This is a genomic window from Microbacterium sp. (assembly GCF_017305435.1).
In the GTDB taxonomy this organism is placed as follows: domain Bacteria; phylum Actinomycetota; class Actinomycetes; order Actinomycetales; family Microbacteriaceae; genus Microbacterium.
On the sequence record NZ_JAFKIP010000007.1, the window covers coordinates 282,697 to 328,737 of the forward strand.

The 46,041-nt window shown below is 66.9% G+C and carries 38 protein-coding genes and 1 pseudogene (1 of these 39 only partly in view); 12 read left to right on the forward strand and 27 right to left on the reverse strand.

Translation table 11 applies throughout. The annotated features are described in order from the left end of the window. From J0I43_RS14215 to J0I43_RS14245, 7 genes are all read right to left on the reverse strand, one after another. Window positions 1-269, reverse strand: the 5' portion of a protein-coding gene (locus J0I43_RS14215; RefSeq protein WP_292865217.1) for a ComF family protein. The gene continues 466 nt to the left of window position 1, outside the view; 269 of the gene's 735 nt are visible here — the first part of the coding sequence; the start codon lies at window positions 267-269; its stop codon lies off the left edge, out of view. A 100-nt stretch (window positions 270-369) separates the two neighbouring features. Beyond that, on the reverse strand, window positions 370-2,061 hold the full coding sequence (locus tag J0I43_RS14220; protein ID WP_292865220.1) for an LpqB family beta-propeller domain-containing protein: 1,692 nt from the start codon (window positions 2,059-2,061) through the stop codon (window positions 370-372). Next, window positions 2,058-3,761, reverse strand: coding sequence for an MtrAB system histidine kinase MtrB (mtrB, locus tag J0I43_RS14225; RefSeq protein ID WP_292865223.1), 1,704 nt, complete (start codon window positions 3,759-3,761; stop codon window positions 2,058-2,060). Before mtrB ends, J0I43_RS14220 begins: the two co-directional genes overlap by 4 nt. A 10-nt stretch (window positions 3,762-3,771) precedes the next feature. Further along, on the reverse strand, window positions 3,772-4,452 hold the full coding sequence (mtrA, locus tag J0I43_RS14230; RefSeq protein ID WP_292865226.1) for an MtrAB system response regulator MtrA: 681 nt from the start codon (window positions 4,450-4,452) through the stop codon (window positions 3,772-3,774). Between the two features lie 153 nt (window positions 4,453-4,605). Beyond that, complete coding sequence (locus J0I43_RS14235; protein WP_292865229.1) at window positions 4,606-5,253, reverse strand: MIP/aquaporin family protein; 648 nt, start codon at window positions 5,251-5,253, stop codon at window positions 4,606-4,608. Between the two features lie 136 nt (window positions 5,254-5,389). Next, a complete protein-coding gene (gene ahcY, locus J0I43_RS14240) occupies window positions 5,390-6,865 on the reverse strand; it encodes an adenosylhomocysteinase (RefSeq protein WP_292865231.1) in 1,476 nt (491 codons plus the stop codon). Between the two features lie 61 nt (window positions 6,866-6,926). Beyond that, window positions 6,927-7,133, reverse strand: a complete 207-nt coding sequence (locus J0I43_RS14245; protein WP_292865235.1) for a DUF3499 family protein — start codon at window positions 7,131-7,133, stop codon at window positions 6,927-6,929. Between the two features lie 74 nt (window positions 7,134-7,207). Between J0I43_RS14245 and J0I43_RS14250 the strand changes: the two genes are divergently transcribed. Continuing rightward, window positions 7,208-7,642, forward strand: coding sequence for a metallopeptidase family protein (locus J0I43_RS14250; RefSeq protein ID WP_292865238.1), 435 nt, complete (start codon window positions 7,208-7,210; stop codon window positions 7,640-7,642). Window positions 7,643-7,683: 41 nt separating this feature from the next. Here the strand turns inward: J0I43_RS14250 and J0I43_RS14255 are convergent, their stop codons facing one another. The 4 genes from J0I43_RS14255 to manA form a co-directional block, all read right to left on the reverse strand. Next, the gene (locus J0I43_RS14255) at window positions 7,684-9,081 is read right to left on the reverse strand and encodes a DUF5719 family protein (RefSeq protein ID WP_292865241.1); all 1,398 of its coding nucleotides are present in this window, start codon (window positions 9,079-9,081) and stop codon (window positions 7,684-7,686) included. After that, on the reverse strand, window positions 9,081-12,011 hold the full coding sequence (locus tag J0I43_RS14260) for a glycosyltransferase (RefSeq protein ID WP_292865245.1): 2,931 nt from the start codon (window positions 12,009-12,011) through the stop codon (window positions 9,081-9,083). The genes J0I43_RS14255 and J0I43_RS14260 overlap by 1 nt, the downstream gene beginning before the upstream one ends. Window positions 12,012-12,210: 199 nt before the next feature. Beyond that, on the reverse strand, window positions 12,211-12,528 hold the full coding sequence (locus J0I43_RS14265; protein ID WP_292865248.1) for a WhiB family transcriptional regulator: 318 nt from the start codon (window positions 12,526-12,528) through the stop codon (window positions 12,211-12,213). A gap of 195 nt (window positions 12,529-12,723) precedes the next feature. Beyond that, window positions 12,724-13,947 (reverse strand): mannose-6-phosphate isomerase, class I, encoded by a 1,224-nt coding sequence (manA, locus tag J0I43_RS14270; protein ID WP_292865251.1) that lies wholly within the window; start codon window positions 13,945-13,947, stop codon window positions 12,724-12,726. A gap of 41 nt (window positions 13,948-13,988) precedes the next feature. On the opposite strand from manA, the gene J0I43_RS14275 reads away from it, so the two are divergent. From J0I43_RS14275 to J0I43_RS14285, 3 genes are read left to right on the forward strand one after another with little or no spacing between them, the layout of a single operon-like run. After that, entirely contained in the window at window positions 13,989-15,386 is a 1,398-nt protein-coding gene (locus tag J0I43_RS14275) for an O-antigen ligase (protein WP_292865254.1), read from the forward strand. Further along, window positions 15,383-16,744, forward strand: a complete 1,362-nt coding sequence (locus J0I43_RS14280) for an O-antigen ligase family protein (RefSeq protein WP_292865257.1) — start codon at window positions 15,383-15,385, stop codon at window positions 16,742-16,744. Before J0I43_RS14275 ends, J0I43_RS14280 begins: the two co-directional genes overlap by 4 nt. A gap of 12 nt (window positions 16,745-16,756) precedes the next feature. Continuing rightward, window positions 16,757-17,791, forward strand: coding sequence for a glycosyltransferase (locus tag J0I43_RS14285; protein ID WP_292865260.1), 1,035 nt, complete (start codon window positions 16,757-16,759; stop codon window positions 17,789-17,791). A 21-nt stretch (window positions 17,792-17,812) separates the two neighbouring features. Here the strand turns inward: J0I43_RS14285 and J0I43_RS14290 are convergent, their stop codons facing one another. Further along, on the reverse strand, window positions 17,813-18,571 hold the full coding sequence (locus J0I43_RS14290) for an ABC transporter ATP-binding protein (protein ID WP_292865263.1): 759 nt from the start codon (window positions 18,569-18,571) through the stop codon (window positions 17,813-17,815). Next, window positions 18,571-19,371 (reverse strand): ABC transporter permease, encoded by an 801-nt coding sequence (locus J0I43_RS14295; RefSeq protein WP_292865265.1) that lies wholly within the window; start codon window positions 19,369-19,371, stop codon window positions 18,571-18,573. Before J0I43_RS14295 ends, J0I43_RS14290 begins: the two co-directional genes overlap by 1 nt. A gap of 187 nt (window positions 19,372-19,558) precedes the next feature. Between J0I43_RS14295 and J0I43_RS14300 the strand changes: the two genes are divergently transcribed. Further along, window positions 19,559-21,490, forward strand: a complete 1,932-nt coding sequence (locus tag J0I43_RS14300; protein WP_292865267.1) for a glycosyltransferase — start codon at window positions 19,559-19,561, stop codon at window positions 21,488-21,490. Between the two features lie 100 nt (window positions 21,491-21,590). On the opposite strand, the gene glf is transcribed toward J0I43_RS14300, so the two are convergent. Then, window positions 21,591-22,727, reverse strand: a complete 1,137-nt coding sequence (glf, locus tag J0I43_RS14305) for a UDP-galactopyranose mutase (protein ID WP_292865270.1) — start codon at window positions 22,725-22,727, stop codon at window positions 21,591-21,593. An 87-nt stretch (window positions 22,728-22,814) separates the two neighbouring features. Between glf and J0I43_RS14310 the strand changes: the two genes are divergently transcribed. Genes J0I43_RS14310 through J0I43_RS14320 form a run of 3 tightly spaced genes read left to right on the forward strand, consistent with a single transcriptional unit; the run spans window position 22,815 to window position 25,973 of the window. Next, window positions 22,815-23,705, forward strand: a complete 891-nt coding sequence (locus J0I43_RS14310; RefSeq protein WP_292865273.1) for a glycosyltransferase — start codon at window positions 22,815-22,817, stop codon at window positions 23,703-23,705. Between the two features lie 34 nt (window positions 23,706-23,739). Further along, window positions 23,740-24,876: an NAD(P)-dependent oxidoreductase gene (locus J0I43_RS14315; RefSeq protein WP_292865277.1), complete on the forward strand. Its 1,137-nt coding sequence runs from the start codon at window positions 23,740-23,742 to the stop codon at window positions 24,874-24,876. Further along, complete coding sequence (locus tag J0I43_RS14320) at window positions 24,876-25,973, forward strand: acyltransferase (RefSeq protein ID WP_292865280.1); 1,098 nt, start codon at window positions 24,876-24,878, stop codon at window positions 25,971-25,973. The genes J0I43_RS14315 and J0I43_RS14320 overlap by 1 nt, the downstream gene beginning before the upstream one ends. Window positions 25,974-25,984: 11 nt before the next feature. Here J0I43_RS14320 and J0I43_RS14325 read toward each other — a convergent pair whose 3' ends face one another. From J0I43_RS14325 to J0I43_RS14345, 5 genes are read right to left on the reverse strand one after another with little or no spacing between them, the layout of a single operon-like run. Beyond that, on the reverse strand, window positions 25,985-26,953 hold the full coding sequence (locus J0I43_RS14325; RefSeq protein WP_292865283.1) for a glycosyltransferase family 2 protein: 969 nt from the start codon (window positions 26,951-26,953) through the stop codon (window positions 25,985-25,987). Further along, a complete protein-coding gene (locus J0I43_RS14330) occupies window positions 26,953-28,206 on the reverse strand; it encodes a hypothetical protein (RefSeq protein ID WP_292865286.1) in 1,254 nt (417 codons plus the stop codon). The genes J0I43_RS14325 and J0I43_RS14330 overlap by 1 nt, the downstream gene beginning before the upstream one ends. Next, on the reverse strand, window positions 28,199-28,597 hold the full coding sequence (locus tag J0I43_RS14335) for a DUF2304 domain-containing protein (RefSeq protein WP_292865288.1): 399 nt from the start codon (window positions 28,595-28,597) through the stop codon (window positions 28,199-28,201). The genes J0I43_RS14330 and J0I43_RS14335 overlap by 8 nt, the downstream gene beginning before the upstream one ends. Continuing rightward, the gene (locus J0I43_RS14340; RefSeq protein WP_292865291.1) at window positions 28,594-29,340 is read right to left on the reverse strand and encodes a glycosyltransferase family 2 protein; all 747 of its coding nucleotides are present in this window, start codon (window positions 29,338-29,340) and stop codon (window positions 28,594-28,596) included. Before J0I43_RS14340 ends, J0I43_RS14335 begins: the two co-directional genes overlap by 4 nt. 31 nt (window positions 29,341-29,371) lie before the next feature. Beyond that, window positions 29,372-31,312 (reverse strand): DUF6541 family protein, encoded by a 1,941-nt coding sequence (locus J0I43_RS14345; protein WP_292865293.1) that lies wholly within the window; start codon window positions 31,310-31,312, stop codon window positions 29,372-29,374. 102 nt (window positions 31,313-31,414) lie between these two features. On the opposite strand from J0I43_RS14345, the gene rfbA reads away from it, so the two are divergent. Together rfbA and rfbB are read left to right on the forward strand one after the other, a co-directional pair. After that, window positions 31,415-32,284, forward strand: coding sequence for a glucose-1-phosphate thymidylyltransferase RfbA (gene rfbA, locus J0I43_RS14350; protein ID WP_292865295.1), 870 nt, complete (start codon window positions 31,415-31,417; stop codon window positions 32,282-32,284). After that, window positions 32,284-33,282, forward strand: coding sequence for a dTDP-glucose 4,6-dehydratase (gene rfbB / locus J0I43_RS14355; RefSeq protein ID WP_292865298.1), 999 nt, complete (start codon window positions 32,284-32,286; stop codon window positions 33,280-33,282). The genes rfbA and rfbB overlap by 1 nt, the downstream gene beginning before the upstream one ends. A 51-nt stretch (window positions 33,283-33,333) precedes the next feature. Here rfbB and J0I43_RS14360 read toward each other — a convergent pair whose 3' ends face one another. From J0I43_RS14360 to J0I43_RS14395, 8 genes and pseudogenes are all read right to left on the reverse strand, one after another. After that, complete coding sequence (locus J0I43_RS14360; RefSeq protein WP_292865301.1) at window positions 33,334-34,563, reverse strand: ABC transporter ATP-binding protein; 1,230 nt, start codon at window positions 34,561-34,563, stop codon at window positions 33,334-33,336. A gap of 3 nt (window positions 34,564-34,566) precedes the next feature. After that, window positions 34,567-35,478, reverse strand: a complete 912-nt coding sequence (locus tag J0I43_RS14365) for an ABC transporter permease (RefSeq protein ID WP_292865303.1) — start codon at window positions 35,476-35,478, stop codon at window positions 34,567-34,569. A gap of 48 nt (window positions 35,479-35,526) precedes the next feature. Continuing rightward, window positions 35,527-36,084, reverse strand: a pseudogene (locus J0I43_RS14370) (dTDP-4-dehydrorhamnose 3,5-epimerase family protein); the annotation flags it as partial. Then, window positions 36,081-36,947, reverse strand: a complete 867-nt coding sequence (locus J0I43_RS14375) for an NAD(P)-dependent oxidoreductase (protein ID WP_292865304.1) — start codon at window positions 36,945-36,947, stop codon at window positions 36,081-36,083. The pseudogene J0I43_RS14370 and the gene J0I43_RS14375, both read right to left, overlap by 4 nt. A gap of 22 nt (window positions 36,948-36,969) precedes the next feature. Next, complete coding sequence (locus J0I43_RS14380) at window positions 36,970-39,147, reverse strand: acyltransferase family protein (protein ID WP_292865307.1); 2,178 nt, start codon at window positions 39,145-39,147, stop codon at window positions 36,970-36,972. 7 nt (window positions 39,148-39,154) lie between these two features. Then, window positions 39,155-40,285: a glycosyltransferase gene (locus J0I43_RS14385; RefSeq protein WP_292865310.1), complete on the reverse strand. Its 1,131-nt coding sequence runs from the start codon at window positions 40,283-40,285 to the stop codon at window positions 39,155-39,157. After that, window positions 40,282-40,548, reverse strand: coding sequence for a hypothetical protein (locus J0I43_RS14390; protein ID WP_292865313.1), 267 nt, complete (start codon window positions 40,546-40,548; stop codon window positions 40,282-40,284). Before J0I43_RS14390 ends, J0I43_RS14385 begins: the two co-directional genes overlap by 4 nt. Window positions 40,549-40,774: 226 nt before the next feature. After that, window positions 40,775-42,832 (reverse strand): hypothetical protein, encoded by a 2,058-nt coding sequence (locus J0I43_RS14395; RefSeq protein ID WP_292865316.1) that lies wholly within the window; start codon window positions 42,830-42,832, stop codon window positions 40,775-40,777. Between the two features lie 730 nt (window positions 42,833-43,562). Here J0I43_RS14395 and J0I43_RS14400 point away from each other — a divergent pair. Beyond that, window positions 43,563-45,362: a hypothetical protein gene (locus J0I43_RS14400; protein WP_292865319.1), complete on the forward strand. Its 1,800-nt coding sequence runs from the start codon at window positions 43,563-43,565 to the stop codon at window positions 45,360-45,362. Between the two features lie 295 nt (window positions 45,363-45,657). Next, complete coding sequence (locus tag J0I43_RS16455; RefSeq protein ID WP_367267558.1) at window positions 45,658-46,035, forward strand: hypothetical protein; 378 nt, start codon at window positions 45,658-45,660, stop codon at window positions 46,033-46,035. The last annotated feature ends 6 nt before the right edge of the window (window positions 46,036-46,041 follow it).

Here is a 46,041-nt window from a genome sequence, read left to right on the forward strand (position 1 = left end):
GCGAGCGCGCGCAGCAGCCCCGTTCGGCCGTCCTCCTTCGCCGCCCGCAGGATGCGGGCGGCGACGCCCTCGAACGCGAGCCCGGACGAGACGCGCAGGCCGTCCGCACTCCGCGTGAGCACGCGGGGCGCAAGCGTGGCCCGACACGCCGCGCACAGCGGCGTGTCGGGCGCGTCGCACCCCGCGCACCAGGTCGGGAAGACGAGCGAGAGAGCGGCGCTGAGGGAGGCGTGCGCGAGCGACGCGACGTCGGTGGGCGGGGGTGTCATCCCGCCATGGTGCACGGCGCGAAGCCGCGCGCAGCGGGCGCGGGCCGCATCTGTGGAGAGCGATTCTCGCGCCTGTGGAGAGCGGTTCCGTGCGGAGCCGTCAGCGGGGCGAGCCCTGCTGCACCGCGAGCACGAGGATGCCGGACGCCAGCTGCTGCCAGTTCGAGCCGCGCGGGGCGTACAGCTCGCCCGCCGCATCGCGCACCCGGATCCCGCCGGACTGACTGCCCCCCGCGATCGTGGTCACGTCCGCCACGACGCGCTGCGACGAGGAGGAGAAACCGCCGACCTCCTGCGTGAACAGGCGGGAGTCGCCCTGCAGCGTCGTCGTGAGTGCGAGGTCGTTCGATCCGGTCCACGCGAGCGCCGTCGACGGGCCCGGGAGGATCGCGAGCACCTTCTTCTCCCCCAGCCCCGTCGGCGCCTGGGCGCGATCACGGAGGATCCCCGCGACCCACAGCGCGTAGCGGTCCCCGTCGCGCACGACCGCCGCCAGGCGCGTGCCGTCGCGCGAGACGCGTTGGGCGAGGATCTGCGAAGCCCCCGGCCACGCCGATGCGATCGAGATCTCCGCGGCATCCGGGCCGAACGCGACGACCGCGCCGGGAGAGGACTGCGGGACCGACCAGACGAAGCCGGCCGGGTCGATCGACGGCGGCAGGAGCCCGGGTCGCTGATCGACCCGATCCGCACCGTCGGCGTCGACGCGCAGGACGGCCCCGTTCGCGTCGCGCACGGCGGCGAGCACGCGGTCGGCATCCACTTCGATGTCGGTCGTCTGGAGCGCGAGGATCGACTTCGACAGCCCCGGGATCTCGACGACCGCGCCGCCCGCGAGGAACCCGAAGTCGTCGGCCGTCCGCACGAGCGGGTTCGTGTCGGCCCGTGTCTGACGCGGGGTGAGCGCCTCGGCGGTCAGCACCTGACCGTCCACGAGCATGTCGACCTGATCGATGCGCGCCTGCGTCAGAGAGGCCTCGAGCTGCGTCTGCATCCGATCCAGCGTCGTGCGGTCGAGGCTCCGCGCGCCCTCCTGCAACGAGACGGCCGCGACCCCCAGTTGCTGCGGCACCGACAGCGTCGCGAGGCGCGCCGCGTCGGTGAACGCCGTCGCGACGGCGCCGGCGAGCCAGGGGCTCGGCCCGCCGTTGACGAGCTCGGCGGCGATCCGCGTCGCGGCGTACTGCCGGGGGAACCAGCGCTCGTCCGGGACGAGGTAGGTCCACGTGGGGTCGAAGAACTGCAGCGAGTACGACCCGAAGACCGTGACGAACCGGTTGCGGTCGAGGATGATCCCCTGCGGAGCCTCCGTGATCCGCCATTGTCCGTCGGCCTGCTGGGCGAGGGTGAAGGTGAGCTCGAGCCCGGTGCTGTCACCCGTCGCCGACATCTCGCCCGTCGCATCGACGTAGGCGGACGGCGTGATGGAGAGGACGAACTCGTTCGCGGAGGTCTGCGTGAGAGTACGCTCGCCCGGGTCGTACACCGTCACACCTTCGCGCGGGTCCCATTCGGAGGAGAACTCCGGCGCGAGATACAGGTGCGCCGTGGCCCAGTTGTCGCGCGGACCCGAACCCGCCGCGATGAAGCCCTCGACGATCTGCTGCGGCGTGGCATCCTTCGCGGGAGCGTCCGGGAGGAAGACGAGGTCACCCGCGGACGCGTCGTCGGCGATGGGCTGCCCGGCGTTGACGGGCCCCGACGTCGGCAGGGCACCGCACGCGGCGAGGGTCACCACGAGCGCGGCGGCGGCGAGCGCGGCGAGGGCGCCGCGGATGTCGACACGGATCATGATCCCCCCTTCGCCGACGCGGTCGCCGGCGGCGTCGCGGTCGGCACGGTGATCGGCTGGGTGAGCCCGAGGTCGCCCATCGGCGCACCGTCGTCCCCCGGATCGACGGGAATGGGGGATGCCGCGCCGACCGGCTGCCCGTGCCGCGGCAGCGTCAGCACGAAGTTCGTGCCGCGACCGGGCTCGGACCACACCGCGAGCGTGCCGCCGTGCAGCCGCGCATCGCCGAGCGCGATCGAGAGCCCGAGGCCCGTCCCCCCGATCGTACGCTTGCGCGACGGATCGGCCCGCCAGAACCTGTCGAAGACCCGCGCGCTGTCCTCCGTCGTCATGCCGAGCCCGAAATCACGGACGCCGAGCGCGACGGCGTTCTGGTCGCTGTCCACCGAGACGACGATGGGGCGCCCTTCACCGTGTTCGATCGCATTGCCGAGGAGGTTGCGGACGATGCGGCGCACGCGGCGCGGATCCATGTCGACCGGGGAATACCCGCCCGGGGCGACGAGGCGCACATCCGTCCCGTGCTGATCGGCGAGCTGCTGCATCGATGCGATGACGTCCTCGGCGAGGTGCGCGAGGCTCGTCGGCTCGTTCTCCAGTTGCACCGAGCCCGCGTCGTAGCGGCTGATCTCGAGGAGGTCGGTCAGGAGCACTTCGAACCGCTGCACTTGAGCGTGCAGGAGCTCCGCCGCGCGCGCGGTGGTCGGATCGAACTGCTCCCGCTGGTCGTTCAGCATGTCGCTCGCCAGGCGGATCGTCGTCAGGGGCGTCCTCAGCTCGTGCGAGACGTCGGAGACGAAGCGCTGCTGGACGAGCGACAGCTCGGCCAGCTCCTTGATCTGCGACTCGATCGAGTCGGCCATGGCGTTGAAGGAGCGTCCGAGGGTCGCGAACTCGTCGTCGCCGCGCACGGGCAGGCGGACGCCCAGATCCCCGCCCGCGAGCGTCGCACTCGTCTCGGCCGCCTGCGCGATCGGCACGGTGATGGTCCGCAGCACGAACCAGGAGATCGCGCCGATCAGCAGGATCAGCGCCGCGCCGACGAGCCACAGAGTCACCTGGACGAAGCGCAGGGTCGCCGCCTCCGGCGCGAGATCGTAGGCGAAGTAGAACTCGTACGCCCCCGCCTCGGGCGGGAAGACGAGCTGCTGACCGATGACGATGCCCGGTGTGACGCCGTCCTCCGTCGGCAGCGCGATCGACTGCCACCAGCGCTGGTCCGCGTCGCGCTGCACCATGCTGCGCATCCCGGGTGTGATCATGTCGGCCTCGAGGCCGCCCTTGTTGAAGTCCTGCGGCGCGAGGGCGGACGGCTCGTTCGACACCCGGTAGGCGGCGATCATGTCCGTGCCGGACTGGCGCGTCAGCGATTGGAGCACGGCCGACATCAGCGCCTCCAGACCCGCGGAGTCGCCGTCGACCTGCGCGGCGTTCAGCGTGTCCTGCGCCGTCTCGGTCGCCCGCCCCACCGCCGCCTGCACCTGGTTCATGCGCGACTCGAACAGATCGTTCTGGATCGCGAGGGCCATCGTGACGAATCCGCCGATGATGGCGATGGCCGTCAGCCCCAGGGTGATCACGAGGGTGCGGAAGCGCAGCGACCTGCGCCACAGCTGCGTGGCGCGCTGGGGCCACGAGCGCCAATCCCGCCATCCTGCCGAGACCGGTACGGCCGTCGCGGCCGTCGCGGTCGACGTCACGATGCGCGCCTCAGACCACCGCGCCGGCGCGGTAGCCGACGCCTCGGACGGTCGTGACGATCTTCGGGTTGTCGGGGTCGATCTCGACCTTGGCGCGCAGCCGCTGCACGTGGACGTTCACGAGGCGCGTGTCCGCCTTGTAGTGGTACCCCCACACCTGCTCGAGCAGCATCTCGCGCGAGAACACCTGCTGCGGCTTGGATGCCAGTGCCACGAGCAGCTCGAACTCGAGCGGCGTCAGCGCGATCGCCGCATCCCCGCGGCGCACCTCGTGCGCAGCGACATCCACGACGACGTCGCCGACCCGCAGCGTCTCGCTCTCCGTCGCCGCACCCGGGCGCAGGCGCGTGCGGATGCGCGCGACGAGCTCCTTCGGATTGAACGGCTTGACGATGTAGTCGTCGGCCCCCGACTCGAGTCCGCGGACGACATCCGCGGTGTCCGTCCGGGCCGTCAGCATGATGATCGGCACGCCCGACTCGGCGCGGATGCGCGTGCAGATCTCGATGCCGTCCATGCCCGGCAGCATGAGGTCGAGGAGCACGAGATCGGGCCTCTCCGTCCGCCAGGCGTCGACGGCGACGGCACCGTCGGCGCAGAACACCGGCTCGAACCCTTCGGTCCGCAGCACGATGCCGATCATCTCAGCGAGCGCGGTGTCATCGTCGACGACCAGGATGCGAGAGGTCATAGGGGCGGTTACGTCCTTCGAAAGACCGGGGTAGCCGGATCGGGACCGGGTGCCGGGCGCCCGTGCGGGCGCAGGTCTACAGTATCGGACGCTCCTGAGACTGCACTGGTGAACGGGGCGGATGCCGTGGCATCCGCCCCGTTCGCGACCGCATCAGCCCTCGAGGGCCGGCAGCCGGTCGTCGCTGTTGAGCGCGCGGAACACAAGCGCGGCCAGGGCGCCGCCCACGAGCGGGGCGAGCAGGTACAGCCAGTAGGCGGCGAAGTCGAACGCACCCGTGATGGAGAGGCCGAGCGCGACGGCCGGGTTGAACCCGCCACCGGAGACGCCGCCCACCGCGACGGCGCCGACGAACACCGTCGAGCCGATCGCGAGCCCGTAGAAGGAGTTGTTGACGTTGCCCTTGCTCGTCGCGACGTTGAGCACGACGTAGACGAGGACGAACGTCCAGAACGCCTCGACGAGGAAGGCGGGGCCGACCTCGATCGCCACCGGCGCGTCCGCGGCCGGCCACAGCACGAAGCTCAGGAGCGCGGCGAGCGCACCGGCGACGAGCTGCACGACGACGTACGTCGCGAAGGTGACGGCGGAGATCGCGCCGCGGATCCAGGCGCCGAGCGAGACGGCGGGGTTCAGGTGCGCACCGGAGATGTGCCCGGTGGCGAAGACCATCACCATCAGGGCGAAGCCGATGGCGAGCGGGGTCAGGGCGCTGCCGCTGTTCACGGCACCGATGATCGCGAAGACGAAGATGAATGTGCCGACGAACTCGGCGAGCGCGTTGCGCAGGATTCCGTTCATGGATGTGCTCTCCTCAGAATGGGCCGGATCCTCCCGGCCTTCGAGACCCTACTGCACGTTCAGGGTTCTCACAGGAAGATGACGAGGCGCGTCGGCGAACTCGCCGCGGCGCGACGCCCGGACAGCCGCGATCGCGTCAGTAGCGATAGTGCTCGAGCTTGTACGGGCCGTCGACGGGAACGCCGATGTAGGCGGCCTGCTCGTCGGTGAGCGTCGTCAGGCGCACGCCGAGCGCATCCAGATGCAGGCGTGCGACCTTCTCGTCGAGGATCTTCGGCAGCACGTAGACACCGACCGGGTACTCCGCCGACTTCGTGTAGAGCTCCAGCTGGGCGAGCACCTGGTTGGTGAAGGACGCGCTCATGACGAAGGAGGGGTGCCCCGTCGCGTTGCCGAGATTCAGCAGCCGGCCTTCCGACAGCACCAGGATGCTGCGACCGGGACCTCCTGCGGGGCGGGCAGGCAGCCGGTACTCGTGCACCTGCGGCTTGATCTCGATCTTCTCGACGCCGGGCAGCGCCTCGAGCCCCGCGATGTCGATCTCGTCGTCGAAGTGACCGACGTTGCCGACGATCGCGAGGTGCTTGAGCGCCTGCAGGTTCTCCGTCGTGACGACTCGGGTGTTGCCGGTGCCGGTGATGAGGATGTCGACCTCGCCCGCGACGTCCTCCAGGCGCGCCACCTGGAAGCCGTCCATTGCGGCCTGCAGCGCGCAGATCGGGTCGATTTCGCCGACGATGACGCGCGCACCTTGACCCCGGAGCGCTTCCGCCGCACCCTTGCCGACGTCGCCGTAGCCGACGACGAAGGCGACTTTGCCGCCGATGAGGACGTCGGTGGCGCGGTTGAGGCCGTCGGGCAGCGAATGGCGGATGCCGTACTTGTTGTCGAACTTCGACTTGGTCACCGAGTCGTTGACGTTGATCGCCGGGAACAGGAGGCTCCCGGCGGCAGCGAGCTCGTACAGCCGATGGACACCGGTCGTCGTCTCCTCGGTGACGCCGAGGATGCCGCCGGCCATCCGCGTGAAGCGGTGCGGGTCGCGCGCGAGGCTCGCACGGAGCGTCTCGAGCACGATGCGGTACTCGGCGCCGTCGCCGTCCGCCGCGTCCGGCACGGCTCCGGCGGCCTCGAACTCGACACCCCTGTGGACGAGCAGCGTCGCGTCTCCCCCGTCGTCGAGGATGAGGTTCGGTCCGTCGAAGCCCTCGGCCGACCAGTCGAAGATGCGGTCGGCGAGCTGCCAGTACTCCTCGAGGGTCTCGCCCTTGAAGGCGAAGACCGGGATGCCGCGGGGCTCGTCGACCGTGCCGTCGGGGCCCACCGCGACCGCCGCGGCCGCTTCGTCCTGCGTCGAGAAGATGTTGCAGGACGCCCACCGCACCTGCGCGCCGAGAGCGACGAGGGTCTCGATGAGGACAGCGGTCTGCACCGTCATGTGCAGCGATCCGGCGATCCGGGCGCCGGCGAGCGGCTGGCTCGGACCGTACTCCTCGCGCAGCGCCATGAGGCCCGGCATCTCGTTCTCGGCGAGGCGCAGCTGGTGGCGGCCCGCGGCGGCGAGGCTCAGGTCGGCGACGACGAAGTCGTGCGCGGTGGCGGTGTGCGGCATCCCGCCATTGTCGCATCTCCGCCCGAGCTCGACACCGGCCGCGACACGCGGCGGCGGGGCGTCAGACGCGCAGCGTCTCGTGGCGGACGACCAGCCACCCCTTCGGCACCGACAGCCGATCGGTGTGCGCGCGGCAGAGGTCGTGCGCGTGCGGGTCGCCGGCCGCGCCGAGCGGGCCGAGCGCCGCCATCTGGTCGCCGTAGTCGTAGGTGAGGGTCGTCACCGCTTCGCGGGCGCAGCCCACCTTCGAGCACAGTCTGGTTCGCACCGACCTCACGGTAGTCGCGGCCGGACGCCAAGCGGTGGATGCCGCGCCGACGCACGCCGACCTAGACTGATCCCATGGTGAGGCGACGCGCGGCGACGAGGTCGGTGCGGCGTCCCGCTCGGCACGGACGTCACGGACGCGAGGACCGGAGCCCCGTCGTGCGGCCGCCGCTGCTGCCGCTCGAGACCCGGGAGGAGCGGTTCGACTTCGCCGTCGGGTCGGCCGCCGAGTTCCTGCGCAGCGCATGGCCCGAACTGCGTGACGTGAGCTTCGAGGTCGGCGCGATGCCCCCGGCATCCGACGACGACGGCATCCCGCGGTGGACGATCCATCCCGACGAGCAGCGGATCGTGCTGTACCGCCTGCCGATCGAGCGGCTCTCGCACCTGCACCGCGAAGACGATCTGCACCGGCGGATGATGATCGAGGGGGCCGTCTTCCGCGCTGCGGCGGAGTACCTCGACCGCGACCCCTGGGATCTCGGCCCCGAGCGCTTCCGCTACTTCTGAGCGGCATCCTCGCGCCGACGTGCGCGCCGACGCGGCGTACGTCAGCGCGGGTAGACCTCGATCGCGGCCGCCGCCGCGTCACCCGACGCGATCGGGTAGCCCGCCACGGCTCCCGCGCCGGCATAGACGACAGATGCCCGCACGCTCCCCGTCGGAGTGATGCGGTAGACCGTGCCGCCCTCGACCGGCACGCGGACCGTCTGGCCCTCGGCCACGGCGATCTCCTGGGCGCCGCGGCCGTCGAGGCCTTCGACCGTGACGGTCTGCGCGCCCCCGTCACCGACGAGCGACAGCTGAGGCGACGGACCGTCCGCGACCGCCACGAGGGTGGGCGCCCGCAGCACGTCCGCCGGTGTGAAGACGCCGAAGTCGCTGCCCGCGCCGAACCCCGTCGTCGTCCAGACGGCGCCCGTCACGGGGGTCGTCGCCGCGACCGTCACCGTGTACGTGCCGACGGCGAGCGTGCCGAGGTCGAGCCGCAGCGGGATTCCGGCGAGGAGCGGCAGAGTCTGCGCGGATGCCACGGCTCCGCCGTCGCCCGTCACGGTGACGGTCGCGTCGCCCGCGGACGCGGGGGCGAGCAGGACCAGGCGCGTGGGCGTATTGCTCGCTCCGGGATCGCCCGGCGGCGCCGTGACGGGCACCGCGGGGATCACGAGCTCGGCCGTCGGAGCGCCGAGCGCGGCGATCTGATCGACCCCTCCCGGGTTGAGGACGCGCGTGAGGGTCGCCTGCAGCGACGCACGGACGGGCGCCTGCGCGGAGGTGACCCGCACGACGGGATTCTCCTCGCCGAGCGCGAGCGCGGCGAGCGGGATGACGCGCTGGGTGCGCGCGGCGACGACGATGTCCTTCCCTGCCGCCGGGGTCTGCGCGCCCGTCGCGCCGTAGACGGCGAGCGTCACCCGGGCGGCGACGTCGCCGGGGTTGGCGAGCACGACGAGATCTCCCGCGCCCGTCGTGCCTGACCCTCCGACGAGCCAGGCCTCCATGGCGGCGCGGGTGCACCCCTCGGCGGCGAAGCCGACGAGGTCGGATGCCGCGACCTGGGCGGAGCCCGCCCCAGCGAGGTCGGCGGGGTCGGTGGATGACGCGGGCGGAGTCGCCGTCAGGGCCGCGGGGCCCGCCCCGCCGCTGACGTCGGCGGGCGTGAGCAGCGCGTCGGCGAGATCGGCACCGCTCGTTGCGCCGGCGGTGACCTGCTGCGGAGCGCCGTCGGTGAGGAGGGACGCCTGCGTGGCATCCCGACCCGCTGCGAGCAGCGGCCCGCTGCACACGGCCACGGCCGGCGCTGCCGGCGGCTGGGCCTCCACGCGGATGGGGTCGTGCGCGCGCCCCGGGAGGTCGACGAAGGCGAGGCCTGCGACGCCGACGACGACCACCGCGGCGAGGACCGCCCCGCCGGCGATCTGCGCCGTGCGTACGGGATTCAGGCGCATCAGCTCTCCCCCGCTTCCGGGTCGTCCGTCTTCGGCGCGGTCGGCGCATCGTCCACCTGGGATGCCTGGGATGCCTCGGCCACCTGGGATGCCTCGGCGGAGGCGGCATCCCGCGGAACGGTCGTCACGACCCGGCGCACGCGGCGTCGCGGACGCCCGACGACGCGCGGGCGCCGGCGCGCCTCCTCCAGCGACCGCCGCGTCGGCAGGGCGAGCAGGAGCGCGGCCAGCACGATCCCCGCCTGGACGAGCGCGATGCGCCACGCGTCCCCGGTGCCGGCGCCGGCGTCGGCGCGGTCGGCGACCTCCCCCGTGATCCGCCACAGCTTGCCCTTCGCCGTCTCGCCGACGACCTCGAGGTCGGCGCGCTGATCGAGAGCGGTCTCGGCGACGAGACGGAACGCGCGCGCGGCATCCGAATCGGCGCCGTCGCCGAGCACCACGAAGGCGATCCCGTGCGCGGCCAGGTCGGGAACGGCCGAGCCGTCGGGGTCGGCGACGAGAGCGGCGACGAGAGCGGCGGTGCGCTCGTCGCCGGCATCCGGAGCCGAGCGGGACGTGCGGAGCGTGGTCTGCCCGCCGAGCGATGCCGTCCCGCCCCACACGACATCGGCGACCACCGCGCCGTCGGCGGTGGGGGTCATCACGAAGGTCGCGGTCGACAGTCCGCCGCGGCCTTCCGCCTCGACGTAGGCGGGCAGGGTGCTCGTCGTGCCCTGCGTGACCGCGGCGGCGCCGCGGAGCGGGGCGGTCAGGGCCGGCACCGCGCTCAGCGCGAGCGCCGCCATCGTGACGACGGCGAGCGTGCCGCGCACGCGCGCCCCCGCACGCTCCACGCCGCGGATCGCGTCGAGGGCGAGCGCGACGGCGCACAGAGCCGCGATCCAGTACAGGCTGAGGGCGGCGCCCGGGAACAGCGTCACCGCATCCGGACCGTCGGATGCCACGGCCACCCCGATCGCGACGGCGGCCGAGCCGAGGCCCGTGAGCGCCGTGATCGCGAGGACGAGGGCGGGGATCGAGCGTCCGAGGACGAGACCCGCGACCGCGAGCACGAGGACGGGGGCGACGAGCAGCGGCGTCCACATCGCGACGATGCCGGGGAGGAACGCCCCCCAGCCGTCGGTGACCGGGAAGCCGAGCGCGAGCAGCATACGCCGCGCAGCGTCGGCGCCGGCCGGGTCCGCGAGCGGAACCCCCGGGTCGGCCAGCAGCGCCCAGGGCTCGCCCGCGCCGAGCCGCGTCCAGACGAGCGGGGCGAACACGACGACGGTCGGCACGATGAGCCAGATGACGCGCGCGAGCCCGCGACCGCGCTGCACGGTCACGGTGAGGACGACGCCGACGAGGAAGACGACCCCGAGCGCGGGGGCGAGCGACGGCGCGCACGCGATCACCACGACGGCGAGGATCGACGCGACCCCCGCCGTGCTCCAGGAGCGGTGGGCGACGGATGCCGCCCACACGAGCCACGGCAGCACGAGATGAGCGATCACGACGGCGGGCCGACCGGCGATGAGCGCGCCGAGGAGGCTCGGCGCGAGCGCCCAGCCGACGGCGACGACCGCGCGCACGATCGCACGGTCGCTGAAGCGCGTCGCGGCGAACCAGCCGCCGAGGGCGGCGAACGGGAGCGCGAGCACCCACAGCACGACGAGGGCGCGTGAGGGCGCCGCGGGCGACATCGTCCCGATGAGGGCGACGACGGCACTAAACGGATCGGCGGGGCCGACCGTGTCCCAGCCGAGCGGGCGGGCGCCAGAAGCGGCATCCGCCCACAGGCCCGCGACCGTCCCGCGGAGGGGCGCGAGCGCGCCGCCGCCGAGGACGGGCCACGCGAGCAACGAGACGAACGAGACGACGGAGACGACGAGCGCGCCGAGCACGATCCAGGCTCCGCCGCCACTGAAGAAATGGAGGTCGCCACGGCCCGCACCGACGGGGAGGTCGTCGTCGAGGCGGTGGCGCAGCTCGGCCCCGGTGACGCGCAGCGGCGCGATCTGCGCCCACGAGGCGGCGCGCTGCCGGCGGATGCCGCGACGCGAGCGGGCGACGGCCGCGGGGCGCACCATCGCGGTGACGGCGGCCCCCCACTCGGGCAGGATCTGCCCGGGACGCTTGCCGAGGAGCGCCGCGAGGGAGCGCAACAGCGCGAGCGGCAGGAGGGTCAGCCAGTGCAGCGCGACGAGCGGCGCCGCGGCGTAGGAGAGCCGCCGGTGCAGCTGCGCCGTACGGGCCGCGTACGCGGTGCGGAGCGGGGCGACGGGGCGCGCCGACACGGCGACGACCGCGCCGGGGGCGAGGGCGACACGGCCGCCGCGCAGACGCGCACGGATGCCGAGGTCGAGCCCCTCGTCCGCCCCCGCGAGGCCGGCGTCGACGCCGCCGAGGGCGGTCCACGCGTCGGCACGCACGAGGATGCCGCGCACATCCGTGCCGAGCACGTCCTCGGCGCCGTCGTACTGTCCCTGATCGTGCTCGCCGTCGGCGAGTCCGACGGTGCGTCCGAGGGTCGTCATCGACACCCCCAGGGAAACGATGCGATCGCGTTCGTCGGAGCGCACGAGCTTGGGGGCGGCGAACGCGACGGACGGCGCGGCCTCGAGCGCCCCCGCGAGGCGGGTGAGCGCGTCGACGTCGGGAACCGTGTCGTGCGTGAGCACCCACACGGCGTCGCCTTCGAGCCGGTGCGATCCGAGGGCGAGCGCGTCGGCGAAGCTCGTGCGCCGGTCGGCGCCGATGACGCCTTCGGCCTGGGAGGCGCGGGCGACGTCCTGCACTGCGGCATCCGTCTCGCAGAGGATGATCGTCAGCGTGTCGACCGGGCGCGACTGTGCACGGAGCGCGGTGAGCGTCCGTTGCAGGCGGATGTCCGCGGCCTCGCGCCCGTCAGGGCGCACGACCAGCAGCGCGTGGACTCGGGCGGGCATGACCTGGTCAGCCTAAGTCGGGGCATCCGGCCCGGGCGCCCGCCACGCCGCCTGCGGCCGTTACCCGACTACGGGAAGCGAATCGCTGATCGAGTGCCGCGGCGCTGCCGCGGTGCCGGATCGGTGATCGAGTGCCGCGGCGCAGCCGCGGTGCCGAATCGGTGATCGAGTGCCGCGGCGCAACCGCGGTGTATCGAGATCAGGCGCGGCGCTTGAGCTTGCGGCGCTCGCGCTCGCTGAGGCCGCCCCAGATGCCGAAGCGCTCGTCGTTCTGCAGCGCGTACTCGAGGCACCGGTCACGCACGTCGCACGAGGTGCAGATGCGCTTGGCATCCCGCGTCGAACCACCCTTCTCCGGGAAGAAGGCTTCAGGATCCGTCTGCGCGCAGAGCGCGTCCGCCTGCCATGCGAGGGTGGTCTCCTCTTCGATGGGAGCCGGACGCCGGACGCCGGGAACACCCAGGTTCACCGGATCGACGAACCAGTTCTCGGGAACCCCGGAACGGTAACCCGTCATAGTCGTTCTCCCCACTGATTCCCGTCACGCGGTCCGCGTGTTGGGAATAATTACACCGCTGTCATTCGCTGGGGTCAAGTCGCAGATCGTAAACCCTCAAGGCGTGATCGAACGTTCAGCGCGTGCTCACCGGCGTGTCGCGCGCGACGAACCCGGTCCTGCGCCGGTGTCGAAAGCCCAGGTCGCGGGCGGAGTTCAGCGACGGCCCGGCTGAGCGAGGAAGACCTCGCCGCTGCCCGCGATCTCGAGGCCGGGCGCTCCCCCGCCGGCGTACACCGCGTCGCCGGCACGGAGCTCCACCGCTTCACCCGGTGCGTCGCTCTCCGCGACGCGCACGGAGCCCCGCGTCGCGAGGACGATCGCGGGGCCCTCCAGGGCCGCCGAGAAGGTTCCCCCGTCGAGCTCGACTCGCGTGAGGGCGAAGTCCGGGACGCCGACGTCGTACCTGACCGCACGGTCGCCGGCCGGCGTCGGCTCCACGATCGGCGCCGGGCCCGGCGCGGCATCCACGATCCGCAGGAGTTCGGGGACGTCGACGTGCTTGGGCGTGAGGCCGCCCCGCAGCACGTTGTCGCTCGCGGCCATCAGCTCGACGCCGAGCCCCGACTGGTAGGCGTGCAGGACGCCCGCCGGGGCGAACAGCGCCTCTCCCCGTCGCAGCACGACGAGGTTCATGAGGAGGGCCACGAACAGTCCGCGATCCCCGGGGAAGTCGGATGCCGCGGCCCGCAGCACCGCGACCTCCTTGCCGAAGGGCGCGCCGGTCCCTTCCGACGCGGTGGTCTCGGACGCCGCGGCATCCAGCGCCGCGGTCAGCCGCGCGACGTCATCGGGCGTCGCCTCGGACAGCGCCCACGCGAGCGCGGACCGGAGCGCCTGCTCCTCATCCCCGTCGGCGAGGAGCGCGTCGAGGGCGCCGAGGGCCGGGCCGCCACCTGCCGCGCTGTCGTCCACCGCGCGCGACAGCACCGCGAGCAGCTCCCGCGTCTCGGCGACGGGCCGGAGCCCCACGAGCGCGCGGAACTCGTCGCTCAGCGCGACGATGATCTCCGGCTTGTGGTTGTCGTCGCGGTAGAGGCGATCGTCGGCGTCGCGCGGGATGCCGTCCGCCTCCTCCCGCGCGAAGCCGGCTTCGGCCTCGGTCTTCGTCGGGTGCGCCTGGATCGACAGCGACGACCCGGCCGCGAGGAGCTTCAGGAGGAACGGCAGCGACGGCTCGCCGAGGGCGGCGAGCGCGGCATCCAGCGTCAGGCCCGCCTGCGCACTCCTGCCGCTCACGCGCGACGGGCTGCCCGGGTGGTCGCCGTACCAGATCTCCGCCTCGGGCTGGCCGGTGGAGGCGCGCCCGACGAGAGCGGGGATGAGGTCGGGAGACCCCCACGAATACGCGCGCGGAACGTTGGAGATCGGCAGGAGCATGCCCTCAGCCTAGAACCACCGCAGGGTAGCCTGATCTGACCATGGCCGTGCACACGAATCACCCCGTCGCGGCCCCGCCGCGGGCCCCCGTGCGGGAGACGACGGGGCATCTGCTGCTGCGCGGCTGGTGCATCTTCGTCATCGCCGGCGCCCTTGCCGGCACGGCATGGCTGATGGCGTTCGGCACGGTCGTCTCGGGCGTCGTCGCGGTCGCGACGGGCATCGTCTCGATCACGCTGTGGTTCGTCCTCCGACCGGACGTGCAGTGGCGCCGCCTCCCCTGGTATGCCCTGCTCTACGTCGCGTGGGCGATCGCGTCGCTCATCTGGACGGCGTACCCCGGAGCGACCGAGCTGACGCTGCTGCTGCTCCTCACGACCACCGTGCAGGCGATGTTCGTCGGGTCGGTCCTCACCTGGCGCGAGCTCGTGCGGTCGATCGCATCCGCGTTGAAGTGGGTGCTCTCGCTGTCGATCCTCTTCGAGCTGTGGGTGTCGCTCTTCTGGGGCGGACCCATCCTGCCCGAGTTCGGCCGCCCCGAAGCGGGCGTGCACTATGACCCCATCGTCTACTGGTCGCGCGACAACCTCTTCGACGGCGGGCGCATCCAGGGCATCTTCGGCAACGCGAACCCGCTCGCCTACGTCGCCCTCGTCGCCATGATCGTCTTCGCGGTGCGGTTCGCGTCGCGGGCACCGCGCAGGCTCCTGCTCGCGGGGTGGTTCCTCCTCGCGGCCTACCTCTTCGTCCGTGCCGGCTCGGCGACGGCGACCCTCGCCGCAGGCGCCGTCGTCGTCGTGCTCGTCACCGTCCTGCTCATGCGCACCGCCCGCCGGCCGGGCGGACGCACGCGGTACTACATCGCATACGCCGTCGTCGCCCTCGGCGGATTGACGGCCCTCTGGCTCGCCCGCGATGCCGTGTTCTCGATGCTCGGCCGCTCTTCGGACCTCACCGGCCGGGAGGGCATCTGGACAGCCGTGTGGGAGAAGGCGGTCGAGCGTCCCATCGTCGGGTGGGGCTTCTCCACGCCGTGGGTGCCGACCGATCCGCATTTCGACGGCTGGATCGTCGACCACGGCCAGACCGTCATGCAGGCGCACAACATGTGGCTCGACGTGTTCTTCCAGCTGGGGGCGATCGGGCTGCTGTTCATCGCGGTCACGATGGCGGCGTTCGTCTGGCGCTCGTGGTTCTTCGCCGTCGACCGCCCCCGGTGGGATCTCGTCGCCGACCGCCCGTACTCGCCCATCACGCTCGTCCCGACGCTCGTCGGCGCCATCCTTCTCGTGCAGGGGCTCGCCGAGTCGGGTCCGCTGCTCGGGTGGGGATGGTTCTTCATCGTGATGCTGGCCTTCAAGATCAAGCAGGCTCCGCTCATCGGGCGGGGGCCCAGCGAGGAGCGGCTCCTCGGCGAGCAGGGCGAGTCGCCGCGATGACGTCGGATGCCGCGGGCTCCGCCGCCTCGGAGGGGCCGTGGCACGACGGCCACCGGGGGACGCCGCCGCCTCGCGGTCTCGCCGCGCTGCTGAACTCGGCCGACTTCGCCCGCGCGTACACCCTGACGGTGTTCGCCGCGCTCGTGGGAGCGCACCTGATCTCACGCCTCGCGGGCGTCGTGACACTGCGCACGGTCATCGCGGGGCTGTGCGTCGTCGGCATCGGCATCCTCGTCGTGCGCCGCGCCGAGGTCTCGCTCCTGCGCCTCGTGCCGACGACGCTCGTGCTGCTCGTCGTGTGGGCCTTCGCGAGCATCTTCTGGAGCACGGACCCGTTCGGCAGCTTCGCTCGCTGGACGGCCATGCTCGCGGTTGCCTTCCTCGCCGTGACGATCGGACACATCCGCGACACGCTGCAGACCGTGCGCGCGCTCGGCGACGTCCTGCGCGGCGCCCTGTCGCTCTCCCTCGCACTCGAGGTGCTGAGCGGGGTGATCATCGACACCCCGCTGCGGTTCCTCGGCATCCAGGGGAATCTGGCCCATTTCGGGCCGGTCCAGGGGATCTTCGGCACGCGCAACACGCTCGGATTCATCGCCGTCGTCGCGATCATCACGTTCGCGGTGGAGCTGCGGGCGCACTCGGTGCGGCCTGGGCTGTCGGTGTTCTCGCTGGCGCTCGCGACCGCGCTGGCGCTCCTGTCGGCATCGCCGACCGTGCTCGTGCTCGCGGTGGTCGTCGGCGTGGCCACGGGAGCGCTCGCCCTCGTCCGATCGGTGCGGCCCGAACGGCGCGTGCGCGTGCAGTGGACGCTCGCCGCGGTCGTCGGCGTCGTCGGCGTCGTGCTCTACACGCAGCGCGGGCGGATCATCGACGCGCTCGGCGCGACCGATGATCTGTCGATGCGGGCGAACCTCTGGGCGCTCGCGCGGTACTTCGCGGGGCGCCAGCCGGTGCAGGGCTGGGGTTGGTTCGGATCGTGGGATGTCGCCGAGCAGCCGTTCGCGACGATCAATCAGCTGCTCGGGCAGCATCACTCGACGGCGCTGAACGCGTACGTCGACATCCAGCTGCAGCTCGGCTGGGCGGGCCTGCTGCTGCTGTGCGCGCTGGGCGGCATGGCGCTCGTCCGGTCATGGCTCGATGCGAGCCAGCGCCGGTCCGTCGTGTACGCGTGGACGCCGCTCATGCTGATCGCCCTCGCCGTCACGAGCGCGTTCGAGTCGGTGGCGCTGTTCGGCGTGGGCTGGCTCCTGCTCGTCGTGTGCGCCGTGCGCGCCGGGCAGTCGCGAGGGTGGCGCGAGCGACTCGGGGCGCAGGCGCCGATCGGAGCGGTCCCGGCACTGCCGCCGGGGTAGAATCTCCAGGTCATGACGCACCCCTCCGCACCGCTCCCGGCTTCCAGCGAATCGTCTGGTGACGCGACCTCCGCCGTGCCGTTCGACCCCGCGAACGCGACGATCGCGGTCGTCACGTTCAACCGTTCGGCGCTGCTCACGCGCCTGCTCGACTCGATCACCGCGATGGACCCCAAGCCGGGTCACCTCGTGATCGTCGACAACGCCTCGACGGACGACACCACGGACGTCGTCGAGTCGTACCGCGACTCGATCGGCAGTGGCCCTCAGAAGACGCAGATCGTCTACCGCCGCCTCGACACCAACACCGGCGGATCCGGCGGGTTCAGCGAGGGCATGCGCATCGCGTACGAGCTCGGCTCCACGTGGATCTGGGTGATGGACGACGACGTCGAGGTCATCTCCGACGGGCTCGCCCGGATGGGCGCGTGGGCTCCGCGCTTCCGCTCGATCCAGGGGCGCCGCTACGACTTCGACGGCAGCGAGTTCTACTGGCAGTACCGGATCTCCGAGCCCCTCGGCATCCCGATTCCTTTCGCTCCGAGTGGCTTCGACGCGTCGGGGTACAAGGAGATGAATTCGGGCTGCTTCGAGGGCATGTTCATCCACCGCGACATCGTCGCGCAGATCGGGCTGCCCGACCCGCGGTTCTTCATCTACTGGGACGATCAGACCTACGGGTGGCTCGCCTCGCGTGTGACCACAGCGGTCATCGTGAACGAGTTCGTCCTGCGCCGCACCCGCGAGATAAAGCAGTGGGACATGGGCATCCGCCACATGAACGCCTCGTCGGATGCCTACCGCTACTACATCATGCGCAACCGCGCCCTCATCAAGCAGTACTACCGTTCGAAGGGCGCGTACCGCCCAATCGCATTCGGCCTCGGGACCGCACTGACCTTCGGTAAAGAGATCATCCGCCTCATCTTCGTCGAGAGGAAAGCGACCGGCACGTCGCATCTCGTCCGCGGTCTCCGGGATGGTCGGAAGATCGCCGCCGACCGCTCGTGGAAGCCGATGCCGCCGCTCGTGGATGCCGAGGGCTGAGTTCGGTCGTCGCCGGCGCGATCAGCTGTTGTAGTCGGCGTTGTAGGCCGCGAGGACGTCGCCGATCGGTGCATCCAGCTGGAGCGCGCCCCTATCGAGATAGAGGCCGCGCGTGCAGAAGCGGCGCAGATCCTTCTCGTTGTGGCTGACGAAGAAGAGCGTGCGGCCGTCGGCGAGCAGCTCGTCGATGCGGCGGTAGCACTTCTCGCGGAAGGCCTTGTCTCCGACCGCGAGGACTTCGTCGACGAGGAGCGTCGGTTCGTCCAGCTGCGAGACGACAGCGAACGCGAGACGCACCTTCATGCCGCTGGAGAGATGCTTGTACGGGGTGTCCACGAAGCTCTCGATCTCGGCGAAGGCGATGATGTCGTCGAACCGGCGAGCGACCTCGGCTTTGGACATGCCGTGCAGGCCCGCGGTAAGCCGGACGTTCTCGCGCACCGTGAGGTCGCCGACGAATCCGCCGGTGATCTCGATGAGCGGGGCCACTCCCCCGTGCACGGTCACCGACCCCTCATCGGGAAGGAGGACGCCGGCGACGAGCTTGAGGAGCGTGGACTTGCCCTGGCCGTTGCGGCCGACGACGCCGATCGCCTCGCCTCGGCGCACGTCGAACGTGACGTTCCGCAGGGCCCAGAACTCTCCCGGGCGCGTCCGGCGTGCGGAGCCGCCGAAGAGGTCCTTGAGGCTGCGCCGACCGCGGCGACCCCGACGGAAGCGCACGCCGAGGTCTGCGACCCGGATCGCGATGTCGGTGGGCTCGGTGTGCTGTGCGGCCATCACAGCTCCTTCAGTACCGACGGCTCGAGCCGGCGGAAGACGGCCAGGCCGAGCCCCAGGAAGGCGAGCGACATCGCCGCCGCGACGATGACCGCCGCGGCATCCCACTGATCGGGGAAGAGCCCGACCCGGTACAGGGCGAAGATGCCGGAGAGAGGGTTGAAGACGGCGAGCTCGCGGAAGGGGCTCGGGAGGTCGGCGAGGCCGTAGATGATCGGCGACGCGTAGAACAGGGCGCGCAGGATGAGGCGCGTCGTGCGCTCGAGGTCGGTCCAGAGGGCACAGAGGGGCGCGACGATGAGGCCGAGGCCGGTGAGGAGGATCGCCTGCAGCAGGATGCCGAGGGGGAAGAGCAGGATCATCGGGTTCAGCGCAGCGTGAGGCACCGCGAAGACGGCGAAGAGGATGAGCACGGGGATCGAGAAGGCGAACTCGATGCCTTTGCTGAGTACGATGCGGCCGACCCAGATCGAGCGCGGAATGGCGGTCGAGCGGACGAGCTTCGCGTCGCGGTTGAACGCCTTCGTGAGGTCGCCCACCGCCGAGTTGAACCACACCCAGGGCAGGAGACCCGCGATGAGGAACACGATGTACGGCTCGCCGCCGATGCCGTTCCGCTGGAAGACGAGAGTGAAGACGAACCAGTAGATGACGCTCATCACGAGCGGATCGAGCACCGACCACAGGTACCCGAGAGCGCTCGTCGCATACCGCACCTTGAGGTCTCGCGCCGACAGCAGCCACAGCGAGTGGAGGTAGCGCCGGGCGGAGCCAGGAGCGCCGACGACGGCGGAGGTCACGGGGATGAGTCTATGAGAGCGAGCAGAGTGGCGCCGGGATGGCAGAGACAGAGAAGTGACGACTCGCGCGACTAGACTGCTGATCTGGCTCGTCCGAACGCGATTCCGCCGACGTGGATCGGGGTGCGGAGTCGGATACCGCTGTGGCTTCCTCGACGGACCCGGCCTCCGAACCTTGGAGTGATACGTGACTCATATTCTTCAGAACACTGTGCTTCCCGTCGATCGCGATCCGGATCTGTTGCCCCTGTACGTCGACCCGGAGACGTGGACATCCATTGACGAAGAGCCGGTTCGCGTATCGAACCGCGCTCAGCTGGGCAACATCCTGGGGCGAACAAAAGCCAGGATCGTCGCCGGCCGACGCGTCTCGTTCGGCACGTACTTCAACGCCTTCCCCGCGTCCTACTGGCAGCACTGGACGACGGTGCGCGACGTGACGCTTTCGGTGCGCACCAGTGGCCCCGCGACGATCCTCGTCTATCGCTCCACCGGAAGCGGCGTGCGCCAGCGAATCGACACCCGAGAAGTGGACGGCGAGGCCACCACCACATTCGGCCTCACGCTCAATCAGTACAGCGATGGGGGCTGGATCTGGTTCGACGTCGCCGCCGACGAGAAGTCCGCGGTGTTCGAAGGCGCAACATGGTCGACGGAGGCGGAGCCGCGCAGGAACGGCAAGGCGACCATCGGCATCACGACCTACAACAAACCCGACTACTGCATCGGCACGTTGCGGGCGCTGGCCGCGAGTCCCGAAGTGCTTCCGCTGCTCGACCGCGTTTATGTGATCGACCAGGGCGATCGCCTCGTTTCGGCAGAGCCGGGATACGACGATGTCGCCAGCGCTCTCGGTGAGACCCTGCAGATCGTGACTCAGCCGAACCTCGGCGGCTCGGGCGGGTTCGCGCGGGCGATGACGGAGACACTACAACGACCCGACAGCGACTTCGTCCAGTTGTTGGACGACGACGTCCGCATCGAGCCGGAGTCGATCCGGCGGTCGATCATGTTCGCTCGCTTCGCGACCATCCCGACCATCGTCGGCGCGCACATGTTCGATCTGCTCGATCGGCCCAAGCTGCACGCGTGGGCAGAGGTCGTGGACGAGGTGCCCTTCATGTGGCGCACCCTTAACCAGGAACGAATGCCACACGATTTCTCGGTCGCGAACCTGCGTCAGTCGCCCTTGCTGCATTCGCGGCTCGACGCCGACTACAACGGGTGGTGGATGTGCCTGATCCCCAAAGAAGTCGTGCGCGAGGTTGGTCTGGCGCTCCCCGCGTTCATCAAGTGGGATGACGCGGAGTATTCGTTGCGGGCGCGCGAGGCAGGATTCCCCACGGTTTCCGTTCCGGGCGTCGCTCTGTGGCATGTGTCGTGGGTGGGCAAGGATGACTCGATCGACTGGCAGGCCTACTTCCACGCGCGCAATCGCATCGTCGCAGGGCTCCTGCATTCCCGCGCACCGCTAGGCGGGGCGCTGATCAAGCACAGCCGCCGCCTGGATCTCAAGCACCTCATGATGATGCAGTACTACCCCGTCGCCCTCCGCCACCTTGCGCTGCGCGACGTCCTGTCGGGGCCGGCGCATATGAGGGCGAACCTCGCGACCGCTATGCCCGAGGCTCGAGCCATGTCTGCAGGATTCCCGGAGACCGTCGTGCACCGCGATACGGAAACCCCGATGCGCTCACGACGAGGCCGCCAAGTGTTCCCGCGGTTCAAGCGTCACCAGTACGACAGCCCGACCGGCATGCGCCTGCGCTGGTTCACGGCATCCACTCTGCTCTCCCACTGGTTGCACGCGCCTCGCCCCGAGAACGTCATGCAGCCCGAGGTGGAATTCGGGAAGGACGACGCGCATTGGTGGCGCGTCCCTCTCTTCGATAGCGCCCTCGTCAACGCCGCGGATGGCTCGGGTAAGAACGTGTACACCCGCGATCGCGCACAGTTCCGTCGGATGCTGATCGACAGCATCCGCTTGCACCGCGCACTGAGGAGGCGGTGGCCGAAGCTGGCCACCGAGTATCGCGCAGCGCTCCCGGAGCTCGTCTCTGCCGAAGCATGGGCTCGGACATTCGCCGTTCAGACCGACGAAGGAAGATTGGCGCCGTAGGCCACGCAACGTCAGCGGTCTGGGCATCCGTCTTCGTCTCGGCCGTTGAGACGGACCCCGAAGTGGCCTGCGTCCGCCACGGTGATTACGTAGAGCGGAATCAGGCGAGTTGGTTGTTCCACATCGACAGGGCCGACCCGATGGCCATGTGCATATCCAGATACTGGTACGTGCCAAGCCGTCCGCCGAAGTGGACGTCCTGCTCACCCTTGGCGAGGTCGCGATATGCGAGCAGCCCGGTACGGTCCTCCGGTGTGTTCACCGGATAGTAGGGCTCATCCCCCCGTGTGGCGAAGCGCGAGTATTCGCGCATGATCACGGTCTTGTCGGTCGGGTATCGATCCGCACGCTCGGGATGGAAGTGCTTGAACTCGTGGATCCGGGTATACGGCACCGAGGCATCCGCGTAGTTCATCACGCTCGTGCCCTGGAAGTCGGCGACATCGAGCACCTCGCGCTCGAAGTCGAGAGTGCGCCAGCTCAGCTCGCCGGCGGTGTAGTCGAAGTAGCGATCGACCGGGCCCGTATAGACGATCGGCAGTTGGCCCACCGCCGCGGATCGGTTGAGGGGCTGCGACTCATCGAAGAAGTCGGTCCCCAATACGACCTCGATGTTGGGATGATCGGCCATTCGTTCTAGCCACGCCGTGTACCCGTCGGTGGGCAGACCCTCCCACGTGTCGTTGAAGTAGCGGTTGTCGTACGTGTAGCGAACGGGCAGCCGGCTGATGATCTCGGCGGGCAGGTTCTTCGGGTCCGTCTGCCACTGCTTGGCCGTGTAATCGCGGATGAACGCCTCGTACAGCGGTCGGCCGATGAGCCCGATACCCCGCTCCTCAAGATTCTGAGCATCTTTCGGATCGAACTCGCCGGCGAGCTCGCGGATCAGATCGCGTGCCTCGTCGGGCGTGTGGGCGGCCTGGAAGAACTGGTTGATGGTCCCGAGATTGATCGGCAGCGGATAGACCACGCCCTTGTGATTGGTGTACACACGGTGGACGTAATCGGTGAAGGTCGTGAATCGATTGACGTACTCCCACACCGTCGCGTTGGACGTGTGGAACAGATGCGCTCCGTAGGTGTGCACCTCGATGCCGGTGGTCGGGTCGTCCTCGCTGTAGGCATTCCCGCCGATGTGGTGTCGGCGATCGATGACCGTGACCTTTCGGCCGTCGGCCGCTGCGCGCTCGGCGATGGTGAGGCCGAAGAAGCCGGAGCCGACGATGAGGAGGTCCATGCGCTGCTTTCACTCGTTGTTGTGGATGGCGTGCCCGATCCGAGGGATGATTCTATCCGCCGAGAACTTCCGTAACCTGGATGAGCCATGACTCTCGAGATCTTCGTGCCCTTCTGGGGCGACCCCGGCCTGTTGTACGAAACCGTCGACTCCGTGCGAGCACAGCGCAACCCGGACTGGAGGCTGGTGATCATCGACGACTGCTATCCCGACGAGTCGGTCGCCGAGCGCTTCGCGACGGAGACCGACCCCCGCATCACCTACGTGCGCAACAGCACCAATCTGGGAATCACGGAGAACTACCGCGAGGCGATCCGTAGGGCAACCGAGCCGCATATCGCGATCCTGGGATGCGACGACCTGCTGCACCCGAACTACGTCGACACGATCGCTCACACGATCGCCGTGGTTCCGGGCGCCGACGTGATCCAGCCCGGCGTGGACGTCATCGACGAGCACGGCACCGTGATCCGCCCACTCGCCGATCGCGTCAAGCAGGGACTGCTCGCCCCGCACGGAAGCTCGGGGATCACTATGCTCACCGGAGAGCACATGGCCACGAGCCTCATCCGTGGCGACTGGCTGTACTGGCCCTCCCTGGCATTTCGCACCGAGACCCTCCAGCGCATCGACTTCCGAGAGGGCCTGCCGATCATCCAGGATCTCGCCCTGCTCATGGACATCGCGTTCGACGGCGGAACGCTCGCTTACAACCCGACGCTTTCCTTCTCGTACCGACGGCATGGCGGCAGCGCGTCGCAGAAGACGCTGCTGGACGGTCGGCGCTTCCGCGACGAGCGTACCTATTACGCCGAGGCGCGGCGGCTCGCCGCCGCGCAGGGATGGTCTCGCACCGCTCGCACGGCCCGGGCGCGCGTCATGTCGCGTCTGCACGCCGTCACCGAGCTGCCCGGCGTCCTCCGGAGAGGAACGCGCTCCGGGATAAGATCGACGCTGGCGCACATCACCTCCCTCTGACCCGCTCGGGGTCACCCGCAGCCCAGGAGTCGTCATGGTCGAACACGTCCTCATCACCGGCGGTGCCGGCTTCATCGGCACCCGTCTCGCCCGACGCCTGGTCGCCGACGGTCACACCGTAACAGTGCTCGACGCGCTCATCCCCCAGGTACACGGAGACGACCCCGAGCGCACCTCACCTCTGTTGCGCTCACTCGACGGCATCGCGGAAGTCGTCCGCGGCACCGTGACCTCGGCAGATGATCTGAGGCGTGCTCTCGCGGGCACCACGGCGATCGTTCACCTGGCCGCCGAGACCGGCACAGGTCAGTCGATGTATGAGATCGAGCGATACGTACAGACGAACGTGGGCGGCACCGCGACTCTGTTGGACGTACTCGCGTCCGGCGATTTCCCGGTGCGTCGACTCGTGATCGCGTCTTCGCGATCGATCTACGGCGAGGGCTCGTACCGCACCGAAGACGGCCGGATCGTGCATCCGCCGCATCGCGCCGACGCCGACATGGCCGCCGGCGACTTCGACGTGCACCTGAGCGGCGAAGGACCGCTCACGCTCATCGCAACGAACGAAGATGCCACGCTGCACCCGTCGAGCGTATACGGCATCACCAAGCAGATGCAGGAGTCACTGATCATGACAGTCGCGCCGACGATCGGAATCGAGCCCGTCGCGCTCCGCTATCAGAATGTGTACGGCCCCGGCCAGTCCCTCAAGAACCCGTACACCGGCATCCTCTCCATCTTCTCCACCCTCATCCGCCAAGGTAAAGAGATCAACATCTTCGAGGACGGGCAGGAAAGCCGCGACTTCGTCTACATCGATGACGTCGCCGAAGCCACCTTCCTGGCCACGACCCGCGCGGAGGCAGCGGGGCACGTGTTCAACGTCGGCTCCGGAGTCGCCACGACCGTGCTGGATGTCGTTCACGCGCTGTTCGCCGCGTACGGCACCGAGGTAGCCACGCGCGTCTCCGGGAACTACCGCCTTGGAGACATCCGCCACAACGTCGCCGACACGTCACGGCTGCGAGACGTGCTCGGATTCACCCCCGTTGTCGCCTTCGCCGACGGCGTGCGTGAGTTCGCCCAGTGGGTCCTGAGTGAGCCCGTCGAGGGCGATGCCTATCAGCGCTCATTGGACGAGATGGCGGCGCGGAACCTGCTCAAGTGATGGCCGTCAGAGGTTCCTGGATCGATCCGAGGAACAACTCGCTGAACCTCTTGCGGCTCGTGATGGCCGCGATGGTGTTGTTTCACCATGTCATTCCCCTCACGGGTCGCGGCGAGGGCGTCGAGCTCACGCCGGGCGAGTCGGTCGGCGGATGGGCGGTGTTCGGCTTCTTCATGATCTCCGGCTACCTGATCACCGGGGCGCGCCTCCGCTCGGACGGTGGGCGTTATCTGATCAACCGCATCGCGCGACTGTTCCCCGCATTTTTCTTCGTGAACGTCCTCACGGCGTTCCTGCTCGCACCTATCGCGTTCAGCGTTCAGAACGGGTCGCTCGACGGCTTCCTTTCCACGCCGAACACCCCCGCCAGCTACGTGATCGGCAACGGCTGGCTCAAAATGGTGGACTACTCGGTGGCGGGCACCCTCGCCAACGTTCCTTATCCGTTTGCGTGGAACGGCTCACTGTGGAGCCTGTACTACGAGTTCACCGCCTATCTGCTGGTCGGGTTCTTCCTGGTGCTCCCTGCTGCGCGCCGGAGCGTGTGGCCGATGCTTCTTGCGTTCGTAGCCACGTGCGCGCTCAAGATCTGGAACGACGCGTTCGTCGTCGCCCTCAGCGGGATCGGCGCCGACGTCGTGCAGTTCGGCCGTCTTCTGCCATTCTTCTTCGGCGGCGCCCTGGTTTTCATGATCCGGGAGCGGTACGGCGAGAGGTTCACGCTGACATGGTGGGGAGCTCTTCTCTGCGCGGTGGGCACGGTTGCCCTCGTCCTCGTGTTTCCGGCCTACGGGGGTCAGCTCGCCGCACCGTTGCTCACGTACGTCCTGTTGTGGATCGGTGCACGCCTGCCGTCCCCGCAGCTCTTCCAAGTCCACGACTTCTCGTACGGCGTCTACGTCTGGGGCTTCCCGTTGACGCAGCTCCTGTGCCTGTGGGGATGGGCCGGGGCACCGCTTCCGCTCTTCTTCGCCGTGCTCGTCCCGTCGACCTTCGTGATCGCAGCACTGTCCTGGTTCTTCGTCGAACGTCCCACCATCCGGTGGTCGCGGGGCAAGCGCCATCCGTTCGGAGACCTCCGCTCGGAAGCGCGCTGAATCCGACTCGGTCAGCCCAGCGCGTACTGCCGTTTCACGTAGGCGGTGAACAGCCGGCGGTAGATGTCGGGCGCCGCCTTGAGGAGCAGTGCGCCCGCGCCCAGGACGGGCTTTCGGGCAAGGGTCGTCGCGATCATCGTCGGTGAGATGAGAGCGCGACACCTTGTCATCACTTCGCGCGCCGCGAGCGTATCTCGGGAACGCATCGCCGACTGTGCCGTCAGCATCAGGAACAGCGTCCGGCACACCATGAAAGCTCGTCGGCGGCTCGGCTCGGCGCCGAGCCACGGCCCCAGCTCGGACTCGGCGAACCCGAGGGCACGCTCCGTCTCGGCCACCTCGGGCACTCGCCCCCAGGTGAGGGAGCCGGCGGCGACGTAGTACTGCACGAGCGCGTCCGGAACCGATCGCACGCGCGCGACGCGTGAGAGCGCCACCACCCCCACGACGTGGTCTTCGAAGCGATGGATGTCGACCGGGTAAGTGATCCCGTCGAACGCAGCCCGCCGGATCATCTTGTCCCAAGGAAAGGGCGACACGTCCCCGACGAGCATCGCCGTGGCCGCCTCGTCGCCCGTCATCTCGCCGAGCCGCGTCGAGTGCGCCGTACGCCGCGTGCCGTCCGGCAGGACCACCGTGCGGCCGCAGATCACCGCGTCGACCTCCGATGCCGCCTCGTGCATTCGGGTCAGCAACCCGGGCTCCCACGCATCGTCAGCGTCGAGGAAGGCGATGAAATCTCCCTGCGCGGCGGCCAGGGCCGTGTTGCGCGCCGCCGAGATCCCCCGATTCCTTTCGTGGGCGATCACTCGCACTCGTGCGTCGCGGATGCCCTCCACGACCTCTCGCGACGAGTCCGCTGAGCCGTCGTCGACCACGATCACCTCGAAATCGACGTCGGTCTGTGCAAGAACGGACTGGACGGCGCGCGAGACCGACGAGGCCGCGTTGAACATTGGTATCAGGACGCTGGTACGCATCACGTCGCCGTCGCTCGCGACTCGCGGCGACGCAGCGCGCGGAGGACGAAGATGAAGTGGAACGCAGACCCCACCATCGGGCCGATCATCAGGGCAAGGACCGTACGCGTCGCGAGATCAAGCGGCATGAGCATGATGGCGGTCGACACGGCGAAGGCGAGGTACCACCCGACCGTGTTGACCGCATGCTCGTCGAGCGCGAGCGCGATCGCGCCGCCGAGAACGAGCAGCGCGAGGAATGCCGCCGCGGCCACGAGCAACGCGAGGATGGCAGGAGTATTCGCGTAGGCGGGGCCGAACACGAGCGCCATGAGCCACGGGCCGACCAGCGCCGCGAGTCCCCCACCCACCAGTGCTACGGCTACGACGAGGAGCAGCAGGCGCAGCAAAGAGGATCGCGCGCGCTCCGGATGCTCAACGAATGCGGCGATGACCATTGACTGGAACGCCGTGATCGGGATCAGCAGCGGCGCACGCGTCATCGACACCGCCATCACGACGGGGGCGGCACTCGCGTAGGTCGAAGGATCGGTGGTGGCGCTCATCAGAAGGGGGAACCCGGTCACGAGCAGGGCGTTGGCGCCCGAGGCCGCCATGGCATTGAGGATTCGCCCGATGAGGGCACCTCGACCGATGGCCACGCGCAGACTCCACACCGTACGCCACCCGGGCATCGATAGCGTCGCGGCGACCCACGTGACGGCGCCGGCAGCCGCAGCCGTCGCGAAGCCATCCACGCTCCAGCCTGCGACAGCTCCCACCACTGCAAGCGCCAGGCGCACGACGGACTCGCCGGCCGTGAGTCCGGCGAAGGCGCGCCAGCGTCCGAGCCCGGCGAATGTCCCGACGGCGGCGACATGACCGGCGTACAGGAACGCGGCTGCTCCCATCACCACGACAGAGAAGATGAGGTTCGTGTCGTCCACCAGGACGACGCCCCAGAGCGGGGTGAGCGCCAGCACGACCAGCGCGGCCGCCGCGCCGACGATCAGGGCCGAGGCAAGCGGCGACGTCTTCCGATCGTGGTCTCCCGTGCGCATTGAGTCAGCGCGCACGGCACGGGTGACCTCGTTCTGGATCCCCGACAGCACCGCGAACAGAGCGAAGAGTGCGGCCCAGAAGGTGAGGAAGGCGGTGTTCTGCTCGGTGGTCAGAGATCTCGCCGTGATCGCGAGAAAGGCCACTCCGGACAGTGCGGCCACCGCCGCGCCCACGGCGACGAGGGCCGCGGACGCGCCGGCTCGCTCAGCCATCGGTGTCGGCGTGCGGGCGGTGGCCGCCGCTCTCACCCTCGAGGGCATCGAGCCTGCGCTCCAGCTGCTCGTGCTTCGCCCGCAGGATCGCGTGTTCTTCGGCGGAGCGCCGGATCTCGTCCTCCGCCTGGGAGAGCTCCCACGAGAGGTGGAGCGCGACGCCGAGCAGCAGGACGATCGCCAGCGCAAACAGCAGGTTCGCGGGCACCTGCACGCCGAACAGGTCGGTGATGCCCAGCAGCAACTGGGGGAACAGTCCCAGGACCAGCACGGCCAGGCCGATGACCAGCCACAACACCGCGTATTTCTCGCGCAGACGCCGCGTCAGCAGCATCCACATGACGACGACGAGAATCAGGATCGCGAGAAGGATGCCGAAGAAGACGATCATGCTCGCGTCTCCTGCAGTTCCTCCGGCGCCGTACTTCGCGTCCGGCGCATGAGCGCGAGTCCCAAGGCGAATACCGAGCGCAGCAGGTACTTCGCCGACCCGATCGGGCCCTGGCTCGGGGTGCCGTGCCTGCGGGGCCGCATCGCGACCGGCACCTGGGTGACGGTGAGACCGGCGTGGCAGGCGGCGACCAGAGAATCAAGGGTGTCACCCAAGTACTCCGCGGGATAGTAGCGCACGTACTGGTCGATCGCGCGCGCGCCGGCAGCGCGGAAGCCGCTCGTGACATCGGTCAACCGCGTCTTGGCGACGCGCGAGAGGACGGACGCGAGGAAGCTCATCGCCCACTTCCGCGGACCACGCACTTCGTAGTCGCCGACATCGCTGAAGCGTGCACCGATGGAGATATCCGCCGTTTCCAGGCCCGCCAGGACTCGTTCGATGTCCGCGGGGTTGTGCTGGCCGTCGGCATCCACTTGGATCGCTCGCAGGTACCCCTCGCGCTGTGCGTAGGTGTAGCCCGTGCGCATCGCGCCGCCCACCCCGAGGTTGAACGGCAGACTGAGCACAGTCGCGCCCGCATCGGCGGCTACCTTCGCGGTCGCGTCGGTCGACCCGTCATCGACGACGGCGACATGGTAACGCGGGTCCGCATCGAGGATCTCATGAACGGTGGTGCCGACGTTGCGTTCCTCGTTCCAGGCGGGAACGATCACGAGAACGGCGTCGCGGGGTGCGGGCATGATGAGACGAGTCTACCGACGGAGTGCGAGATCACCCGCAGGCGACGATGCGGTACAACTTGGCATCCCCCTCCCTGTCGACGAGCTCCACCGCGCTGGACGTCGCGAGATCGTCGAGGCCGGGGAAGGGGTGCGCCCCGGGATGAACTTCTGCACGCCCGAAGTCGAGGACGTAGCCGACGCCGAGATCGGTGAGCGCGGCGCAGACGGCATCACCGCGCTGAGCCACGTCGAGCTCGTCGTTGACGGTCGCCATCTCGTCGGAGATGTACATGAGCGTGTGGGGCATGAGGACAGGCCGATCGGAAATCGCGAACGCGAGCGACGCCCCCGTCCATGGGCTTCCGGCGACCGTGACTCCCTCAGGTACCTCGTCGGGAAGCCGCTGGAGCAATGCATATTCATCCGAGTTGAGCAGCGGCGAAGCCGCATCGAGACGATAGCCACCCGACGCCCAGTCGACCGCTCGTTGCATCGTTCCGTCAGCTTGCAGCCCGATGAGCAAGACGGCGGCCGCAGCCACTCCTATGGTCGATCGAGCGACGGAACGTCGCGGCGCGACCGCGAGGGCAGGCCGGCGCGACATGATCGCGAGCCACGTGCGGCCTGCTCCATACGCGGCGAGTGGCACCAACGCGACTCCGAAGATCGCCGCCAGTCGTGGAAGGTTGTTGTACCAGCTCCCGGTGAGCGCATCCCGGAGAGCCGGCAACGGAAGCGCTGCGACCGCGATGAACAGTCCGGCCGCGACAAGGTACATCGACAATGCGAGTACGGCGCGGGGCGTGTGGTCGACGAGTGACCAGACGATGCCGGCCACCGCGGCCGCTGCGACGACGAACGCGGGTACGAGATACCACATCGAGACGCCGAGCACTTGGGATAGGGCGCCCAGCATCGACGTCTGAAGTGGCCAGCCACGAGCCTCGGCCGGCGGGCGCAGAACTCGGACGAGCACGGCCCCGATCGCGAGGTAGCCGGCTCCGCCGAGAACTATAGAGAGGCGACGTCTCATCGTCACCGAACCGCGGAGAGCACGCCAGATCGTGAAGGCGACCATGGGAAGTGTGAGCGCAAGCCAGGCAACGAATCCACCGGGATGCGCGAGCGCAAGGCCGGGTATGACGCCCACCAGAATGAGCGTCCACCACCATGTCCCTCGCGGCGCCACCTGCGGAACGATCCGCAGCACGCGAAGCGTGGCGGCAAGAGCGATGGGAAGGATGGCGAGACTGAGCTGAAGCGGGTACAGCACGCCGTAGTCCATCAGCAGTATCGGAAACACCGGCACAGAAGCGGAGAGCAGCGCGGCTGCCACCGTGTATGGCGCATAGCTGCCGAACAGCGTCCTGACGAGCAGGACGGCGGCCAGCGGCCACACAGCGGCCGAAACTGTAAAGACGAGTGCGTTGACGGCTATCGGGATGGAGACGCCCGTCAGCTGAACGATCAGCGCGACGATCCCGTGCCATGCCGCCGGGTAGAACGGAAGACTCCCGTCGGGGCTGGTCATCGTACCGAGGTGCAAAGAGGACGCGTCCCCCTCGGTAAGGATGAATCGCACCGCGTTCAAATGGAAAATGTTGTCGAACGTCTGCGAGATGTTTTCGGGCGCTTGCATCACGGCCGAGACTCGCCACGCAACGACGAGCGCAGCCACGGCAAGTGACGCAGGAAGCCAAGGAGATCCGCGGCGACGCGCGACTCCCGGATTTCCCGGCATCCCTCGACGCAGCAGGAAGATGGCAAGTCCGACGGTTCCCGTCATCGCGATGACGGGAATCACACTCCACGGGATGTGTAGCCAAGAGCCAACGACCGCTGTGCCCGCCGCCAGTGTGACTGCGAACGCCGGTGCAGCAGCGACGGCCCAATAGCCGCGCAGGCCAACCGCCCACGAGAGGAACCCGCCCAGGCCCCACAGCAAAGCGATCGCGGTGAGGACTGGCGGGAGAAGGGGGACGAAGGTCACGTCACAGGCCTTTCCGCCGATGCTGCTTACCGCGACACCTTACCGAGTAGAGCCTGAGAATCGGCGGCGCATTGCCCGGCGCGCCTATGACACGATTGGGGGGTGAAAGGCATCATCCTCGCCGGAGGCTCGGGTACGCGGCTACACCCGATCACGCTCGGGGTCTCCAAGCAGCTCATTCCTGTATACGACAAGCCGATGGTCTACTACCCGCTGTCGACGCTCATGTTGGCAGGCATCGACGAGATCCTCGTGATCACGACGCCTCACGACGCACCATTCTTCGAGCGCCTCCTGGGTGATGGTTCTCAGTTCGGCATCCGGCTTTCATTTGCACAACAGCCGTCACCCGATGGCTTGGCCCAAGCGTTCACTATCGGCGCAGATTTCATCGGCACAGACAAGGTGGCCCTCGTTCTGGGCGACAACCTCCTGTACGGGCCGAGCCTCGGGCGCCAACTGAAGCAGTACGCCGATGTGGACGGTGGAGCGATCTTCGCTTACTGGGTGGCTGAGCCGGGGGCATACGGGGTGGTGGAGTTCGCGGAGGATGGCCGGGCGATCTCCCTCGAGGAGAAGCCGGTTCATCCCAAGAGCAACTATGCAGTCCCCGGCCTCTACTTCTACGACAATGACGTCGTCGACATCGCTCGCTCCCTTGCGCCGAGTCCGCGCGGTGAGTACGAGATCACCGACATCAACCGCGCGTACCTCGAGCGTGGGAGGTTGCACGTCGAGGTGCTCCCTCGCGGCACCGCTTGGCTCGACACCGGCACATTCGACCAGATGACGGATGCCGCCGAGTACGTACGCACCATGGAACGTCGAACGGGAATGTCGATCGGTGTACCTGAAGAAGTCGCATGGCGTCAGGGGTTCCTCACAGACTCCGAGCTGCGCGAACGTGCGCAGAAGCTCGTGAAATCGGGGTACGGGACGTACCTGCTCGACACTCTGGAAAGGGGCCGCTGATGCGGAAGCTTCTCGTCACTGGCGGCGCCGGCTTCATCGGATCGAACTTCGTCCACCACGTTATCGAGCACACCGACGACCACGTCACCGTGCTCGACAAGCTCACGTACGCAGGCAATCGTGCGTCCCTCGATGGGTTGCCCGGCGATCGCTTCGCCTTCGTCGAAGGCGACATCGCGGACGCCATACTCGTCGATTCGCTGTTCGTTGAAGCAGACGCTGTCGTGCACTACGCAGCGGAGTCGCACAACGACAATTCGCTGAACGACCCGCGCCCGTTCCTCGACACAAACATCGTCGGAACATACACGCTCCTGGAGGCCGCGCGTAAGCACGGCACGCGCCTGCACCATATCTCTACCGACGAGGTCTACGGCGACCTTGAACTGGACGACCCCGAGCGATTCACCGAGAACACGCCTTACAACCCCTCCTCCCCTTATAGCAGCACGAAGGCGGGTTCCGACCTGCTGGTTCGAGCGTGGGTGCGGTCGTTCGGCGTTCAGGCAACGATTTCCAACTGCTCGAACAACTACGGCCCCTACCAGCATGTAGAGAAGTTCATCCCCCGTCAGATAACCAACGTGATACGCGGTATCCGCCCCAGGCTTTACGGCAAGGGAGAGAATGTCCGGGACTGGATACATGCCGAGGACCACTCATCGGCAGTGTTGACGATCCTCGACAAGGGGGTCATCGGCGAGACTTACCTCATCGGCGCCGATGGTGAGAAGAACAACAAGTCCGTCGTCGAGCTGATCCTGGAGCTCATGGGTCAGGACGCCGAAGCGTATGACCACGTCACTGACCGCGCGGGCCACGATCTGCGTTATGCGATCGACTCGACGAAGTTGCGCACCGAACTCGGCTGGGAGCCACAGTACCGTGACTTCGACGCCGGCCTTGCCGCCACGATCGACTGGTACAGGGCGAACGAGTTGTGGTGGTCCGCCGACAAGGACGGCGTCGAGGCGTTCTACGCTTCGAAGGGTCAGTAGGCCAGCCACCCCGTCAGCGTTGGCGCGATCAGTCGACGATTGCCCGCGCGGTCAGAACTGGTCAAACACGACGTCGACATCCACGCGTAGATGGCCGATGGCATGAGGATCGGCTTCCATGTTGAAGGACGCTGCCTGCATGATGGCGTGAAGAACCTGCCCTGAGCTGTCGATCAGAGTGGTGTTGACGAAGAACTTCCCACCCCCTAGTGCGGGGTTCTTCAAGCTGAATACAACATCACGCTGACCTTCGACGACGGGAACTGAGTCATCGAGCCAGTCAGTGCCCGTGACGAAGACCTTCTGCCCCATGGTGTCGTCGATCTGGATCCGACACACAGCGCCTTCAAGGTGTTCCGCAGTGATCGAGAGTCGGACCTCGACATCCTCGCCCGCGTGCACGGTATCGCTGACATCACGACCCGCCGGGCGGACCGCGACTTCGGTGATCGCGCCCAGCTGCCGTTGCTCGGGAGTCGAGGCCGGGGCGCCCTCAGCGACCCTGCGCTGCTCGAGCAGATCTCGAAAGCGTCCCACGGCGAGCGACGGGGCTCCGTCGAACACCACCTCTCCATCGTTGAGCAGGACGCACCGCCCACATAGATCGACCACCTGATCGAGAGAGTGACTCACCAGGATAATGGTGCGGCCCTGATGTTGGAACTCACGGATACGGTCCATGCACTTGCGTTGGAAGGCCTCGTCACCGACGGCCAGCACCTCATCGACGAGCAAGATGTCCGGATCGGTATGGACCGCCACAGCGAAGGCGAGGCGCACGTACATACCGGAGGAATAGAACTTGACCTGAGTATCGATGAAGTCCCCGATCGCAGCGAAGGCGACGATGTCATCGAACTGGAGTTCCGTCTCCTGTCTGCTGAGACCGAGCACCGCCGCGTTGAGGAAGATGTTCTCGCGGCCCGTCAGATCTGGGTGGAATCCGGCGCCCAACTCGAGTAGCGCAGCAAGCCGACCCCTCCGGCGAACACTGCCGGCGGTGGGTTCGATGATTCCGCCGATTGCTTTGAGCAGAGTGCTCTTGCCTGAGCCGTTGTGGCCGATGAGTCCGATCGTCTCACCCGCGTAGATGTCAAGAGTCACGCCGCGGAGAGCCCAGAAGTCCTTGCGATGCCGACGGCCTGCTCGACCGAGAGTCACGATCCGCTCTTTGAAGGAGGAGTCCTTCCGGATTGTGAAGCGCTTGGAGACGTTCTCGACACGCGCGACTTCGGGGCGCGCGTCATCCGGGCGCGTCGAGAGCGACGGTAGTTGCGACATAGCTCAGAGCTCCTGGGCGAAGTTTCCCTGCAGTCGGACGAACACCCGATGGCAGAAGAGCAAGAATACGATGCCGATGACTAGCGCGACAAGTGTGCGCGTCATCAGACCTCCCGGCCACTCCACAGAGTCGCCGGAGACCCAGAAAGCGCGCTGGAAGCCCAGCACGGCGAGGGTGAGCGGATTGTTCGTATAAACCTCGAGCAGGGCAGGGGACGGGACGAGCGTTTTCACCATCTCCCACGAATAGACCACAGGGCTGGCCCAGAACAGGAGCATGGTAACGACCTCAACTAGGTACTGGGTGTCGCGTAGGTAGACATTGACCGCACTACACAGCAACGCGAGTGCCGTCCCGTAAACGACGAGTAGAAGCAAAGCGGGTGGAAAATACACCAGCTGCCAGTGCACCGGCGGCTTGGCGACGACAATAGTGGCGATCAGCAGCACGAGGATTTGGATGCCGAAATTGAAAAGTGCCGACCCGACGCTCGATAGCGGAAACACTTCGCGCGGAAGATAAACCTTCTTGACGAGTCCGGCATTAGTGAGGACGGAACTCGTCCCCCCCACGACGATCTCTGTGAAGAGTCCCAACGCGGACAGACCCGCGAAGACGTACACCGCAAAGTCTGGGATGTTCTTCGCCGCACCGAGGAACTGGCCCATGACGACGAAGTAGATCGCCAACTGAATCAGCGGTCTGATGAGGGACCAGAAGAAACCGAGTGCGGAGTCCTTATAGCGGGCCTTGAGGTCGCGACGAACTAAAAGTCCGAGCATCTCACGGTGCGAAAAGATGCTCCGTATCGCCTTCCAGCCTGCCCCGGCGCCTCCAGCGGAGCCGACGCGATCGAGCGGCAGTTCGCCCAGCCGCCTCAGCCTCGAGGCGGCCTCATCGTTATCGCTCAGCATTTCATCCATCCTACCGGCCGAGCGAGTCCGTACATGCGGGAGCGCTCACAGCGGCATCACGTCGCCCAGGCGCGGATGCTGCCGGTCCTTTTCGGATAGCTCGGCGCGGTCGAGAGGGATCGGCCACGGGATGGCCGCAGTCTCGTCCGCGAGATTCAGGAAGGAGTACTCGCCCAGTCGGTCGGCGCTCCAGTGCGCGTTGACGAGATAGGTATATGCCGTGTTCGGCTCGAGAGTCTGATACGAGTTGCCAACTCCGCGAGGGACAAAGATCGCGGTCGAAGGGTCGAGTTCGGCAGTGAACACTCGGCCGAAACTGTCACCCGCGCGGAGATCGACCCATGCGCCGAAGACCGAGCCCACGGCTATCGAAACGAACTTGTCCCACGGCTCGGCGTGGATGCCTCGGGTTGTCCCCACCGCGTCGTTGAAGGAGATGTTGTTTTGTACCGGGCCGAAGTCGGGCAGACCCAGCCCAATCATCTTCTCGCGCTGCCAGTTCTCCTTGAACCACCCGCGGTTGTCGCCGTGCACAGGCAAGTCGATCAAGAGAACGCCGGGGATCGACGTCTCGTGGATGGCCAGGTCCTTGGAATACTGAATCACGCGTTTGTCTCCTTCGCGTAGGGCGAGGATGCCATGAGCGCGTTGATCATGCTGGCGTCTCCCCACGTTCCGGGGGAATCATAGGGTCTGTCGGGAAAAGCTCCATACTCAAGCGTGACATCGAGGTGGTTGTCCGCGATGAATTGTTCGACCCGGTTCGCCAGCGATTCCGGTTGACCGCTGCAGACGTTGACCACGCCGACTGCACCGGGAGTCAGCGCGGCTACAGCGATCTGTCTACCCAGTTCTTCTACGTCGATGAAGTCATAGAGGGTCTTTCCCGTGGTGAACGGGAACTTTCGCTCCCCGCGATCGGCTGCTTCGAGGAGCTTCGTGAAGATCGATCGACTCCGCCGATCGTCGCCAACTATGTAATACGCGCGCAACCAGACATATTCGGACCTCTCGCCGATGGCGATGGTCGTCGAACGCCTCAGCGCATCTTTTGCAATGCCGTAGAGCGTGAGCGGGTTGGTTGGGGTGTCTGCGGCTATTGCGCCTTCCCAGTATCCAACCTCGTGCATTGTGCCAAGCGCCGCGATGCGGGGAACACCCGCATCAGCCATGCCGGTCAGAAACTCGAAGTGCCGAGAAAGGTTGAGCATGTGCGACGTCGCGTTGTGGACGAAGCCGTCTTGCCACGCGAGGTGGATGAGGGCGGCCACATCCTGTGCGTTGGTGTAGCGTCTCAGGTCGAAACTGGGGTCGAGCACGTCGCCCTCCACGGTAACCCCACTCTCGCTGAAGTGGATACCGCCTCGGCGGGCGATGGCAAGCGCATCGAAGCCGAGAGCTTCCACGGCGCGGACCACATGACGCCCGACGTAGCCGGCGGCACCGGTGACGATGACTGTATTTCGCATCCAGTTCCTTCGTGTTGTCAGTTCACGCGCCGCGCCGCGCCTCGATATCTTCGAGAATCTCCGAACCGATGTAGGGCATCAAGCTTCGGGCCCAGGTGTCGCTGATGTGATTATCGTCTGTATAAACCACCACGCCACCGATGACCGCAAAGCAGGTGTCGGCGTCGCAATAGGCATCAACCGTGGACACATAGCCCACATCTATACCCGAGTAAGCAATACCATCGCGCATGAGGCTCGGGTCGTAGCTCTCGCTCCGGCGAGTGGAGCACGGCGCGGCAGAGGCCGTCTCCCCTGCGAGGCATTCCGGAACGGGCACTCCTCCGGTGTTGGGGGGATCTTCTACGTAGACGAGAGGCTTGCCGGCCGAGCCAAGCTGCTCCAGGGACGTTGCTATCGACTGCGGCGTGAGCCGAGCAGGCATCCCGACGGCCGGCGAACCCTTTGAGCGTTCCCAGTTGGTGAAAACCACCGCGGTAATGTCGCTTCGGCTGGCGATCTCTGCACGTGCGCGCTGCGCCCACTTCACACAATCGTCCCACGACTTCCCGTCGTCTGTCGGGACGCTAAGGGCAGGAACAGGTTGCTCAAGCCCGCTGCAACCGAATCGTGTGTAAGTGATGACCTTCCATCCGAGTTGCCGGAAATAGGTGTCCATCGCACCCGTCAGCGCGCCAGCGTGCGAGTCTCCCAGGAGCGCGATCGTGCCGCTTGTTCCGGTTGGATCACCACGCTCGCACTGGAGCCAATCCTGGTCATACCACGTGAGGCACCAGTTGGCGCGGTCGAGGTCTGTCGCAGCTGCCGCCAGGTCGACCGAATCGGTCAAGGCGAACCGATCCGCGCACTCGGCACCACTGAGCATCGCCGCAGCGCCGACACAGGCGAGCGGATCTCCAGGAGTCGGGGCCGCGCCGTTTCCCGTGTGGATGAGTTCGTCTTTGACACTGGCCGCCGCTGACGCGCGCGACTCCTGCCACTGCAAAGTGAGGATGGCCGCCGTGCAGAAAATAGCAGCGCTCACGGCCGCGAACGCGAATGCAACGCGGCGGCGAGCCCATAGGGCGTGCCACAGCTGCGGAAGCACATGCATGAGGCGATGGACGACCGTAGCGGCGACTATCGCGACTGCGATGAGGATCGCGCCCTGCCACCAGTTCGGTCGGTGCCCGACGACGACAAGCGCGGTCACCAATAGCGGCCAATGGACGAGGTACAGCTCGTACGAGATGTCACCTACATATTGCACAGGCCGCCACGCGACCAGCGGCCGCAGCCAGGAAACCTCTGGCATGCCTACGACGATCACAATCAGCGCGCCAACGGTGGGAAACAGCGCGACCCACCCAGGGAACTCCACATCGGGGCCGATGAGGAGGGCCGAAGCTCCAATGAGTGAGAATCCCGCCACGAGGCCGATGCCGCCACGCGCCAGGACGCTGGTCCCGCGGAGTCGGTCTATCGAGTCGGGCCACCTCGAGAGAACGACCGCGAATATAGCTCCGAGACCCAGTTCCCAAACGCGGGTGCCCGTGTCGAAGTAAGCGAATGCCGGCCGATAGTGGCTAAGGACGACCGAGTACGCAAAGGACGCCGCCACAATGAGCGTCGTCACGATCATTACGTAAGTCTCAGGTGCGCGCCTTCGACGCTTCTGCAGCGCGAGCCTTGTCGAGAGGAAAAGCGTAGCCAGCAGAATGAGCGGCCAGAAGAAGTAAAACTGCTCTTCAACCGAGAGGGACCAGAAATGCTGGACCAGCGTGGCCGAATCGCCGGCGTGCAGGTAATCGACCGCGTTGGTAGCGAGGAGCCAATTCAAGCCGTAGAAACTTGCGAACGCGATCTGCTCAATCCCGGGCCACCGAAATACCGGTGGATACACCGTCCACAAGAGGACAGCACAGATCCCGAGCACAAGGATGGACGCGGGGAGTAACCGCCGGATTCGTCGCGCCCAGAACGATGTGACCCGAATCGTCCCCGTCTGCGCGACCTCCCTCAACAAGTGCGAGGTAATCAGGAAGCCCGAGATGACGAAGAAAACGTCTACGCCGATGAACCCGCTCGGAATCCGAGATGGCCATACGTGGTACACGACAACCAAGAGCACGGCGACTGCGCGCAGAGCCTGTACTTCGAGAAGAATTCCGCCGCCTCGTTGGCGTACCGATACTTCCGCAGGAAGTGCTGGAGCCGTCACTGCCAACTCAAAGCCTCACGGGGTATCCGAACTGCGAGGCGCCCTGCCACGTGGCGGCCCGTACGTTCGTATAGAGAGGAGCGACGCCCCCGAAAAACTCCACGATCGCCCCTACGACGTCGCTCCCGTCCGTGTCGATATCGGTTGTAAAACCGCACCAGTGTGCGGTGCAAATCTCATACGCCTGCGACCGAATAGCAACCGTGACAACGGTTTCCGCGGGATCTACCCAATCCTTCGATGCGTCGATCAGGGCGTACCCATATTTCGATGCAGCTGCAAGGACGAGCGCCCGAACCGCATCGATTTGCGCCGGCTCGAGCGTCCCGGAGCGGAGAAATCCGTCCACGTCCCAGCGGAACATCGGCGATCGATGGTTGACGATACGTTGATTACCCCAGTCTGCGGTGGCGTCCTTCGAAACGATCCCGGCGGCGAGTGTCGACCCCCGCCCCGCGTGATAGACGTAAGACCCCTGAGCCAAGAGATGCTTGTACCCGGCGCTGGATGCACGCGCTGACCAGTCGGATTCCTCGCCGTAGCCTCGACCGAAGACCGGATCCATGAGGCCAACCTCGTCCAGTACGGCGACCGGCACGATCATGGCGAAGGAGATGCCGGCTGGGATATCCAAGGTGCGATCAGCAAACTCTGCGGCGAGCGCGACACCGATGAGGTCCGCAACGTCCTGAGTCTCCACGTAGAGATCGGCACCATTCGGAAGAGAGTAGGGGTCGACATTCGTAGACCATGCTGTGATCGACGCGACGCCGGCTGCGGAGGAGACAGCGTCGTCAACAAGCACCTGAAGCGCATTCTGCGCGTAGATGACGTCGGAGTTCGAAATCACAACATAGTCGTACCCGAGTCGCTGAGCGGTAGCGAGTCCAAGGTTGACGTTGCGAGGAATCCCCATGTTTCGCGGAGAACGGTAATAGACCGCTCCGAACTCGGCGGCGAGGGCCTCGAGGTGCTCGCTAAAGCCCGGTTCAGGGCTGGCGTCATCCAGTACGAGGACGTCGAGAGCGAACCGCTCCTTTTGAAGACGTGCAATCGACTCCATCGTTCGCCGCGCAAAGGACCGACCGTTGTAAAAGGTGACCGCGAGCAGTACGCGGACTGGAGACGCGTCGCTCACCTTCCCAACATCCGCTTCGTGCGCCGAACGGCAGCGTATAGTGCGTGGTTCCTACGGAAGATGTGCTCCATACGACGACGAGGATCCATCAGTCGCTTCAAGGCGACGATCTCGGTGTTCAGCTTTGCGATTTGCTCTTCACGATCCAGGAGATCTTTAGCGAGGTCGATCACGCGGCGGTTTGCGACCTCAACATCCCGAAGTGCTCGATCGAGTGACACGCTGTCAACGACCTGAGCCGACAATTGCACGCTATCGCTCATCACATCCCTATCTGTTATCGACCGCGTCGACGCGCTGCTTTACCGAGTGCCCGGCTCACACCAGAAACTGATCATCCTGGACATGGCTCGCAGCCTTGTTGATCAATCGGATCGGGGCTGACATCCCAACGGCTGTTGCGTCGAGAACTCGTTTGGCAATCAGATTACCATCCGAGTCTGCGCCTCCCCCGGAAGCGGGCTGTGAGCGCCCGCGCCGGGACACGCATCATCCGGCCTTGAAGCTCACCCCGTCGGTGGCTGACCAAAGAAACGTGCCCGCGCTGTACGGCTGCGAGCAGGACCGACCCGACGCGTCGCAGCTCATCGGGCCGAGCGGGGCACCCGCAGACGAGGAGAAAGCCCCCGCCGCCAACCAAGCCGCACCAATCGGACCAGCCACGAACTGCGCCGCTCCGGAAGTCGACACCACCCCAACACCGCCCTGGAATGACTGCACCGAACCACCCGAAACGGCCACCGGCGCACCCAACGGGTACCCGAACGCACCACGCTCAGACCCCGCAACACTCCATGGCTGCAGCAACGCGCTCGACACCAGATACGCACCGCTAGACGGCGACCAGTAATACCAGCCACTAGAGAACATCTGCAGACAGCCGCCGCGCACCAACCCGCAATACATCGGGCCGAGCGGGGCACCCGCAGACGAGGAGAAAGCCCCCGCCGCCAACCAAGCCGCACCAATCGGACCAGCCACGACTCGTGTATCCGAACCACTTGCCTTGACCAGGTAGCCCGACGTGAACTGCTGAAGACAGTTGCCGGCTGAGCAGCTTATCTCACCCAACGGCGCACCCAGCGGACTGCCGCCCACGTACGCGTCTAGATACGCTTGCGCCATCTCGTTGCCAACAACCCAGGACCGACCATTCAGGTCGACGTATAGTATGCCCCCTTGGAACTGAGCCCAGTCCCCCCCGCCGATGAGGTCGTGAACAGGCTCACTCAGTGGATAGCCGAGCGTGCCATTTTCAGATCCCCGGTCACTCCAGGCTTGCAGGATTGGGCCTGAAACGTAGTGCGCGCCGCTAGAGGGGGATGCGTAATACCAGGCATTAGCGAACACTTGCACGCAGCCTGCCGATACGAGGACGCAATACAACCGCGACGTGGGCGCTCCCACCTTCGAACTGAATCCCCCCGCATTGAGCCAGGCCAGTCCAATCGGGCCGGCGACAAACTGTGCCACCCTTCCGTCGGGGACTACCGCGACCCCTCCTGCATACGATTGCATCCATCCGCCTCTGTCGGCGAAGGCTTCCGCCTGGGGATACCCGAAAACGCCGTCTTGAGCCGACTGTTCGTCCCACGCAGGTTGAATTGCAGGTGAGACCGAGACGCCCGCCGTGCGATTCGACGCGTAGACGCGGCCGTTGGTGTATGGACGGTAGCAGCCACCGTCCACCAGCCCACAGACGTAGTCGCCCGTCGCAGGTCCCAGCCAGCCAGAGCCTCCGCCGAAGTTCACATACGTCGCATCGATCCGCGACTTAGCGTCTACGCGCGTCAAACCGAACCAGTCGGTATACAGGCGCCAGAAATTGCGATTGCCGTGCGTTGAGCAGTCGTCACCCTCGCCGTAGAGATCGGTAAGAGCCGCCTCATTCGGCGTGTATGGCGTATAGATGTAAAGCGCCGCCGTTGCCTGATTCTGGATGTAGACGCTACGAGTTCCACATGCCCGATCAGGACTATAAAGGATCGTGTTCCATCGACCGGCCTGATACCCCCACTGGGTCGGAGTGAGCCTATAGATCTCATACTGACGGGCCGCATAGTAGACCTGATAAAAAAAGCCCGAAGTCGCAGGATTGCACGGGGCATTATCGGGACATCCTTGACCGGTGGCGGCTGTATAGGACCACTGATTTGGGCGTGACGATGTAACTAGACTCTGCTCCTTCTCGAGCAACACGAGAAGGACTTTCTGCGAGATACCGCATGATCGCGCAACGTTGTCGATAATCTGCGCGGCAGTCTCTCTTGATCGTCCTACGTAACCGTTGCAGTAACGATCACTCACTCGATCATCGGTCGATTGCGCATAGTCTTTCAAACATGGCACTTCTGTTGTCCGACACGTCGGCACCCGGGCATTGAGGAAAGCCTGGATTTCGGGTGCACTCATCGCATTCGAATCGTAGAAGAGAGCATCAGAGATGATGTTGCCCGGATCCCAGTCGGAAGCGTTCGCCGCTGCGACAGGCGTGGACGTCGCCAACGGTGTGACCACGAGTGAGGCAACGATGGCGATCGTCGTCAAGGCGATGCGCCACCTCGGGCGAGTGCGAGGGGAAGACCGTTGACTCACGGCACTTGCACCTGCACCGACTCGGACTGGGCAACCGTCGTTGGCGACCGATAGGAAAGTACCACCTGCCAAGCGCCGGGGCCGGAACCGTCAGTCGCGGCAGCCACCAACCCGCAATACGTGCTCTCGCGGCCAGGCGTAGCCGGAACAGTCGCGCTGCGAGTAACGCCGTCTCGTTCCAAAGTCAGAGTGCATTGGCCATTCGATTCGACGACGGTTGGAATGATGCCCGACGCCTGAATGACGCCTCCCGCGGCTTCGAGTGTGATGATCGTGACAGGTCCTGCTGGCAAAGGAGAAGGCGTGCCCGCCTCGGGAGAGTAGGGGCTGGACGAAACGGGAGACGAAGCTACCGAGGGCTCGGCGGTCGGGGCCGCGGACTCGCTGGGGGCGGGTTGTTCGGATGCGGATGCAACAGGATCGGAGACCGGAGCGGATTGGGGGGTCGCTCCGCTACGACACGAGACCAATCCGGTCGCGATCACGAGGGCCACGACGCCGGTCATCACACCGCGGACGCCCATCTTTACCGAAGAACGGCCTCGCACCCAGGAAGCAGACATCACCAAGTCAGTATCCCGGGGCGGTCGTAGGCTCGCGGCAGCGACACGACAGAAATCACTACGCGGCTCCGGGAGGCCTTCTGAATCGAGCCCAGCCATGGGTCAGTACAATATCCGAGATGCACGAATCGCTCGCCCCAACCCGAATCGATCGGGGTTATCGGCGGTTGGCTCTCGGCGCAGTCCTTGTTCAGGTATGCGTGATCATCCTCCTGCTGCGCAACTCCTACTTCATCGCGGAAGATCTGTACCTCCCTGGCCTGCTCGCTCAGCTTCCGTGGTCCGCCGAAACCCTGACGAGGTCAATGTTCGGGCATCTCATGCCGGGTTTCGTGGCGGTTTGGAAAGCCGTTGCCTCAGCGGGAACGCTCTCCTGGCCGCTTGTCGGAGTGATCATCGTCGCGATTCACGTGGCGCTTCTCGTCGGGACTGTTCGCCTATTCACGGCGCTGCACGGCCGGCGTTGGTGGGTCCCGTTGGCGGCGCTCGCCGCATCACTCTCACTCGCGTTGCTCAGCTGTGTGGTGTGGTGGGGAGCCGCTCTCGCTCCCGGCATAGGCGCTGTCGCGGCTGTCTGGGTTTGGGACTCCACCGTGCGCTACCTCCGCGCGCGTTCCGCGCCGCGTTTGCTCGCAGTGCTTCTAACTATGGTCGTCGCGATGTCATTCGGCGAACGACAAATCCTCACGCCCGTGTACATCCTGGGGTTCATTCTCCTCGTGGGCATCGCACCCCTATCCACATTTAGAGCACGTTGGCGGGTTGCGTTAGGCGGCTGGCCTGCTTGGACCGCCATGGCCGTCGTCGCGATCGCGTTCCTCGTTGTGTATTTTCTGGGAGGCTATCGCGAAGACTCCGGCTCGACTGCCCCGGCGAGCGCTATCGCCACGTACATGGGGAGGAGTCTTGTGGAGGGCTACCTGCCGTCCGTCCTCGGCGTTCTTCCCGGATCCTCGCCCCCAATCTTGGGCTGGGTAGCGGTAGGCATCGTCGGCGCCTTTGTGGTCTTCACGAGCCTAAAGAGCGTGCGATCCGCTCACGCATGGCTCTGGCTGCTAATCGCCTACGTGCTCTGCCAACTTCCCATCGCAGTGGGAAGGGTCGGGATCATAGGTGTCGACGCTGCCGTTGACATGGTGCGGTACTACCCTGAAGCCACGCTGCTGTTTTGGATCGCAGCGTCCGTTGCCGTCAGCGCCGCGCCAAGAATGCGGGACGTCACCCGACAGCGCACGGTCATCGCCATCGCGGCAGTTATAGCCGTCTTGATGACAGCCGTGTGGGCATGGTCGGCGGCGACGATCAGCAACACTTCCGCCGGCGTTGCGTCGAAGAGGTTCTTCTCGCAGTTGGCGGACCCGAGCTCAAAGTTGGGTGCCGCCCTCGAATCCGGTGAGGTGCGGATGCTGACCGTGCCGCTGCCGGACAAGGTCATCTCTGAGGGTATGTACCCTTGGAATCTTTCAGATCGAATCTACCCCTGGGTGCGCCGCGGCACCGAAATGACGAGTCTCGTCGAGGGGAGCTTGATGCTGAACAAGGATGGCTCCGGATCGACGCCGATGTTCACGACGATCCACGACGTCGCCTTCTTTTCGGGGCCGGGTTGCACATCATCTGATGAGCAACCCGTCTCGGTACTGCAAGGGCGGCTGACGCCAAAGCTGGTCGGCGGCATGGTGAGAATGACCGTGTCCGCCAAAGACCCAGCCGAGATTCGCGTCCTATCTCGACGCCCCGATGGAAGCACGTGGCCAGTCGATAACCAAAGCGGCCCCGCTTACCGGATTCCTTCCGGCGTCAGCACGCTTGTCGTTCCGGTTGCACCGATCGCTGCCGACCTGGTGACGCTTCGCGTCGAGTTCGGAGGGACAGTCTGCGTCACCGCGGCTGACCTCGTCCGCCCGGTCTATCGCTGAGCGCTGAAGTACTACCGACTGGCCTGTCCTCGACTTCCGGCACCTCAGGAGCCCTCAGCGAAGCTCTCGATCATTGCTCCAACGTTCAACGAAGCCGCGAACGTGGATGAGTCAGTGACGCGGATCCTCGCCGCCGCGGGTAGGTGGAGCTTGCCCCGTGCTAGCCATAGTCGGTGGTCTCGACTGTTAGCGTCGTCGAATGACTACTGGCCCACTCTCTGAGTACACCGCTGCTCGAGTCGATCAGTCCTGGTGCCTTTTCCTCGACCGAGACGGCGTGATCAACTCGCGCATCATGGGCGGCTACGTGCAAACGTGGGATGAGTTCGAGTTCATTCCCGGGGCGCTTGAAGCGCTCCGCACGCTGGCGACGTGGGCGCCACGAATAGTAATCGTCACGAATCAGCAAGGCGTGGGTAAAGGGTTCATGTCCGAAGCAGACCTCGGCTCCATCCACGACCGTATGGTCAAGGCCGTGACCTCCGCAGGGGGTCGCATCGACGCCGTGCAAACGTGTCCGCACCTCGCAAGGGTCAAGTCCCGTGGTGTGGTGTCACTCCGGTTGCTTCCTGGGGGTGGTGGTCAGGCGGTGAGGTGGAGCTCGGGGCGGGCGGGTTCGGTGTGCTCGGTGAGGATGTGGACGAGTCTGCGCATGGAGATGTCGGAGAAGTAGCGGCGT

What these genes read in the sequence shown, in the direction of transcription:
- J0I43_RS14365 (WP_292865303.1), bottom strand. Translation starts at nt 35,478, where the DNA reads ATGCTGAGCGATAACGATGAGGCCGCCTCGAGGCTGAGGCGGCTGGGC.
- J0I43_RS14235 (WP_292865229.1), bottom strand. Translation starts at nt 5,253, where the DNA reads ATGAACGGAATCCTGCGCAACGCGCTCGCCGAGTTCGTCGGCACATTC.
- rfbB (WP_292865298.1), top strand. Translation starts at nt 32,284, where the DNA reads ATGCGGAAGCTTCTCGTCACTGGCGGCGCCGGCTTCATCGGATCGAAC.
- J0I43_RS14325 (WP_292865283.1), bottom strand. Translation starts at nt 26,953, where the DNA reads ATGCGTACCAGCGTCCTGATACCAATGTTCAACGCGGCCTCGTCGGTC.
- glf (WP_292865270.1), bottom strand. Translation starts at nt 22,727, where the DNA reads ATGGACCTCCTCATCGTCGGCTCCGGCTTCTTCGGCCTCACCATCGCC.
- J0I43_RS14220 (WP_292865220.1), bottom strand. Translation starts at nt 2,061, where the DNA reads ATGATCCGTGTCGACATCCGCGGCGCCCTCGCCGCGCTCGCCGCCGCC.
- J0I43_RS14280 (WP_292865257.1), top strand. Translation starts at nt 15,383, where the DNA reads ATGACGTCGGATGCCGCGGGCTCCGCCGCCTCGGAGGGGCCGTGGCAC.
- J0I43_RS14360 (WP_292865301.1), bottom strand. Translation starts at nt 34,563, where the DNA reads ATGTCGCAACTACCGTCGCTCTCGACGCGCCCGGATGACGCGCGCCCC.
- J0I43_RS16455 (WP_367267558.1), top strand. Translation starts at nt 45,658, where the DNA reads ATGGGCGGCTACGTGCAAACGTGGGATGAGTTCGAGTTCATTCCCGGG.
- J0I43_RS14250 (WP_292865238.1), top strand. Translation starts at nt 7,208, where the DNA reads ATGGTGAGGCGACGCGCGGCGACGAGGTCGGTGCGGCGTCCCGCTCGG.
- J0I43_RS14285 (WP_292865260.1), top strand. Translation starts at nt 16,757, where the DNA reads ATGACGCACCCCTCCGCACCGCTCCCGGCTTCCAGCGAATCGTCTGGT.
- J0I43_RS14340 (WP_292865291.1), bottom strand. Translation starts at nt 29,340, where the DNA reads ATGCCCGCACCCCGCGACGCCGTTCTCGTGATCGTTCCCGCCTGGAAC.
- J0I43_RS14375 (WP_292865304.1), bottom strand. Translation starts at nt 36,947, where the DNA reads ATGCGAAATACAGTCATCGTCACCGGTGCCGCCGGCTACGTCGGGCGT.
- J0I43_RS14320 (WP_292865280.1), top strand. Translation starts at nt 24,876, where the DNA reads ATGGCCGTCAGAGGTTCCTGGATCGATCCGAGGAACAACTCGCTGAAC.
- J0I43_RS14255 (WP_292865241.1), bottom strand. Translation starts at nt 9,081, where the DNA reads ATGCGCCTGAATCCCGTACGCACGGCGCAGATCGCCGGCGGGGCGGTC.
- J0I43_RS14315 (WP_292865277.1), top strand. Translation starts at nt 23,740, where the DNA reads ATGGTCGAACACGTCCTCATCACCGGCGGTGCCGGCTTCATCGGCACC.
- J0I43_RS14275 (WP_292865254.1), top strand. Translation starts at nt 13,989, where the DNA reads ATGGCCGTGCACACGAATCACCCCGTCGCGGCCCCGCCGCGGGCCCCC.
- J0I43_RS14400 (WP_292865319.1), top strand. Translation starts at nt 43,563, where the DNA reads ATGCACGAATCGCTCGCCCCAACCCGAATCGATCGGGGTTATCGGCGG.
- J0I43_RS14290 (WP_292865263.1), bottom strand. Translation starts at nt 18,571, where the DNA reads ATGGCCGCACAGCACACCGAGCCCACCGACATCGCGATCCGGGTCGCA.
- manA (WP_292865251.1), bottom strand. Translation starts at nt 13,947, where the DNA reads ATGCTCCTGCCGATCTCCAACGTTCCGCGCGCGTATTCGTGGGGGTCT.
- J0I43_RS14390 (WP_292865313.1), bottom strand. Translation starts at nt 40,548, where the DNA reads ATGAGCGATAGCGTGCAATTGTCGGCTCAGGTCGTTGACAGCGTGTCA.
- J0I43_RS14260 (WP_292865245.1), bottom strand. Translation starts at nt 12,011, where the DNA reads ATGCCCGCCCGAGTCCACGCGCTGCTGGTCGTGCGCCCTGACGGGCGC.
- mtrA (WP_292865226.1), bottom strand. Translation starts at nt 4,452, where the DNA reads ATGACCTCTCGCATCCTGGTCGTCGACGATGACACCGCGCTCGCTGAG.
- J0I43_RS14335 (WP_292865288.1), bottom strand. Translation starts at nt 28,597, where the DNA reads ATGATCGTCTTCTTCGGCATCCTTCTCGCGATCCTGATTCTCGTCGTC.
- J0I43_RS14330 (WP_292865286.1), bottom strand. Translation starts at nt 28,206, where the DNA reads ATGGCTGAGCGAGCCGGCGCGTCCGCGGCCCTCGTCGCCGTGGGCGCG.
- J0I43_RS14310 (WP_292865273.1), top strand. Translation starts at nt 22,815, where the DNA reads ATGACTCTCGAGATCTTCGTGCCCTTCTGGGGCGACCCCGGCCTGTTG.
- J0I43_RS14265 (WP_292865248.1), bottom strand. Translation starts at nt 12,528, where the DNA reads ATGACGGGTTACCGTTCCGGGGTTCCCGAGAACTGGTTCGTCGATCCG.
- ahcY (WP_292865231.1), bottom strand. Translation starts at nt 6,865, where the DNA reads ATGCCGCACACCGCCACCGCGCACGACTTCGTCGTCGCCGACCTGAGC.